Source organism: Microbacterium sp. NPDC059771 (assembly GCF_042732495.1).
GTDB classification, from domain to species: Bacteria; Actinomycetota; Actinomycetes; order Actinomycetales; family Microbacteriaceae; genus Microbacterium; species Microbacterium sufflavum.
The window spans coordinates 2,236,506-2,292,298 of the sequence record NZ_JBHWHK010000001.1; the positions used below are offsets into that span (position 1 = coordinate 2,236,506).

At 70.4% G+C, this 55,793-nt stretch carries 53 protein-coding genes, 4 tRNA genes and 1 pseudogene (2 of these 58 cut by a window edge); 15 read left to right on the forward strand and 43 right to left on the reverse strand.

Features of this window, described 5'->3' with window-relative positions:
* The 22 genes from carB to ACFV3I_RS10765 form a co-directional block, all read right to left on the reverse strand.
* Nucleotides 1-2,610 carry the 5' portion of a carbamoyl-phosphate synthase large subunit gene (gene carB, locus ACFV3I_RS10660; protein WP_136044803.1) on the reverse strand. It extends 678 nt beyond the left edge of the window, so the window shows 2,610 of its 3,288 coding nt (coding positions 1-2,610); the start codon lies at nt 2,608-2,610; the stop codon falls past the left edge of the window.
* On the reverse strand, nt 2,610-3,788 hold the full coding sequence (gene carA / locus ACFV3I_RS10665) for a glutamine-hydrolyzing carbamoyl-phosphate synthase small subunit (RefSeq protein ID WP_378803697.1): 1,179 nt from the start codon (nt 3,786-3,788) through the stop codon (nt 2,610-2,612). The genes carB and carA overlap by 1 nt, the downstream gene beginning before the upstream one ends.
* On the reverse strand, nt 3,785-4,297 hold the full coding sequence (locus ACFV3I_RS10670; RefSeq protein ID WP_136033690.1) for a hypothetical protein: 513 nt from the start codon (nt 4,295-4,297) through the stop codon (nt 3,785-3,787). Before ACFV3I_RS10670 ends, carA begins: the two co-directional genes overlap by 4 nt.
* On the reverse strand, nt 4,294-5,598 hold the full coding sequence (locus tag ACFV3I_RS10675; RefSeq protein ID WP_136036227.1) for a dihydroorotase: 1,305 nt from the start codon (nt 5,596-5,598) through the stop codon (nt 4,294-4,296). Before ACFV3I_RS10675 ends, ACFV3I_RS10670 begins: the two co-directional genes overlap by 4 nt.
* Entirely contained in the window at nt 5,595-6,560 is a 966-nt protein-coding gene (locus ACFV3I_RS10680) for an aspartate carbamoyltransferase catalytic subunit (protein WP_136033687.1), read from the reverse strand. Before ACFV3I_RS10680 ends, ACFV3I_RS10675 begins: the two co-directional genes overlap by 4 nt.
* The gene (pyrR, locus tag ACFV3I_RS10685) at nt 6,557-7,087 is read right to left on the reverse strand and encodes a bifunctional pyr operon transcriptional regulator/uracil phosphoribosyltransferase PyrR (protein ID WP_136036228.1); all 531 of its coding nucleotides are present in this window, start codon (nt 7,085-7,087) and stop codon (nt 6,557-6,559) included. The genes ACFV3I_RS10680 and pyrR overlap by 4 nt, the downstream gene beginning before the upstream one ends.
* 83 nt (nt 7,088-7,170) lie before the next feature.
* A complete protein-coding gene (locus ACFV3I_RS10690; RefSeq protein WP_136033683.1) occupies nt 7,171-8,748 on the reverse strand; it encodes a Rieske 2Fe-2S domain-containing protein in 1,578 nt (525 codons plus the stop codon).
* Between the two features lie 79 nt (nt 8,749-8,827).
* Entirely contained in the window at nt 8,828-11,788 is a 2,961-nt protein-coding gene (locus tag ACFV3I_RS10695; RefSeq protein ID WP_378822781.1) for a DEAD/DEAH box helicase, read from the reverse strand.
* Nucleotides 11,789-11,831: 43 nt separating this feature from the next.
* Nucleotides 11,832-12,242: a transcription antitermination factor NusB gene (gene nusB, locus ACFV3I_RS10700; RefSeq protein WP_136033679.1), complete on the reverse strand. Its 411-nt coding sequence runs from the start codon at nt 12,240-12,242 to the stop codon at nt 11,832-11,834.
* A 3-nt stretch (nt 12,243-12,245) separates the two neighbouring features.
* Complete coding sequence (efp, locus tag ACFV3I_RS10705; RefSeq protein WP_136033676.1) at nt 12,246-12,806, reverse strand: elongation factor P; 561 nt, start codon at nt 12,804-12,806, stop codon at nt 12,246-12,248.
* 104 nt (nt 12,807-12,910) lie between these two features.
* A complete protein-coding gene (locus tag ACFV3I_RS10710) occupies nt 12,911-13,351 on the reverse strand; it encodes a type II 3-dehydroquinate dehydratase (RefSeq protein ID WP_378822782.1) in 441 nt (146 codons plus the stop codon).
* Nucleotides 13,348-13,872 (reverse strand): GNAT family N-acetyltransferase, encoded by a 525-nt coding sequence (locus ACFV3I_RS10715; RefSeq protein ID WP_136044807.1) that lies wholly within the window; start codon nt 13,870-13,872, stop codon nt 13,348-13,350. Before ACFV3I_RS10715 ends, ACFV3I_RS10710 begins: the two co-directional genes overlap by 4 nt.
* Nucleotides 13,869-14,957 carry a 3-dehydroquinate synthase gene (aroB, locus tag ACFV3I_RS10720; protein WP_136033671.1) on the reverse strand — a complete coding sequence of 363 codons (1,089 nt, stop codon included), beginning with the start codon at nt 14,955-14,957 and terminating at the stop codon, nt 13,869-13,871. The genes ACFV3I_RS10715 and aroB overlap by 4 nt, the downstream gene beginning before the upstream one ends.
* The gene (locus tag ACFV3I_RS10725) at nt 14,954-15,472 is read right to left on the reverse strand and encodes a shikimate kinase (RefSeq protein ID WP_136033669.1); all 519 of its coding nucleotides are present in this window, start codon (nt 15,470-15,472) and stop codon (nt 14,954-14,956) included. The genes aroB and ACFV3I_RS10725 overlap by 4 nt, the downstream gene beginning before the upstream one ends.
* Nucleotides 15,456-16,685, reverse strand: a complete 1,230-nt coding sequence (aroC, locus tag ACFV3I_RS10730) for a chorismate synthase (RefSeq protein WP_136033667.1) — start codon at nt 16,683-16,685, stop codon at nt 15,456-15,458. The genes ACFV3I_RS10725 and aroC overlap by 17 nt, the downstream gene beginning before the upstream one ends.
* 52 nt (nt 16,686-16,737) lie before the next feature.
* On the reverse strand, nt 16,738-17,565 hold the full coding sequence (locus ACFV3I_RS10735) for a shikimate dehydrogenase family protein (protein ID WP_378803702.1): 828 nt from the start codon (nt 17,563-17,565) through the stop codon (nt 16,738-16,740).
* 4 nt (nt 17,566-17,569) lie between these two features.
* Nucleotides 17,570-19,189, reverse strand: coding sequence for an endolytic transglycosylase MltG (gene mltG / locus ACFV3I_RS10740; RefSeq protein WP_378822783.1), 1,620 nt, complete (start codon nt 19,187-19,189; stop codon nt 17,570-17,572).
* 2 nt (nt 19,190-19,191) lie between these two features.
* Complete coding sequence (gene ruvX, locus ACFV3I_RS10745) at nt 19,192-19,665, reverse strand: Holliday junction resolvase RuvX (RefSeq protein WP_136033661.1); 474 nt, start codon at nt 19,663-19,665, stop codon at nt 19,192-19,194.
* Nucleotides 19,662-22,322, reverse strand: a complete 2,661-nt coding sequence (alaS, locus tag ACFV3I_RS10750; protein ID WP_378822784.1) for an alanine--tRNA ligase — start codon at nt 22,320-22,322, stop codon at nt 19,662-19,664. Before alaS ends, ruvX begins: the two co-directional genes overlap by 4 nt.
* Before the next feature lie 53 nt (nt 22,323-22,375).
* Nucleotides 22,376-22,564 carry a hypothetical protein gene (locus ACFV3I_RS10755; RefSeq protein WP_136033658.1) on the reverse strand — a complete coding sequence of 63 codons (189 nt, stop codon included), beginning with the start codon at nt 22,562-22,564 and terminating at the stop codon, nt 22,376-22,378.
* A gap of 111 nt (nt 22,565-22,675) precedes the next feature.
* A complete protein-coding gene (rpsD, locus tag ACFV3I_RS10760) occupies nt 22,676-23,305 on the reverse strand; it encodes a 30S ribosomal protein S4 (protein WP_136033656.1) in 630 nt (209 codons plus the stop codon).
* A 181-nt stretch (nt 23,306-23,486) separates the two neighbouring features.
* On the reverse strand, nt 23,487-24,842 hold the full coding sequence (locus ACFV3I_RS10765; RefSeq protein ID WP_378803706.1) for a replication-associated recombination protein A: 1,356 nt from the start codon (nt 24,840-24,842) through the stop codon (nt 23,487-23,489).
* Nucleotides 24,843-24,952: 110 nt separating this feature from the next.
* Here ACFV3I_RS10765 and ACFV3I_RS10770 point away from each other — a divergent pair, with 110 nt between their 5' ends.
* Nucleotides 24,953-25,228 (forward strand): hypothetical protein, encoded by a 276-nt coding sequence (locus ACFV3I_RS10770; protein ID WP_378822785.1) that lies wholly within the window; start codon nt 24,953-24,955, stop codon nt 25,226-25,228.
* A gap of 167 nt (nt 25,229-25,395) precedes the next feature.
* Nucleotides 25,396-25,542, forward strand: a complete 147-nt coding sequence (locus ACFV3I_RS10775) for a hypothetical protein (RefSeq protein WP_378822786.1) — start codon at nt 25,396-25,398, stop codon at nt 25,540-25,542.
* Nucleotides 25,543-25,961: 419 nt separating this feature from the next.
* Here the strand turns inward: ACFV3I_RS10775 and ACFV3I_RS10780 are convergent.
* Nucleotides 25,962-26,789: pseudogene (locus ACFV3I_RS10780) on the reverse strand (FAD-dependent oxidoreductase); the annotation flags it as partial.
* A gap of 204 nt (nt 26,790-26,993) precedes the next feature.
* On the opposite strand from ACFV3I_RS10780, the gene ACFV3I_RS10785 reads away from it, so the two are divergent.
* Together ACFV3I_RS10785 and ACFV3I_RS10790 are read left to right on the forward strand one after the other, a co-directional pair.
* Complete coding sequence (locus tag ACFV3I_RS10785) at nt 26,994-28,349, forward strand: DUF349 domain-containing protein (RefSeq protein WP_378803708.1); 1,356 nt, start codon at nt 26,994-26,996, stop codon at nt 28,347-28,349.
* A 61-nt stretch (nt 28,350-28,410) separates the two neighbouring features.
* Nucleotides 28,411-28,962 carry a type IV toxin-antitoxin system AbiEi family antitoxin gene (locus ACFV3I_RS10790; protein ID WP_136033647.1) on the forward strand — a complete coding sequence of 184 codons (552 nt, stop codon included), beginning with the start codon at nt 28,411-28,413 and terminating at the stop codon, nt 28,960-28,962.
* Here ACFV3I_RS10790 and ACFV3I_RS10795 read toward each other — a convergent pair.
* The 8 genes from ACFV3I_RS10795 to ACFV3I_RS10830 all read right to left on the reverse strand — a co-directional run bounded on the left by ACFV3I_RS10795 (nt 28,949) and on the right by ACFV3I_RS10830 (nt 37,557).
* The gene (locus ACFV3I_RS10795; protein WP_136033645.1) at nt 28,949-31,201 is read right to left on the reverse strand and encodes a bifunctional (p)ppGpp synthetase/guanosine-3',5'-bis(diphosphate) 3'-pyrophosphohydrolase; all 2,253 of its coding nucleotides are present in this window, start codon (nt 31,199-31,201) and stop codon (nt 28,949-28,951) included. The genes ACFV3I_RS10790 and ACFV3I_RS10795 overlap by 14 nt on opposite strands.
* Nucleotides 31,202-31,268: 67 nt before the next feature.
* Nucleotides 31,269-32,258 (reverse strand): protein translocase subunit SecF, encoded by a 990-nt coding sequence (gene secF, locus ACFV3I_RS10800; protein ID WP_136033643.1) that lies wholly within the window; start codon nt 32,256-32,258, stop codon nt 31,269-31,271.
* Nucleotides 32,258-33,988, reverse strand: coding sequence for a protein translocase subunit SecD (gene secD, locus ACFV3I_RS10805; protein WP_136033641.1), 1,731 nt, complete (start codon nt 33,986-33,988; stop codon nt 32,258-32,260). Before secD ends, secF begins: the two co-directional genes overlap by 1 nt.
* A gap of 55 nt (nt 33,989-34,043) precedes the next feature.
* The gene (gene yajC, locus ACFV3I_RS10810) at nt 34,044-34,439 is read right to left on the reverse strand and encodes a preprotein translocase subunit YajC (RefSeq protein WP_136033701.1); all 396 of its coding nucleotides are present in this window, start codon (nt 34,437-34,439) and stop codon (nt 34,044-34,046) included.
* Between the two features lie 78 nt (nt 34,440-34,517).
* Nucleotides 34,518-35,543 (reverse strand): Holliday junction branch migration DNA helicase RuvB, encoded by a 1,026-nt coding sequence (gene ruvB / locus ACFV3I_RS10815; RefSeq protein WP_378822787.1) that lies wholly within the window; start codon nt 35,541-35,543, stop codon nt 34,518-34,520.
* On the reverse strand, nt 35,536-36,156 hold the full coding sequence (gene ruvA, locus ACFV3I_RS10820; protein WP_378803710.1) for a Holliday junction branch migration protein RuvA: 621 nt from the start codon (nt 36,154-36,156) through the stop codon (nt 35,536-35,538). The genes ruvB and ruvA overlap by 8 nt, the downstream gene beginning before the upstream one ends.
* Nucleotides 36,157-36,165: 9 nt before the next feature.
* Nucleotides 36,166-36,750: a crossover junction endodeoxyribonuclease RuvC gene (gene ruvC / locus ACFV3I_RS10825; protein ID WP_136033634.1), complete on the reverse strand. Its 585-nt coding sequence runs from the start codon at nt 36,748-36,750 to the stop codon at nt 36,166-36,168.
* A gap of 45 nt (nt 36,751-36,795) precedes the next feature.
* Entirely contained in the window at nt 36,796-37,557 is a 762-nt protein-coding gene (locus ACFV3I_RS10830; RefSeq protein WP_136033632.1) for a YebC/PmpR family DNA-binding transcriptional regulator, read from the reverse strand.
* 125 nt (nt 37,558-37,682) lie between these two features.
* On the opposite strand from ACFV3I_RS10830, the gene ACFV3I_RS10835 reads away from it, so the two are divergent.
* Both ACFV3I_RS10835 and ACFV3I_RS10840 read left to right on the forward strand, forming a co-directional pair.
* A complete protein-coding gene (locus ACFV3I_RS10835) occupies nt 37,683-39,044 on the forward strand; it encodes a pyridoxal phosphate-dependent decarboxylase family protein (RefSeq protein WP_378803711.1) in 1,362 nt (453 codons plus the stop codon).
* A 61-nt stretch (nt 39,045-39,105) separates the two neighbouring features.
* Complete coding sequence (locus ACFV3I_RS10840; protein ID WP_247981703.1) at nt 39,106-40,029, forward strand: phosphotransferase; 924 nt, start codon at nt 39,106-39,108, stop codon at nt 40,027-40,029.
* Between the two features lie 15 nt (nt 40,030-40,044).
* On the opposite strand, the gene pdxT is transcribed toward ACFV3I_RS10840, so the two are convergent.
* Both pdxT and pdxS read right to left on the reverse strand, forming a co-directional pair.
* Entirely contained in the window at nt 40,045-40,656 is a 612-nt protein-coding gene (gene pdxT, locus ACFV3I_RS10845; protein ID WP_378803712.1) for a pyridoxal 5'-phosphate synthase glutaminase subunit PdxT, read from the reverse strand.
* Nucleotides 40,646-41,539 (reverse strand): pyridoxal 5'-phosphate synthase lyase subunit PdxS, encoded by an 894-nt coding sequence (gene pdxS, locus ACFV3I_RS10850; protein ID WP_136033624.1) that lies wholly within the window; start codon nt 41,537-41,539, stop codon nt 40,646-40,648. Before pdxS ends, pdxT begins: the two co-directional genes overlap by 11 nt.
* A gap of 90 nt (nt 41,540-41,629) precedes the next feature.
* Here pdxS and ACFV3I_RS10855 point away from each other — a divergent pair, with 90 nt between their 5' ends.
* Together ACFV3I_RS10855 and pdxY are read left to right on the forward strand one after the other, a co-directional pair.
* Nucleotides 41,630-42,937 carry an aminotransferase class I/II-fold pyridoxal phosphate-dependent enzyme gene (locus ACFV3I_RS10855; RefSeq protein WP_206251213.1) on the forward strand — a complete coding sequence of 436 codons (1,308 nt, stop codon included), beginning with the start codon at nt 41,630-41,632 and terminating at the stop codon, nt 42,935-42,937.
* 46 nt (nt 42,938-42,983) lie between these two features.
* Nucleotides 42,984-43,835, forward strand: coding sequence for a pyridoxal kinase PdxY (pdxY, locus tag ACFV3I_RS10860; protein ID WP_206251212.1), 852 nt, complete (start codon nt 42,984-42,986; stop codon nt 43,833-43,835).
* Nucleotides 43,836-43,838: 3 nt separating this feature from the next.
* Here pdxY and ACFV3I_RS10865 read toward each other — a convergent pair whose 3' ends face one another.
* The 3 genes from ACFV3I_RS10865 to ACFV3I_RS10875 form a co-directional block, all read right to left on the reverse strand.
* Nucleotides 43,839-44,384 (reverse strand): HIT domain-containing protein, encoded by a 546-nt coding sequence (locus ACFV3I_RS10865; protein WP_136033617.1) that lies wholly within the window; start codon nt 44,382-44,384, stop codon nt 43,839-43,841.
* Nucleotides 44,381-46,306 (reverse strand): threonine--tRNA ligase, encoded by a 1,926-nt coding sequence (gene thrS, locus ACFV3I_RS10870; protein WP_206253369.1) that lies wholly within the window; start codon nt 46,304-46,306, stop codon nt 44,381-44,383. The genes ACFV3I_RS10865 and thrS overlap by 4 nt, the downstream gene beginning before the upstream one ends.
* A 121-nt stretch (nt 46,307-46,427) precedes the next feature.
* Nucleotides 46,428-46,787, reverse strand: coding sequence for a YnfA family protein (locus tag ACFV3I_RS10875; protein ID WP_136033613.1), 360 nt, complete (start codon nt 46,785-46,787; stop codon nt 46,428-46,430).
* 84 nt (nt 46,788-46,871) lie between these two features.
* On the opposite strand from ACFV3I_RS10875, the gene ACFV3I_RS10880 reads away from it, so the two are divergent.
* Complete coding sequence (locus ACFV3I_RS10880) at nt 46,872-47,249, forward strand: hypothetical protein (RefSeq protein WP_378822788.1); 378 nt, start codon at nt 46,872-46,874, stop codon at nt 47,247-47,249.
* Nucleotides 47,246-48,598, forward strand: a complete 1,353-nt coding sequence (locus ACFV3I_RS10885; protein ID WP_378822789.1) for a cryptochrome/photolyase family protein — start codon at nt 47,246-47,248, stop codon at nt 48,596-48,598. The genes ACFV3I_RS10880 and ACFV3I_RS10885 overlap by 4 nt, the downstream gene beginning before the upstream one ends.
* A gap of 117 nt (nt 48,599-48,715) precedes the next feature.
* Here ACFV3I_RS10885 and ACFV3I_RS10890 read toward each other — a convergent pair whose 3' ends face one another.
* Entirely contained in the window at nt 48,716-49,468 is a 753-nt protein-coding gene (locus ACFV3I_RS10890) for an MBL fold metallo-hydrolase (protein WP_378822791.1), read from the reverse strand.
* A complete protein-coding gene (locus tag ACFV3I_RS10895; protein ID WP_378822793.1) occupies nt 49,465-49,965 on the reverse strand; it encodes a DUF6098 family protein in 501 nt (166 codons plus the stop codon). The genes ACFV3I_RS10890 and ACFV3I_RS10895 overlap by 4 nt, the downstream gene beginning before the upstream one ends.
* Nucleotides 49,966-50,145: 180 nt before the next feature.
* Here ACFV3I_RS10895 and ACFV3I_RS10900 point away from each other — a divergent pair, with 180 nt between their 5' ends.
* Both ACFV3I_RS10900 and ACFV3I_RS10905 read left to right on the forward strand, forming a co-directional pair.
* A complete protein-coding gene (locus tag ACFV3I_RS10900) occupies nt 50,146-51,294 on the forward strand; it encodes a zinc-dependent alcohol dehydrogenase (protein WP_378822795.1) in 1,149 nt (382 codons plus the stop codon).
* A 3-nt stretch (nt 51,295-51,297) separates the two neighbouring features.
* Nucleotides 51,298-51,864: a hypothetical protein gene (locus ACFV3I_RS10905; RefSeq protein WP_378822797.1), complete on the forward strand. Its 567-nt coding sequence runs from the start codon at nt 51,298-51,300 to the stop codon at nt 51,862-51,864.
* 57 nt (nt 51,865-51,921) lie between these two features.
* Here ACFV3I_RS10905 and ACFV3I_RS10910 read toward each other — a convergent pair.
* The 3 genes from ACFV3I_RS10910 to ACFV3I_RS10920 all read right to left on the reverse strand — a co-directional run bounded on the left by ACFV3I_RS10910 (nt 51,922) and on the right by ACFV3I_RS10920 (nt 52,218).
* Nucleotides 51,922-51,996, reverse strand: a tRNA-Val gene (locus ACFV3I_RS10910).
* 26 nt (nt 51,997-52,022) lie between these two features.
* Nucleotides 52,023-52,093: transfer RNA gene (locus ACFV3I_RS10915), tRNA-Cys, on the reverse strand.
* Nucleotides 52,094-52,145: 52 nt separating this feature from the next.
* Nucleotides 52,146-52,218: transfer RNA gene (locus tag ACFV3I_RS10920), tRNA-Gly, on the reverse strand.
* A 151-nt stretch (nt 52,219-52,369) separates the two neighbouring features.
* Here ACFV3I_RS10920 and ACFV3I_RS10925 point away from each other — a divergent pair.
* A tRNA-Val gene (locus ACFV3I_RS10925) sits at nt 52,370-52,445 on the forward strand.
* 27 nt (nt 52,446-52,472) lie between these two features.
* On the opposite strand, the gene ACFV3I_RS10930 is transcribed toward ACFV3I_RS10925, so the two are convergent.
* Nucleotides 52,473-54,137, reverse strand: a complete 1,665-nt coding sequence (locus ACFV3I_RS10930) for an alpha-amylase family protein (protein WP_378822798.1) — start codon at nt 54,135-54,137, stop codon at nt 52,473-52,475.
* Nucleotides 54,134-55,099, reverse strand: a complete 966-nt coding sequence (locus ACFV3I_RS10935; RefSeq protein WP_247638817.1) for a TIGR03885 family FMN-dependent LLM class oxidoreductase — start codon at nt 55,097-55,099, stop codon at nt 54,134-54,136. The genes ACFV3I_RS10930 and ACFV3I_RS10935 overlap by 4 nt, the downstream gene beginning before the upstream one ends.
* A 141-nt stretch (nt 55,100-55,240) precedes the next feature.
* Between ACFV3I_RS10935 and ACFV3I_RS10940 the strand changes: the two genes are divergently transcribed.
* Nucleotides 55,241-55,666, forward strand: a complete 426-nt coding sequence (locus tag ACFV3I_RS10940) for a GIY-YIG nuclease family protein (protein WP_136033078.1) — start codon at nt 55,241-55,243, stop codon at nt 55,664-55,666.
* Between the two features lie 111 nt (nt 55,667-55,777).
* A protein-coding gene (locus ACFV3I_RS10945; RefSeq protein ID WP_247638818.1) for a hypothetical protein crosses the window boundary here: on the forward strand, nt 55,778-55,793 show its 5' portion. The gene runs 161 nt beyond the window's last position; only the first 16 of its 177 coding nucleotides appear in the window; its start codon is at nt 55,778-55,780; the stop codon falls past the right edge of the window.

Consider the following 55,793-nt stretch of genomic DNA (forward strand, 5'->3'; position numbering starts at 1 on the left):
GGCCATGATGCGGCTCGCGGCCTTCGCCATCGGAATGCCGAGCGCCTTCGACACGAACGGAACGGTGCGGCTCGCGCGCGGGTTGGCCTCGATCACGTAGAGCACGCCGGCGCTGATCGCGAACTGCACGTTCAGCAGGCCCCGGACGCCGACGCCCTCGGCGATCTTGAGCGTGGCCTCGCGCACCCGGTCGACGTCGCTGCGGCCGAGCGAGACCGGCGGCAGGGTGCAGCTGGAGTCACCGGAGTGGATGCCGGCCTCCTCCAGGTGCTCCATGACCCCGCCGATGAACAGGTCGGTGCCGTCGTAGAGCGCATCCACGTCGAGCTCGATCGCGTCGTCGAGGAAGCGGTCGACCAGGAGGGGCTTGCCCTCCTCGATCACGACCTCCCCGGCCGTGCGGACGAAGTAGTCGCGCAGCGCGTCGGTGCCGTAGACGATCTCCATGCCGCGTCCGCCGAGCACGAAGCTGGGGCGCACGAGCACCGGGTAGCCGATCTCCTCCGCGATGCGCACGGCGCCCTCGACGTCGATCGCCGTTCCGTTGCGCGGCGCGAGCAGCCCGGCGTCGTCGAGCAGGCGCGAGAAGAGCTCGCGCTCCTCCGCCAGGTCGATCGCCTCGGGGCTGGTGCCGAGCACGGTGTATCCCGCGGCCTCGATGCCCTTCGCGAGCCCGAGCGGCGTCTGGCCGCCGAGCTGGCAGACCACGCCGAGGATGGTGCCGCTCGCGGCCTCCGCGTCGAGCACCTCCAGGACGTCCTCCAGGGTCAGCGGCTCGAAGTAGAGCCGGTCGGACGTGTCGTAGTCGGTGGACACGGTCTCGGGGTTGCAGTTGACCATGACGGTCTCGAACCCGGCGTCCGACAGCGCGAACGAGGCGTGCACGCACGAGTAGTCGAACTCGACGCCCTGCCCGATGCGGTTCGGGCCCGAGCCGATGATCACGACCTTGGTGCGGTCGGAGGGCTCCACCTCGGTCTCCGCGTCGTAGCTGGAGTAGTGGTACGGCGTGAGCGCGGGGAACTCCCCGGCGCACGTGTCGACCGTCTTGTACACCGGCCGGATGCCGAGGCCGTGGCGCACGCCGCGGATCTCCGCCTCGGTCTCGCCGCGCAGCTGGGCGAGCTGCGCGTCGGAGAAGCCGTGCTCCTTCGCGTAGCGCAGGGTCGCCGCGTCGAGCTCGGGGGCCGTGCGCACCACCTCGGCGACCTCGTTGATGAGCACGATCTGGTCGAGGAACCACGGGTCCATCGCCGTCGCCTCGAACGCCTGCTCGATGGTCGCGCCCTTGCGCAGCGCCTGCTGCAGAGTCACGATGCGGCCGTCGGTCGGGGTCTTGGCGACCTCCAGCAGCTCTTCGACGCTGCGCGGCTCGTCGCCCCAGTGGAAGCTGGAGCCGCGCTTCTCGAGCGAACGCAGCGCCTTCTGCAGCGCGGTCGCGTAGTTACGGCCGATCGCCATCGCCTCGCCCACCGACTTCATGGTGGTGGTGAGGGTGGCGTCGGCGGCCGGGAACTTCTCGAACGCGAAGCGCGGCACCTTGACGACGACATAGTCGAGCGTGGGCTCGAAGCTGGCCGGGGTGACGCCGGTGATGTCGTTCGGGATCTCGTCGAGGCGGTAGCCGAGGGCGAGCTTGGCGGCCAGCTTGGCGATCGGGAAGCCGGTGGCCTTCGACGCCAGGGCGCTGGACCGCGACACGCGCGGGTTCATCTCGATGACGATGATGCGCCCGTTCTCCGGGTTCACCGCGAACTGGATGTTGCACCCGCCGGTGTCGACGCCGACCGCGCGGATGATGTCGATGCCGATGTCGCGCAGCTTCTGGTATTCGCGGTCGGTGAGGGTCAGCGCGGGCGCGACCGTGATGGAGTCGCCCGTGTGCACGCCGACCGGGTCGACGTTCTCGATCGAGCACACGACCACCGTGTTGTCGGCGGTGTCGCGCATGAGCTCGAGCTCGTACTCCTTCCACCCGAGGATCGACTCCTCCAGGAGCACCTCGGTGGTGGGCGAGTCACGCAGACCCGCACCGCCGATGCGCCGCAGGTCCTCTTCGTCGTACGCGAAGCCGGAACCCAGGCCGCCCATCGTGAACGACGGCCGCACGACGAGCGGATAGCCGAGCTCTTCGGCGCCGGCGAGCAGGTCGTCCATGGTGTGCGCGATCACGCTGCGGGCGACGTCGGCGCCGGCCTCCAGCACGAGCTCCTTGAAGATCTGGCGGTCCTCGCCCTTGCGGATGGCGTCGACCTTCGCGCCGATCAGCTCGACGCCGTACTTCTCGAGGATCCCCTGCTCGTGCAGCGCCATGGCCGCGTTGAGGGCGGTCTGGCCGCCGAGGGTCGGCAGGATCGCGTCGGGCTTCTCCTTGGCGATGATCGTCTCGATCACGGCCGGGGTGATCGGCTCGATGTAGGTCGCGTCGGCGAAGTCGGGGTCGGTCATGATGGTGGCCGGGTTGGAGTTGACCAGGATGACCCTGACCCCTTCTTCGCGCAGCACGCGGCACGCCTGGGTGCCGGAGTAGTCGAACTCGCAGGCCTGGCCGATGACGATCGGGCCGGAGCCGATGACGAGGACGGAGGAGATGTCGTCGCGCTTGGGCATTACTGGGCGTCCTTCTTGTTCGCGATGACCATGTCGCGGAAGCGGTCGAAGAGGTAGTTGGCGTCGTGCGGACCGGCCGCGGCCTCGGGGTGGTACTGCACCGAGAACGCGGGGATGTCGAGGGCGCGCAGGCCCTCCACGACGTTGTCGTTGAGGCCGACGTGGCTGACCTCGACCTTGCCGTAGCCGCGCGGGCTGTCGAAGGAGCCCTCCAGGGGCGCCTCGACCGCGAAGCCGTGGTTGTGGGCCGTGATCTCGACCTTGCCCGTCTGCTTGTCGAGCACGGGCTGGTTGATGCCGCGGTGGCCGAACGGCAGCTTGTAGGTGCCGAGTCCGAGGGCACGGCCGAGCAGCTGGTTGCCGAAGCAGATCCCGAAGAAGGGCAGTCCGTCGTCCAGCACGGCGCGCAGCAGCTCCACGTGGTCGCCCGAGGCGGCCGGGTCGCCCGGCCCGTTGGAGTAGAACACCGCCACCGGCTCGATCGCCCGGATGTCGTCGATGCTCACGTCCTGCGGGAGCACGTGCACGTCGAACCCGCGGGCGGCGAGGTTGTCGATCGTCGCCTGCTTCACGCCGAGGTCGAGCACGGCGAGGTTGCCGATGCGCTCCCCCACCGCCGGGGTCACGGTCGCGCTCTCGACCGAGACCTGCGCCGACAGGTTGAGTCCGGTCATCTCGGGGGCCTCCCGCACGATGCGCAGCTGCTCTTCCGCGTCGAGAGCGGCGTCGTCGCCCGAGAAGATGCCGCCGCGCATGGATCCGGCGGACCGGATGTGGCGCGTGACCGCGCGGGTGTCGATACCGCTGATGCCGACGATGCCGTCCTCCACGAGGACGTCGTCGAGGGAGGCGTTGGCCCGCCAGTTCGAGACCACGCGCGAGGGGTCGCGGACGATGTAGCCGGCGACCCAGATGCGGCGCGACTCGGTGTCCTCGTCGTTCATGCCGGTGTTGCCGATGTGCGGCGCCGTCTGCAGCACGATCTGACCCGCGTACGAGGGGTCGGTGATGGTCTCTTGATATCCCGACATGCCGGTGGCGAACACGACCTCGCCGAGGGTGCGGCCGCGGGCGCCGTACGCGCGACCGGCGTGACGGGTGCCGTCCTCGAGGACGAGCACGGCGGGATCGGGCAGGCGGGACGGGGAGTCCGCCGGGGAGGATGTCTGGTTGGTCATGACGTTGCTCCTGTGTCGGGGGCAGCGGGGACGAGCCGCTGCAGGTCGGAGATGAGGTTCTGGGGATCGCCGCCGGTGAGCCGGAGGTAGCTGTCCACGATCGTCGTGTCGGCGACGCGCCACGCGATGCGGACGAGGCCGCCCGGTTCGACCACGCGGTCGATCGTGACGGTGGCCCGGTCGACCGCGACGAGCTGGTCGCGCGCGAGGAAGACCGTGGGGGCGCCGTCGAGGGCCAGCGCGACGCCGCGGTCGGTCACCGCCAGCTCCCCGCGGGCCCGGAAGGCGAGCGGCGTGATGGCCACGCGTTCGAGGGGCTGCTCGTGCGTCGTCGTCGACACGTACAGCACCTCGTCGCGGCGCATCACCTCCGCGTGCTCCGGCACACCGAGGGGCGCGGTGAACGCGGCATCGCGCCGCACTCGTCGTCGCCAGGCGAACAGCATCGCGAGCAGCACCAGCAGCGCGAGGGCGATCAGGATCGCGACCGCGAGGTCCCGTGCGCTCATGCGCCGAGCTCCTCGACGACAGCTCCGCCGTCGACGGTCAGCACGCCGCCGTGCAGCGTGTACTGCACGCGGCCCGGCAGTTCGCGGCCGAGGTACGGCGAGTTCGTGCTGCGTCCGCGCAGGTCCGCCTCGGTGAACACGCCGTCGACCGCCGCGTCGTACAGCGCGAGCTGCGCCGGCTGCCCGACCTCGAGCGGGGTGCCGTGCCCGGCCAGACCGCCGATGCGCGCGGGTGCCGCGCTCATCACGCGGGCCACATCCGGCCAGTCGAGCAGGCCGGTCTGCACCATGGCCTGGTGCACGACGCGCAGTGCGCTCTCGAGCCCCACCATGCCGTTCGCGGCCGCCGGCCATTCGCACGCCTTGTGCTCGCTCGGGTGCGGGGCGTGATCGGTCGCGACGATGTCGATCGTGCCGTCGGCGAGGCCCTCCCGCACCGCGAGGACATCCTCCTCGCGGCGCAGCGGCGGGTTGACCTTGAACCGCGCGTCATAGCCGCGGACGAGTTCGTCGGTGAGCAGCAGGTGGTGCGGAGTGACCTCCGCCGTCACGTTCACGCCGCGCTTCTTGGCCCAGCGGATGATGTCGACCGAGCCGGCCGTCGACAGGTGGCACACATGCAGGCGCGAGCCGACGTGCTCGGCGAGAAGCACGTCACGCGCGATGATCGACTCCTCGGCGACCGCGGGCCAGCCCGTGAGGCCGAGCTCCGCCGAGACGGTGCCCTCGTTCATCTGGGCGCCCTCGGTCAGGCGGGGGTCCTGGGCATGCTGGGCGATCACACCGCCGAAAGACTTCACGTACTCCAACGCGCGGCGCATGATCAGCGGGTCCCACACGCAGAAGCCGTCATCGCTGAACACCCGCACCTGCGCACGCGAGGTCGCCATGGCGCCGAGCTCGGCGAGGCGCTCGCCCTTCTGGCCCACCGTGACCGCGCCGATCGGCTGCACCGTGGCGTAGCCCGCAGCCTCGCCGAGGGCCAGCTCCTGCTCGACGACGCCGGCCGTGTCGGCCACGGGCGACGTGTTCGGCATCGCGAACACGGCCGTGAAGCCACCGGCCGCCGCCGCGCGGGTGCCGCTGAGGATCGTCTCCGACGCCTCGTATCCGGGCTCGCGCAGATGCGTGTGCAGGTCGACCAGCCCCGGCAGGGCGATGAGGCCGCCGGCATCGATCACGCGCGCGCCGGCACGGCTGAGCCCGGAGCCGATCTCGGCGATCCGGCCGTCCTCGATGATCAGGTCGGCGCTCTCCGCGCCGAGCAGCCGTGCACCGGTGATGACGAGGGTCTCGCTCACAGGTCTCCCCCTCGTTCGTCGTCTCGTTCGCCCGCCAGCAGCAGGTACAGCACAGCCATCCGCACGGAGACCCCGTTCGAGACCTGTTCCAGCACCGTCGAGCGGGGGGAATCGGCTGCTTCGGAGGAGATCTCCAGCCCCCGGTTCATGGGTCCGGGGTGCATCACAATGCTACCGGCCGGAAGAGCGGCCACACGCCGTGCGTCCAGACCCCACCGGCGCGAATACTCCCGCTCAGTCGGGAAATACGCGGCGTTCATGCGCTCCAGCTGGATCCGCAGCATCATGACCGCGTCCGGCCCGGCCGCCAGCGCCTCGTCGAGGTCGTAGACGACCCGGACCGGCCAGAGCGACACGTTCTGCGGCACCAGCGTCGGCGGCGAGACCAGCGTGACCTCGGCGCCCAGGGTCGTCAGCAGCCACACGTTCGAGCGCGCGACCCGCGAGTGCAGCACGTCGCCGACGATCGTGACGCGGAGCCCGGTCAGGTCGCGTCCACGGCTGTCCGCGCCGTAGCGGCGCTTGCGGATCGTGAACGCGTCGAGCAGCGCCTGCGTCGGGTGCTCGTGCGTGCCATCACCCGCGTTGACGACGCCCGCAGAGATCCAACCGCTCGTCGCGAGGGTCTGCGGGGCGCCCGAGCCGGGGTGACGGACGACGACCGCATCGGCGCCGATCGCCTCGAGGGTCTGCGCCGTGTCCTTGAGGCTCTCGCCCTTGGAGACGCTGGAGCCCTTCGCGGCGAAGTTGATCACGTCGGCGGAGAGCCGCTTGGCCGCGGCCTCGAACGAGATCCGGGTGCGGGTCGAGTCCTCGAAGAAGAGGTTGACGACGGTCTTGCCACGCAGCGTCGGAAGCTTCTTGACCTCGCGCGACTGCGTGTCCGACATGTCCTCCGCGACATCGAGGATGCGCAGCGCCGTGGCGCGGTCGAGGGTGCGGGTGTCCAGGAGGTGCCTCATTCGCCGATGGTCACCTCCTCGGCGCCGTCCGTCTCGAACAGACGGACGTTCACGCGCTCGGTGCGGGCGGACGGGATGTTCTTGCCGACGAAGTCGGGTCGGATCGGGAGCTCACGGTGACCGCGGTCGACGAGGATCGCCAGGCGCACGGCGCTCGGGCGGCCGATCGACTGGATGGCGTCCAGCGCGGCACGGATGCTGCGACCGGAGAAGAGGACGTCGTCGACCAGCACCACGGTCTTCCCATCGATGCCGCCGGCCGGGATCTCGGTCGGCTGCGGGGACCGCGTCGGGTGCTTGGCCAGATCGTCACGGAAGAGCGTGACGTCGAGCGAGCCGACGGGGACGGAGACCTGCGCGATCTCACTGATCAGGGTGCCGAGGCGATGCCCCAGGGTGACGCCGCGGGTCGGGATCCCGAGGAGGACGAGGCCGTCGGCGCCTCGATTCGACTCGAGGATCTCGTGCGCGATCCGGGTCAGCGCTCGTGAGATGTCGGCTTGGTGCAGCACAGTGCGCACGCTCATCAGCCGCTCCCTTCTCCGCCTCACAGGACGGTGTTAAAGGTTGCTTGCGATGTCAGTCTATCGGAGCGGGAGACCGCGTCCGCTCAGCTCGCCTCCTGGAGCACGGCGTCGGTGACGTCGTCGATCTTGCGGGCGCGGATCGGGTGGCCGCTCGTGGAGAGGCACCGCCCGGTCTTCAGATCCCACTTCCAGTCGTGCATGCTGCACGTCAGGACGCCGTCCTCGTCGACCGAGCCGGTGCGGGTCAGGTCGGCGCGCAGGTGCGGACACCGGCGCTGCACCACCCAGTCGCCCACCTCGGCGTCTTCGGTCTGGTCGGTCTGCTCCTGGTACCAGTTCTCGACGTACTCGATGCGGTCCACCGACAGGCACTTGAGGAACGTAGTGAGGAACTCGTTGAACTTGCCGCTGCGGCCCACGGAGAACTGCATCGACAGGAAGATCGAGTTCGACCAGTCGATCTCGTGATCACGGATGTTGGTCGAGACGAGGTCGGCGGGGATCGTGTACCAGTAGACGCACTCCTCCCCCGCGTACTCGCGGACCTTGGCACGCGGGAAGTCCACCACCATGTCGAGCTCGCCGATGCGGAACCGCACGTGGCCGCCCACGCCGAGTCGGATCGTGCGCGACTTCTTCAGCAGCGGCTCCCACCAGTTCTTGAGGGCCTCGAGCATCTCGGCGGGCGGGATGATCTCCGCGCGGGAAGCTTCCTCGTCGCGGATCTCCTGCTGTCGCGACGCCCGCTGCTCCTCCAGGTAGTCCCACTTGTCGTCGAACATGCGGCTGATCTCGGCCTCGGTGTACAGGGTCTGCGCGGTCGTGACCTCACCGCCGTCGATCGTGACGACCGTGCCGGGGATGAACAGCTGGCCGTCGTACTGCGGCGACAGCTCCTTCATATGCGCCAGGAACTGCTTCTGATCCGTGAAGATCGACTCGCCGTTGCGGCCCGTGCCGTTGAAGTCGAACAGGTCGTCGCGCAGGAACATCGGCGGACCGGCCATCGGGAACACGTGCGGGGCGTCGACCTTGTCGATGTAGTACATCGCCCGCTTGTTCTGGGCCTCGCGCTTGAGCCGGGCGAAGTTCTGCTTCGCGTCGAGCGGCAGGTCGTACACCATCGGCCACCAGATCGCGCCGGAGACCTGCGTGAAGTAGGCATCCGGCTTGCCGAAGTGCAGCAGCTTCTCAAGGTCGAGCGGGTGCGAGTCGTTCTGGTTGAGCATCGAGCCCGTGCCGTCGTCGACGCTCAGCGAGGAGTCGCCGATCGGGCCGTCGCTCGGCGCCCGCAACGGCGTGATCATCAGCTTGAGATCACCGCGCTGGATGATCTCGCCCGCGGGCGCGTAGGTGATGTTCGTGTACCCGAGCGCCCGGATGTCCTGCTCCAGATCGTCGATCGGATACTCCGGCAGCAGCACCTCGATGTCCTTGCGGATGTACCGCTCCAGGAGGGCGGGGTCGAAGTGGTCGCGGTGCCGGTGCGAGATGTACAGGAAGTCCGCCTCGCGGCCGAATCGCTCCCAGTCGAGCGCGCGGTTGTCGGGGAACGGGAACCAGGAGCCGAAGAACGAGGGCCCGAGGACCGGGTCGCAGATGATGTTCCCGCCGACCGTCTCGATGAACATCCCGGCGTGGCCGAGTCCCGTGATCCGCATTGCATTCCTCTCGAAGATGAACCGTTCGATTGTACCGAGGTGTCCCTGGGCGACCGGTCGGACGAGCCGGAGATAACCCTCAGGCCTCGAAGAGCCCGCGGATGTCGTCGGCCGAGAGCGACTGCGCGAACAGGGCATCGTCGTCGAGCACGGCGGTGAAGAGCCGGGCCTTGCGCCGCTGCAGGGCGAGCACCTTCTCCTCGATCGTGCCGGTCGCGATCATCCGGTAGACGAACACCTGGCTCGGCTGGCCGATGCGATGCGTGCGGTCGACGGCCTGCGCCTCGGCGGCCGGGTTCCACCACGGGTCGAGGAGGAACACGTAGTCGGCCTCGGTGAGCGTCAGACCGAACCCGCCCGCCTTCAGGCTGATCAGGAAGACCGGCTGCTCGCCCGTCCGGAAGCCCTCGACCACGGCATCCCGTCGCCGCGTCGCACCGTCGAGGTGGGCGTAGGGGATCCCGGCAGCCGCGAGTCGCTCCGCCGCGAGGTCGAGGAAGGACGTGAACTGGCTGAACACCAGGGCGCGGTGGCCCTCCGCCTGGAGCTCGACCACGCGCTCCAGCAGGACGTCGAGCTTGCGCGAGCCGATCCGGGCGTCGGCGGGGTCGACCAGTCCTGGTGCGAGGCTGAGCATCCGCAGCAGCGTGAGCGAACGGAACACGATGAAACGGTTGCGGTCGAGGTCCTCGAGGAGCCCCAGCACCTTCTGGCGCTCCCGCTGCAGCACCGTCTCGTACAGCGACCGGTGCGCCGCGCTGAGCTCCACCTCGAGCACCTGCTCCTGCTTCGGAGGGAGGTCGGCCGCCACCAGCTCCTTCGTACGCCGCAGCAGCAGCGGCCGGATCCGCCGGCGGAGGCGGGCCAGGCGACGCGCGCGGTACTCGCCGCCCTCCGCGTTCTCCGGGACCTTGCCCTGCTCGATCGGCTGGATGTACTGCTCCCGGAACTTCCGCGCCGACGCGAAGAGCCCGGGAGCGGTGAGCTTCAGCAGCGCCCACAGCTCGCTGAGACTGTTCTCGAGCGGGGTGCCCGTCACCGCGAACGTCACATCGGCGGGAAAGCTCGCGACGGCGCGGTGCAGCTTCGTGGCCGGGTTCTTCACGAACTGCGCCTCGTCAAGGATCAGGCCGGCCCAGGTCACCCCAGCGAAGGCCTCCGCGTCGATCCGCGCGACCGCGTACGTCGTGACCACCAGGTCCGCGCCCGCGGCGACCGTCGACAGCGACGGCCCGGACGAGGTGGACCTGGCGGCGACGCGGAGCCCCGGGGTGAACTTCGCGGCCTCGCTCAGCCACGTCGGCAGCACCGAGGTCGGGACGACCACGAGGAAGGGGCGCGTCTCTCCCGCCTCGCGGGTGTGAGCGACGAGCGCGAGCAGCTGCAGCGTCTTGCCGAGGCCCATGTCGTCGGCGAGGATGCCGCCCAGCCGGTGCCCCCAGAGGAACGCCAGCCAGTCGAGCCCCTGCTGCTGATACGGCCGCAACTGCGCCCGGACGCCGGACGGCACCGGGACCGGGGGCACCCCCGCCGCCCCGCGCAGGCCGTCGGCCGTCGCGCGCCAGCTCACGGCGGGCACGGCCTCGTCCGCGAGGTCCTCGAACTCCTCCCACAGGTCGATCTGGTGGCGGCTGAGGCGCGGCCCCGTCTCCCATTCGTCGAGGTCGCCCGCCTCGTCGATCAGCTCACGGAGTCGATCGAGCGCCGGATGGTTCAGCGAGAAGTAGGTGCCGTCGACGAGCAGGAGCTTCCTGCGACCCCTGCTCATCGCGGTGAACAGCGGCTCGAACGGGATCGTGCGCCCGTCGATGCGCACCAGGACGCCCAGGTCGAACCAGTCCGGATCGGTGGACTCGACCGTGCTCACGGTGATCTCGGGCTCGCCCGACAGTTCGCGATACGTCTTCCGGCGACCGTCGACGACCACGGTCACGCCCTCCGCCTCCAGCGCCGGCACGGCCCTGGTGACGAACTCCGCCGCCTCGACGTCGTGGAAGGCCCCCTCCGCGGCGAACGGCTCCCCGATCAGCTCGGCCCACCGCGCGGCGAGGTCGTGCCCCGCCGCACTCTCCGCCCGCAGATCCCGCACCGCCTGCGGCCCGGGGGCGAACGGCACGCGCCCGAAGCCGCGGTAGTCCCACTCGAACGCGTAGGCCACCGTGTCCCCGCGGCGGAACGAGAGGCGCAGCACGGGCTGCGGCGCGGGCAGCTCCGGAAGCCGCACCCGTCCGAGCCCACGGGTCGGTACCCGCCGTGCCAGCACCGGGTAGGCGTCGCGGAGGAACACCTCCTCGTCGGCCGCCGCCACGGTGAGGCCGCCCGGCGCGAGGAGGAGGGGTCGCAGCGGTTCGGCCACCGGAGACTCCGCGAGCGTCACGTGCAGCCGCGCCCCCGACTGGTCGACCGCGTAGAGCCCCGTTCGACCGATCGGATGCACGGAGTCGGGCTCGACCGCGCGTCCGTCGAGCGTAATGGCAGGACGCACCACCAGCGTCCCGTCGTCGGCCCGAGCCACGGTGGCCTCGACCGACGCGGACTCCGCGATCGCCACGGTCGTGGACTTCTGCGTCGCGACCAGCGGGATGCCGAGTGCGCCGGCCACCCTGAGGTGCCCCCACAGCAGGCTCGACTCGATCAGGTCCGCGACCAGCCAGTCGCCCGCCGTGCCGGACAGCAGACTGTCTCTGGCGATGCTGAGCAGATCGGCGAACCATCGAGAGCGCTCACGTCCGTATTCGTCCGGCGCGCGACGAACCGCGTCCCAGGTGGCGGCTCCGAGCACCCACGCGCCGGTCGCGGCGCTGCGCTCCAGGGGACGGATGCCGAGCAGCAGCTCACCGGTCCCCTTCGCCACGTCGCGCGGCGTCGCGGTGCGCTGGGGTCGCGCGGCCCAGGGGTTCGCGCCGCGGGAATCGCGCACCCGGAGCTCGACCCCCAGCGCGAGCGCGGTCCGCGGCTCGGCGGGGACCGCCGCACCGAGGATCGACCGCCAGTCGGACGGCGCGCCGTCGTCGCGCGCGGCATCGGAGGGAACGGTCATACCCCGATCCTCCCCGAGGCCACGGACACCGGCGCCGGTGCGCTCAGGCGGCGCGAGCCACCCGGGCGAGCACGCCGTGCACGAACGGACCGGAGTCGTCGGTCGAGAACTCCTTCGCCAGCTCCACGGCCTCGTCGATCGCGACGGCGGTGGGCACCTCGTCGTTGTACAGGATCTCCCAGACGCCGATGCGCAGCAGCGCCCGGTCGACCGCAGGCATCCGCTCGAGCTTCCAGTCGCGGCTGTGCGTGGTGATCTGCTCGTCGATCTCGTCGCGCTGGTCGATGATGCCGTCGACGATCTCCCTGGCGTACAGCCAGGAGGCCTCGCGAGCGGGCTCGCTCGCCGCGCGCTTGGCCTCGGCCGCCAGCGCGATCGCGAGGTCATCGCCGCGGACGTCGGCGGAGAACAGGATGTCGAGAGCGCGCTTGCGCGCCTTCGTGCGGGCGCTCACGCCTTACTTCTCGCGGCCGAGGTAGTCACCCGTGCGGGTGTCGACCTTGACCTTCGTGCCGGTCTCCAGGAACAGAGGCACCTGGATCTCGTACCCGGTCTCGAGGGTCGCGGGCTTGGTGCCGGCCGACGAGCGGTCGCCCTGCAGGCCGGGCTCGGTGTAGGTGACCTCGAGGATCACGGACGCCGGCAGATCGATGTAGAGAGGGTTGCCGTTGTTGAGGGCGATCGTGACCTGCTGGTTCTCGAGCAGGAAGTTCTTCGCGTCGCCGACCGTCGCCGCCGGAAGCGTGATCTGGTCGAAGTCGGTCTGGTCCATGAACACGAAGCCGTCGCCGTCGGTGTACAGGTAGGTGTAGTCACGGCGGTCGACGTTCTCGATCTCGATCTTCGCGCCCGCGTTGTACGTGCGGTCGACGACCTTGCCCGACACGACGTTCTTCAGCTTGGTGCGGACGAACGCGCCACCCTTGCCGGGCTTCACGTGCTGGAACTCGATGACGCTCCAGAGCTGCCCGTCGATGCTGAGGACGACGCCGTTCTTGATGTCTGCGGTGGATGCCATGCGCTGAAGGTTCCGTTCGTGAGTCCGTGGGGCCGGAGTCGGCCGACAGTCGATTCTACGGGATGATCACGCACGCCCCGCGTGCGCCCGCCTCTGGCCGGGGGTCAGAAAAGCGCGGCCAGCTCCCGCACCGCGTCGGCATAGCCGTCGACACCGCGCCCGATCACGCGCACCGCGGCGACATCGTGCAGGAACGAGTGATGGCGGAACTCCTCCCGCGCGTACACGTCGGAGATGTGCACCTCCGCGAATGGCAGGCCCACCCCGGTCAGCGAATCGCGCAGCACGACCGAGGTGTGCGTCAGGCCGCCCGGGTTGATGATGATCCCGATGCAGTCGGCGCGTGCGGCCTGGATGGCGTCGATGAGCACGCCCTCGTGGTTGCTCTGCACCGCCCGCACCGCGAAACCGGCCTCGGCCGCGGTCTCGGTCGTGATCCGCTCGACGTCCGCGAGGGTCGCGGTGCCGTAGATGTCGGGCTCCCGCGTCCCGAGGAGGTTGAGGTTGGGGCCGTTGACCAGCAGCAGCCGACGCTCGATGCTCATGCCCTCACGCCCTCCGACCCGGCGAGCTCACGCCGCAGAACCCACTCCCGACCGAAGCCCGTCGTCTCGATCTCCCCGGTCCGTGCGAACCCGGCGCGCGCGTACACGGCCTGCGCCCGGTCGTTGTCGACGTGCACCTCCAGCTCGAGCGCGGCCAGACCCTGCTCGAGGGCCCAGGCCGCCGCCGTGTCGAGCAGAGCGTCGATCACGCCGGAGCCCCGGTGCTCGTCCGCGACGTAGACGCCGACGACGAGTCCGGCCTCGGGTCGCTCGCGGTGCGGCAGCACGGTGGCGGTGCCCACCCACTCCCCCGCATCGGTCACCGCGACGAACTGCGCAGCCGCCGACGGCTCGGCCGCGTTCACGGTGCGCTCCTGCCAGAAACGGTCGGGTTGGCCGCTCGCATGCTCCACGGTGTCGAGGAACGCGATCGGGGCGGCCGGATCGGCCAGGGCGCGCAACCGCAGCGCCTTCACCTGCGACCATTCCCCGGCTTCGACGCGACGCACGTGGACACTCACTCGCCCACCTCCTGGTAGGCGGCGAACAGCAGCGACTCGTCGGGTGCCTGCAGCACGGTGGGCTTCGCGATGTCGTCGAGCAGGATGAAGCGCAGCATCCCGCCGCGGCTCTTCTTGTCGCGCTGCATCGTCGCCAGCAGCTGCGGCCACGCGCCGGCGCGATACGACGTGGGAAGGCCCAGGGACTCCAGGATCGACCGGTGCCTCTCGGCAGCCGCATCCGAGAGCCTGCCGGCCAGCCGCGACAGCTCCGCGGCGTACAGCATGCCCACCGAGATCGCCGCGCCGTGCCGCCAGCGGTAGCGCTCGGCGTGCTCGATCGCGTGGCCCAGCGTGTGCCCGTAGTTGAGGATCTCCCGCAGACCCGACTCACGGAAGTCGTCCGACACGACCTGCGCCTTCATGCCGACCGCGAGCTCCACGGCCCGGCGGAACTCCTCCGTGGTCGTGTCGACCGCCCGCGCCGGATCCGCCTCCACGATGTCCAGGATCTCCGGCGCCCAGATGAAGCCGGCCTTCACGACCTCGGCGAAACCGGCCGTCGCCTCGTTCGGGCTCAGGCTGCCGAGCTCGTCGAGGTCTCCGATCACCGCACGGGGCGCCCAGAACGCGCCGACGAGGTTCTTGCCCTCGGCCGTGTTCACGCCGGTCTTGCCTCCCACCGCGGCATCCACGAGCCCGAGGACCGTTGTGGGCACGTGCACCACCTGCACGCCGCGCAGCCAGGTCGCCGCCACGAACCCGGCGAGGTCCGTCACGGCCCCTCCGCCGTAGCCGACGACCGCGTCGGTCCTGGTGAAGTCGGCCTGGCCCATGATCTGCCAGCAGAAGGCGGCCACCTCGATGCGCTTGCCCTGCTCGGCATCGGGGATCTCGGCCAGCAGCACCTCGCGCGGGCCGTCGGCGGTGTCGGCGAGGAGGCGGTCACGAAGCTCCGCCGCACGGTTCGCGAGGGTCGGCGGGTGCACCACGAGCACCTTCCGCACGCCGGGGGCGAGGGCTGCCGAGACGCTGTCGAGGATGCCGCGCCCGATCGCGATGTCGTAGGGGTCGGCGCCGGTGACGCCGATGGTGGTCGTGCTCATCTCTGTTCTCTCCTCCATGCCACGATCTCGTCCGCGATGCGCTGCATCGGCCGTCGCGAGGTGTCGAACGAGATCGACGCGACCTCCTCGTACCACTCGCGCCGCTCCGCGAAGATCCGCTTCCACCGCTCGACGGGGTCGTCGCCGGCCAGCAGCGGCCTCGTGCCGCCGCGGAGCCGGTCGGCCACCGCGTCCTCGCTCACCGTGAGGAACACCACCGGGTGGCCGTGCAGCAGGTGCCGGGTGTCGGCGTCCGTCACGGCGCCGCCGCCGAGGGAGATCACGCCGCCCTCGCTCAGCGCCTGCGCGACCGCCGCCCGCTCGAGGTCGCGGAAGTGCGCCTCCCCGTGCTCGGCGAACAGGGCGGGGATGGGGCCGTGCGCCGCGACGATCCGCTTGTCGGTGTCGATGAAACCCACCCCGAGTCGTCGAGCGACCCGTCGACCGACGCTGGTCTTGCCCGACGCCATCGGGCCGACCAGTACCACCGACAGCGGATCAGCCGCGTTCGTCATGCGCGATGAGCGCCGCCTCGGACGCGGGTGCCGTGCGCAGCTCCTCGGGGATGCCGTCGAGGTATCCCGCCAGGTTGCGCCGTGTCTCGCGGATGCTGTCTCCGCCGAACTTCTCCAGCACGGCCCGGGCGAGCTCGATCGCGACCATCGCCTCGGCCACCACACCGGCGGCCGGCACGGCGCACACGTCGGAGCGCTGGTGGTGCGCTGTCGCGTCCTCCCCCGTCGCCACGTCGATCGTGCGGAGCGCATGCGGGACGGTCGCGATCGGCTTCATGCCGGCCCTGACGCGCAGCACCGTGCCCGTGGACATCCCGCCCTCAGTGCCGCCCGCGCGGTCCGAACCGCGGGTGATGCCCCCGGCGGCGGCGAAGAGCTCGTCGTGGGCTGCCGACCCGCGACGCCGAGTGGTCTCGAAGCCGTCGCCGACCTCGACCCCCTTGATGGCCTGGATGCTCATGAGCGCCTGCGCGAGACGGGCGTCGAGGCGCCGGTCCCAGTGCACGTGGGACCCGAGCCCGGGCGGAAGGCCGTACGCGAGCACCTCGACGATGCCGCCCAGGGTGTCGCCGTCCTTCTTCGCATCGTCGACCTCGGCGACCATCAGTGCGGACGTCGCCCGGTCGAAGCAGCGCAGCGGATCGGCGTCGAGTGCGTCGACGTCATCCGGGGTGGGAAGCGGTGCCCCGTCCGGCACCCGGACCGGGCCGATCGACAGCGTGTGGCTGACCAGGCGGATACCCAGTTCGGACAGGAACGACCGCGCGATCGCGCCGAGCGCGACGCGCGCCGCGGTCTCCCGCGCGCTCGCACGCTCGAGGATCGGACGAGCCTCGTCGAAGTCGTACTTCTGCATCCCGACCAGATCCGCGTGGCCGGGCCGCGGGCGGGTCAGAGGTGCACCGCGACCGCGCGACCGGTCGGTGAGCTCGACGGGCTCCGGGTTCATGACCTCGATCCACTTCGGCCACTCCGTGTTGCCGATGCGGAGCGCGATGGGGCTGCCGAGCGTCTTGCCGTGCCGGACCCCGCCCGAGATCGTGAGCTCGTCCTGCTCGAACTTCATGCGCGAGCCGCGGCCGTAGCCCAGCTTGCGACGCGCGAGATCGGCCTGGATGGCCTCGGACGACACCGGGACGCCGGAAGGCAGACCCTCCATGACGGCGATGAGTTCTGGGCCGTGTGATTCGCCGGCCGTGAGCACGCGGAGCATTGCTCCAGTCTCCCATGCGTTTCGCGTCCGCCGCGCCGCGTGTCGTCGCGGGTCAGAGCGCTGCGCGCATGGCGGCGATCACGTCCGTCTCGGCCGGGAGGGGCGCGGCCGGATCGCCGTGGTGAAAGATGCGGATCTGTCGCACAGCCTGGTGCAGCAGCATCCCCAGCCCCGACACGACCGTGCCGTCGCCCCACGCCGCGGCGAGCGACGATGGCCACGGCGCGTACGCGGCATCGAACAGCGCACCGCCCCGAGCGGCCAGGGGCTCGGTCACCGCGGAGGGCAGGATCGTGCCGGACGGCAGCGTCGCCACGGTCAGGTCCACCCGGCCCGGCCGCGACCCGGCATCGGCGTCCGCGAGCGGGTGCGCCGAGACGACCACCGAGAGACGCTCCCCCAGCGCCACCAGACCCGATGCCCGCTCGGGTCGACGAGCCCGGACGTCCACGCGCGACACCCCCATGTCGGCGAGGGCCACGAGGGCCGAGGCTGCCGTGGCTCCTGCTCCCAGGAGCCGCGCGGTGTCCGCGGTGGTGATCCCCGCCTCCGCCAGCGCGTCGACGATGCCACCCACATCCGTGTTGAAGCCCGCCGGGGTGGAGCCGAGGAGGAGGGTGTTGACCGCGCCCGTGAGTTCCGCGTGCGCGTCGCGCGCCGCGGCGAACCGGTACGCCTCCTCCTTCAGGGGCATCGTGAGCGACAGCCCACGCCACGAGGGGTCGAGACCACGCACGGCAGCAGCGAATTCGTCGGCCGCGACCCGCCGGCGTCCGTACTCCCAGTCCAGGCCCAGCACGCGGTAGGCCGCGGCATGCAGCTGGGGCGACCGGGAGTGCGCGATCGGGTCGCCCCAGACCGCGAGTCGGGTCGACGTCACGGCCTCAGCAGCCCCCGTCGGGGTTCGCCCTGCACCACTCGCGCCACTTCTCCACGCCCTGCTCGTGTTCGGCGAGCGTCTCCGAGAACTGCGTCTCCCCGGTGGAGAGGTTCACCGTGACGAAGTACAGCCATGGACCGTCGGCGGGCTGCATGGCCGCCTTGATGGCCGCCTCGCTCGGACTCGCGATCGGTGTGACCGGCAGCCCGGTGTTCACGTAGGTGTTCCAGGGGTTCGGGTCCTCGAGCGCTTCTGCGGAGCTCGACACCACGCCCTCGTGCAGCGAGCCGTAGCCGTACTGCGCGGTCGAGTCCATCTGCAGCTTCATGTCGATCACCAGGCGGTTCTCGATCACACGCGACACCTTGGCGAAGTCGTCCGTGCGACCCTCGCGCTGGATGATCGAGGCGATCGTGAGCACGCGCTGCGCGTCGTCCGCGGGCACGCCGGCCGCGTCGAGCGCCTCCCGCGTACGATCCACCATCTGCTGGATGGCCTGCGTCGCCGTGACGCCGGGATCGAACGTGTACACGGCGGGGAACAGCCACCCCTCCAGGCTCTGCGCCTGGACGCCGTAGACGGACGGATCGGCGACCGCGGCCTCGAAGTCCGCGAGCGGCAGCCCGAGCGTCTCCGCCATCGCCGGGAGCGAGGACTTGATCGTGCCGCCCTCCGACACCGAGACGGTGTTCTCGAGCTTGTTCTCCTTGTCCTGGAGGGCGGCGAGGGCGGCCTCGGCCGTCATCTTCTTCTGCAGGCGGTAGACGCCGGGATAGAACGTGACGGCGATGCCCTCGTCGATGAGGTAGTCGTAGAAGACATCGGCGGTCTTGGTCACGCCCGCCTCGTGGAGCGCTGCCGAGACCGGCTGGCCGGTGTCTCCCGACTTGATGGTGACATACACCTCGCCGGTCGCGAGCCCCGGCTCCCAGTCCTTCGCGTCTCCCCAGCCCATGGCGTCGCTGATCCGATCACCGTAGGTGCTCCACGCCCAGGCGCCGCCGGCCACGATGCCGCCGATGATCGCGAGGACGACGATGAGGGCGATCAGGCAGCCCTTGCGGCGCTTCTTCTTCGGCGCGCCCGGCCCGCGGTGGTCGTCGTCACCCGACACGAACAGGTCGTCGAGCCCGCCGCCGACGGCGGGCTCGTCGGGAGAGGTCCGCGCGGTCGAGGCGGCTGTCGGTGCGGAGACACGGGGCAGCGGCCGCGTCGCATCCGCGTCGTGCTCGATGAACGTCTCACGCGAGCCACGGGCGATGGGGACGGCCGTCGTCTCCGGAGCACGGGACGGCTCTGCCGCGGACACGGGTTCGGCGGCGGCCGATGCCCGATCCTCCGCACGCGGCGCGACCCGTGCGGGGCGCGCGTCCGACGCGGAGTCAGCGGACCCGGACGCAGCGGGCGCGGGCGCGGTACCGGACTGGTCGAGCGACGGCTCCCCCGCCTGCTGCTGACGAGCGGCTCGCCGCGCGGCCTCACGAGCGGCGCGGCGCGAGCCTGGCACGGGTCCGCTCGTGTCGGCCGTCGGGACCTGCGGCGCCGGGGCCGGCAGGTTCTCGAAGAGGTCGCCCAAGCGCGCGTCGGTGTCGTGCGGTGGCGAAGCGCTATCGCGTTCGGACATGATCAGGCGGGCTCCTCATCGACGGGGACCGGTGCACCGGCCGGGTTTCCGGTGCTCTTCTCCGTGTCGATCGCCTGCTGCAGCAGAACCACCGCGGCGACCTGATCCACAATGCTACGAGAGTTCTTCTGGGAACGCCCGGAACTCCGCAATGCCGCGTGTGCGGACACCGTGCTCAGACGCTCGTCGATGAGCCGCACCGGCACACCGCTCTCGCGCTGCAACAGCGCTGCGAACTCCCGCGCATCCGTGGTGGACGGGGTGTCCGCGCCCTGCAGATTCACCGGCAGCCCGACCACGAACTCCAGCGGTTCGTACTCCGCGGCGATCGCCACGAGTCGCGTGATCGCCGCATCGTCGCGCGGCACGGTCTCGACCGGGACGGCCAGCATGCCGTCCGGATCGCACCGTGCCACGCCCACCCTGGCGCGTCCCACGTCGACGCCGAGCCGCACTCCGCGACGGAAGCCGGTCACGCTCCGCGGAGCTCCTGTGCGATGGCCTCCAGCGCTGCCGGAAGCGCCGCACCGTCGGTGCCGCCGCCCTGGGCGAGGTCGTCGCGCCCGCCGCCGCCACCGCCGAGCACGCCGGCTGCGCGCTTCGCGAGCGCACCCGCCTTCGCGCCCGCCGAACGCGCCGCTTCGTTCGTGGCGACGACCACGACCGGCCGGCCATTGACGATCGCGCCGAGGGCGACCACTGCGGCCTCCGACCCCAGCCGCTCACGGACGCCGTTGACCAGATCGCGCACGTCGTCCGCCGAGGCCACCTCACCGAGCGACTGTGCGGCCACGCGGAACGCGCCGATGCGGGACGCGGCCTCCGCGATCGCGGGGATCTGCCCCGCCCGCTCCTTGGCCTCGAACTGCGCGATGCGCTTCTCGGCGGCCTTGAGGCTCGCGGCGAGATCGGCGATCCGCTCCGGCAGCTGCTCGCGCGGAGTCTTGAGCGACGCGGTCAGCTGCGAGACCAGCGCGCGCTCGGCGGCCAGCTCGCGGAACGCGTCGGCACCGACGAGAGCCTCGATACGGCGGTTCGATGCCCCGACGGACGACTCGCCGACCACGCTGACCAGCCCGATCTCGGCGCTCGTCGACACGTGCGTGCCCGCACAGAGCTCACGCGACCAGGGGCCGCCGATGTCGACCATGCGCACGACATCGCCGTACTTCTCGCCGAACAGAGCCATCGCCCCGGCGTCCTTGGCCTCGTCGAGCGTCACGATGCGCGTCGTCACCTCGAGGGCGTCCTGCACGGCGCGGTTCGTGATCTCCTCGATCTCCGAGCGCGTCTCTCCCGACAGCGCCTGCGACCACGCGAAGTCGAATCGCATATAGCCCGCACGGTTCAGCGAGCCCGACTGGGTCGCGGTCGGGCCCAGCGTGTCGCGCAGAGCGGCGTGCACCAGGTGGGTCGCCGAGTGCGCCTGCCGCGCCGCACGACGGTTGGCCGCGTCGACGATGGTCGTGGCCGCGTCATCCACCGCCACGCTCCCCCGCGTCACCTCGACGGTGTGACTGATCAGCCCGGGGACGGGGCGCTGCACATCGAGCACCTCGAGCTCGTAGCCAGGGCCCACGATCGTGCCCTTGTCGGCGACCTGGCCGCCGGACTCCGCATACAGCGTCGTCTCCGCCAGCACGACCTCGGCGATCTGTCCCTCCGCGGCGCTGCGCACGGAGGCACCGTCGACCAGGATGCCGAGCACCCGCGAGTCGACCTCGAGGGCCGTATAGCCGTCGAAACCGGTCTCGCCGAGCGCCCGCAGGTCGCGGTAGACCGACACGTCGGCGAGCTGCCGCTTGCGGTTGCGCGCGTCGTCCTTGGCGCGCTGACGCTGCTCCTGCATGAGCGCGTCGAACGCGGCACGGTCGACGTCGAGCCCGGCCTCCTCGGCGACCTCGAGGGTGAGGTCGATCGGGAAGCCGTATGTGTCGTGCAGCAGGAAGGCCTCGGAGCCGCTCAGGGTCGTCCCGCCGCTCTTCTTCGTGTCGTCCACGGCGAGGTCGAGGATGGTCGAGCCCTGGGCGAGGGTGCGCCGGAAGGTCTCCTCCTCGGCGAAGGCGGCCGAGGACAGCACCGACCAGTCGCGCTCGAGCTCGGGATAGGCCGACTTCATCGCGTCCCGCGACGCGGAGAAGAGCTCGGGGAAGGCCGGCTCGTCGACGCCCAGCAGACGCATCGCCCGCACGGTCCGCCGCATCAGGCGGCGCAGGATGTATCCGCGGCCCTCGTTCGACGGACGCACCCCGTCGGACAGCAGCATCAGCGAGGAGCGCACGTGATCGGCGATCACGCGGAAGCGCACATCGTCCTCGTGCACGGCTCCGTAGCGGCGTCCGGAGAGCTCGACGGCGCGGTCCAGCACGGGCCGCACCTGGTCGATCTCGTACATGTTCTCGACGCCCTGCTTGAGGAAGGCGACGCGCTCGAGGCCCATGCCGGTGTCGATGTTCTTCATCGGCAGCTCGCCCACGATGTCGAACTCGGTCTTGCTCCGGATGTTCTCGAGGAAGTCCTGCATGAACACGAGGTTCCACAGCTCCATGAACCGGTTGTCGTCCGCCGCCGGACCGCCGTCCTTGCCGTAGGACGGGCCACGGTCGAAGAAGATCTCGGAGTCGGGTCCGCCGGGGCCGGGCTGCCCGGTGTTCCAGTAGTTGTCCGCGCGGCCGAGGCGCTGGATGCGCTCCGGCTTCAGCCCGATGATGTCGCGCCAGATGGCCTCCGCCTCATCGTCGGTCTCGTAGACCGTGACCCACAGGTCCTTCTCGTCGAAGCCCAGCCCGCCGTCGGATTCGGAGGTCGTGAGCAGCTCCCACGCGTAGCGGATCGCGCCCTCTTTGAAGTAGTCGCCGAACGACCAGTTGCCGAGCATCTGGAAGAACGTGCCGTGACGCGCCGTGCGTCCGACCTCCTCGATGTCGTTGGTGCGGATGCACTTCTGCACGTCGGCGATGCGCGGATGCGGAGCGGGGACCACGCCCGTGAGGTACGGGATCATCGGGACCATGCCGGCGACCGTGAAGAGCAGCGACGGGTCGTCGCTGACGAGGGAGGCCGAGGGGACGATGAGGTGATCGTTCTTCTCGAAGTAGGAGAGATAGCGCTGCGCGATTTCCGCAGTGTTCATAGGTCCCGGTTGTCCTTGTGTGAGGGAGCGCGTCGATGCGCGGCTGCGGTGGTTCAGTTCTCGCCCGGCTCGGTGAGCCGCGCCTCCTGGGCGCGATACGCGTCGCCGAGCGCGGCGGTGAAGCCGTTGATGCGGGCGTCGACGTCGGCGAGGATGTCATGGCCGCGCGGGTCCTTGTTCATGAAGTGAGCCGCGACGAAGCCGCCGATCACGCCGATGAGGAACCACAGCACAGTCTTCATGTCGTCATCCTTGCCTGAGAGCCGCGAAGGCGCGGTCTCTCCATCGTAGGCGGAAACGACAGGAGGCGTCGGGAATCCCCGACGCCTCCTGCCTGATGCTCGATCGCTGGATCAGCGAGCCGCGTAGTACTCGACGACGAGCTGCACTTCACAGGTCACGGGGACCTCGGCGCGCTTCGGGCGACGGACCAGGCGGGCCTGGAGCTTGTCGAGCTCGACCTCGAGGTAGCCGGGAACGGGAGGAAGCACCTCGGCGTGACCGCCGGCTGCCGCCACCTGGAAGGGCTCGGTGCCCTCGCTCTTGGCCTTGACGTGGATGAGCTGACCCGGCTTCACGCGGAACGACGGGCGGTCGACGAGCTGGCCGTCGACGAGGATGTGACGGTGCACGACGAGCTGGCGAGCCTGAGCCGTGGTGCGGGCGAAACCCGACCGCAGCACGAGAGCGTCGAGACGCATCTCGAGGAGCTCGACCAGGTTCTCACCGGTCAGGCCGTCCTGACGACGAGCCTCGTTGAACGTGTTGCGCATCTGCTTCTCGCGGATGCCGTACTGCTCGCGCAGACGCTGCTTCTCGCGCAGACGGACGGCGTAGTCGCTGTCGGCCTTGCGCTTGGTGCGGCCGTGCTCGCCCGGAGCGTAGGGACGCTTCTCGAGGTAGCGGGCGGCCTTCGGGGTGAGCGGGATGCCGAGGGCACGGCTGAGACGCACCTTGCGGCGGTCCTGGGACTTCGTGGTCACGAAGTGTTCCTTCCGATGACGTGGACGTGGATTTCACGTCCGACGGACGTATCGTCCGCGCTCTGCCTCGGAGCGCACGCCGGGGCGCCGTCGAGGTGTGGTGTGAACGCGGAGATGCCCGAAAACTCGGTTTCGAGCCGCTCAAGTCTAACAGACGACGCCGCGCCGACCGACCGGTCTGTCAGCGGTCGCCGAGGATGCGTCGGATGCGCTCCAGCCGCGCACCGATGTCGCGTTCCGCACCGAGGTTCTTCGGCTCGTAGTAGTGACGTCCGTCCAACTCGTCCGGCAGGTACTGCTGCGGCACGATCCCGTATTCGCTGTCGTGCGAGTAGACGTAACCGCGGCCGTGGCCGAGCCTCTTCGCCCCCGGATAGTGGGCGTCGCGGAGGTGGAGCGGCACCCGGCCGAAGCCGCCCGCGCGGATGTCGGCGATCGCGGCGTCGATGCCGACGTACGCGGCATTGGACTTCGCCGTCGTGGCGAGGTACACCGTGGCCTCGGCGAGCGGGATGCGCCCCTCCGGCATGCCGATGAAGGCGACGGCGTCCGCAGCAGCGACTGCGATGCCGAGCGCCTGGGGATCGGCGAGACCCACGTCCTCCGACGCCGAGATCACCAGGCGCCGAGCGATGAAGCGCGGGTCCTCCCCCGCCTCGATCATGCGCGCCAGGTAGTGGAGTGCGGCGTCGGGATCGGATCCGCGGATCGACTTGATGAACGCGCTGATCACGTCGTAGTGCTCGTCGCCCTGACGGTCGTAGCGGAGCAGCGCCTTGTCCACCGCCTGCGCCACATCGTCCGCCGTCACCGCGGGGACGCCGTCCGATGCGGTGTCGCCGTCCTCGACCGCGGCGGCATGGGACAGCGCGACCGCGGCCGCGGCCTCGAGCCCCGTGAGCGCGCGCCGCGCATCACCCGACGCCAGTCGCACGAGAGCCGTGCGCGCCTCGTCGTCGAGCACCACGGCACCCTTGAGCCCGCGCGCATCCGTCACGGCGCGGTCGACGAGCAGACCGATGTCGTCGTCCGTCAGTGGCTGCAGCGTGAGCAGCAGCGACCGCGACAGCAGCGGGGAGATCACGGAGAACGACGGATTCTCGGTGGTCGCCGCGATCAGGATGACCCAGCCGTTCTCCACTCCGGGCAGCAGCGCATCCTGCTGCGCCTTCGTGAAGCGGTGGATCTCGTCGAGGAAGAGGATGGTCGTCTGGCCGTACAGGTCACGCTGCGTGATCGCCTCCTGCATCACCTCGCGAACGTCCTTCACCCCGGCCGTGATCGCCGACAGTTCGACGAACCGTCGACCGGAGGAGCGCGCGATGGCCTGCGCCAGCGTGGTCTTCCCCGTGCCGGGAGGCCCCCACAGGATGATCGACACGGCCCCGGGCGCTGCCGCCTCGGGATCGGCGAGAGCCACGATCGGGGATCCCGCCCGCAGCAGGTGACGCTGTCCCGCGACCTCATCGAGCGAGACCGGGCGCATGCGCACGGCGAGAGGCGTCTGCCCGGAGAGCAGCGCGGCAGGAGAAGTCACCCCTCCAGGCTAACGGCGGGCGCCGACACCGTGGCGACGGAAGCCGCCCGTGGGCGACGGTAGGCTCTCAGGCGACGCCGCGGACGGGCGTCGGGATGGAGATATCGGGCATGGCGGCACGCGGTTCCAAGAAGGCACAGTCGCGCACCGAGGCGGAGCGCGCACGACTGCATGCCGCGCGCACGCGCTGGCACGAGGACCAGATCCGCCGCCGTCGCCGCGACAACACCGTCGCGGTGATCGTCGGCGGTCTCGTCGTCGTCGCCGCGATCGGGAGCCAGGTCGTGCACGCGCAGGTGACCGCCCCCGAACCGACGCCGAGTCCCACGATCTCCCCCTCCGACTCCCCGGTGCCGTCCGAGTCCCCCCTTCCCTCCGACTCCTGAGCGGCCTCGCGGAGTTCCCCGAAAGCGCGGAGTGCGCGTTCTGCGCACGGGCGGTCGCGCGGCGCCTCATCGCGCGCGCCGGAGCGGTTGCGATCGGCTCAGGGCGACGGGGTGTCCCCGAGCGGGGCCCGGTCGGACGCCCCCGTACCAGGGAGACCGTGCTCGGCGTGACCCTCGCTGTCGCGGGGGAGCTGTCCGGCGCCCAGCTCGTCCTCATCGGACGGCTGGCGGAGGAGCACGGGTTGCGGGTGAGGCCGTGCTCTCGTCGCTCCGTCACCGCCGTGACCGGGGATGGCCCCGTGAGCAACGCATGACCGCAGGTCACAGCGCTCTCGTGCTCGCGAAGCAGCTCGGACACCGCCCGCGCCCTGGCGCCGTCATCCGCGGCCGCGCGGAGGGCCGCGAGCCGGTCCTCGTCGCCGATCACCGTCGCACCGAGCAGGACTCGTCCGTCCTCCGAGAGGAGGAGGTCGCCCGCGATCCGTCCCGGCGCGTCCGCCAGGGGGACGACGACTCCGACGGTTTCGCCGTCCGGCGACGACCGGAGATCCGTGAACTCGACGCCTCCCGCACGCACGATCGTCGTCAGCCACCGCGTCCGTGTCGTCGCCACGGCCTCCCGCATCCTGTCCGCCACGCGCCCGCCACCGCCCGGTGCCCGCGGGCCCGCCTCGTCGTCCGCCGCGACAGCGACGCTCCCCACGGCCAGGATGTGCGGATCACTCGTGCGACCGTCGGCGTCGACGAGCACGCCGCCGCCCGGCACCACGGTGAGCCCCGCGTTCCGCGCGAGCTCGTCACGCGGGCGCACCGCGGGCGCGAACACGACCGCATCCGTCCGGGCGAAGGAACCGTCGTGGAATTCGATGCTCGCGACCGCGCCGGACTCGTCCGCATCGATGCGGGTGACGCGCGTCGACCTCCGCACCGCGATCCCGCGCTCCCGCAGGAGTGCGTCGACTGCCGCCGAGGTGCGACGACCCGGATCCGCGTGGTCTCCTCGTTCGTGCACGGCCGCGACCTCGACTCCGCTCTCCGCGAGCGCGAGCGCGGCGGCGAACCCGCCCGGCCCGTCACCGACGACCGTCGCGCGCGGACGCCGCCACTGCTCGCCGCGCGGCGCGTGCACATGGGCCCGCAGCGCCGACGCATCCGCGGCGGACTGGAACGTGAAGCACCCGGGCAGTCCGGCCCCGTCGAGCGTCGGACGAACCGGGTGCCGCCCGGTCGCGAGGACGAGCACGTCGTACATGTACACGCGCCCGGAGCGGGTGCGGACGCGGCGGAGCTTCCGGTCGATCTTCCGCACCCGATCATCCCGGATCAGGCGCACGCGGTCGTCGCGGAACACCCCTCGGTCGAGGTCCAGGTCAGCGGGGTCATCCCCCCGGACGAGTCGGTACAACCGGGTGCGGTCGTACGGCAGGCGCCCCTCGTCGCCGATCACCGTGACCCGAATGTCGTCGCAGGGATCGCCCAGGAGGTGCGCCACGAACGCGTGCGCCGCGGGCCCCGCGCCGACGATCAGGACCTCCGTCCTCCGGGATGCGCTGTCGTCCATGGACCTCCTGTCGACCTGCGGACCGTCGTGGGACGACGATAGGAGCGCCGTGTTACCCGGAGATGACGTCGCGTGTTTCGCGCGTCGAACGTTCTCCTCACAAATCGATAACGCGCCTTCGGCCTCACCCCGCAGCGCGGGTCGTACTAGGCTGAGCCTCGTCCTTTCCGCCTCCCGCGGCCCGACCGCGCAAGGAGAATCACCGTGTCTGCCACCGAGCCCTCGAAGCCGACCCCGCCCATCCCCGCACCGCCCGCCGTGCCCATGCCCCGGAAGGCCCCGACGCCCGCCGCGGTCGCGCCCGCCGCACCGGCGACGCCCGCGCCCTCCGCCTCGGCGCTCGAATGGGGTCGCGTCTCCGACGATGGCACGGTCGAGGTCCGCGAGGGCGAGTCGTGGCGGGTGGTCGGCCAGTATCCCGACGGCACCCCGGAAGAGGCCCTCGCCTACTTCGTGCGCAAGTACGACGACATCGCCTTCAAGGTGCACGCGCTCGAGCAGCGCCATCAGGCCGGCGGCGCCTCGGCGAGCGACCTCGCGAAGCAGGCCTCGCACCTCATCGCCGAGGCGACGGATGCCGCAGCGGTCGGCGACCTCGCGGGCCTGCGCGACCGGCTGAACGCCCTGACCGCCTCGCTCTCGGAGGCGACGGAGCAGGAGGCTCAGCAGGCCAGGGCGCTCGTGGAGCAGGCGGTCGCGGAGCGCACGGCCCTGGTGGAGCGCGCCGAGGCCATCGCCGCCCGCGACCTCAGCAAGGTGCAGTGGAAGCAGGTCACGGCCGAGCTCAACGAGCTGTTCGAGTCGTGGCAGGCACAGCAGCAGAACGGTCCGCGCCTGTCGAAGAGCGTGTCGCAGCAGCTCTGGAAGCGGTTCCGTGACGCCCGCTCGGTGGTCGACAAGCACCGGCGCGCCTTCTACTCCGAGCTCGACGAGACGCACAAGGCTGCACGCGACGCCAAGTCGCGGCTGGTCGAGCGCGCCGAGGCTCTCGCTCCCCGCGGCGTCGACGGCATCCCCGCGTACCGCACCCTGCTCGACGAGTGGAAGGCCGCCGGCCGTGCCGGGCGCAAGGCCGACGACGCGCTCTGGGCGCGGTTCAAGGCGGCCGGCGATGCGCTGTACGCCGCGCGGGCTGAGCAGGCCGCCGCGGAAGAGGCAGACTCCGCGCCCCGGATCGAGGCACGGCAGGCTCTTCTGGAACAGGCGAAGGCCGTGACCGACGAGTCGAACATCAAGCGTGCGCGGGCACTGCTCACCCGCATCCAGCGCGAGTGGGACGAGGTGGGCCGCATCTTCCCGCGCGAGAAGGAGCGCGCTCTCGACGACAAGCTCCGGGTGATCGAGCAGGCGCTCAAGGCCCGCGAGGACGTCGACTGGAAGAAGAACAACCCCGAGACCAAGGCGCGCGCGAACGACATGAGCTCGCAGCTGCACGAGGCCATCGAGAAGCTCGAGGCCGAGCTGGCGGTCGCGGAGAAGTCGGGCGACACCAAGGCCGCCAAGACCGCGGCTGACGCGCTCGAAGCCCGCCGCGCCTGGCTCAACGCCCTGGGCGGCTGACGCTTTCCACAACCCGCGACGACCGCCACAGGAGCGGGATGCGCTGCGCCACACTGGCGTGATGCATCCCGCTCTTCTGTATCTGCCCGGCGCGCGGCTGAGTCTGCCGGAGCTCGCCGCCGCTCGACTCGACGGCCACGTCGTCGACCTCGGCGAGGCGTACATCCCGGCCGACCTCATCGAGGGTGCGGACGTGCGTGCCGCGTCGATCGGGCCTCTCGTGCAGGACGGCGCCGCGGCCTGCGGCCCGACCGCCGCATGGATCCACGGCGCCGGAGACGCACCGCCGCCCGTGCATCACGTGAAGCGGTGCGTCGAGCGTCGCGTGCGCCCGCGTACGAGTGCCCGCCTGGTCTTCCACGACACCGTGCTCGCCGCCGCAGACGTCGTCGTGATCGGTGGCGTCGCCGTGTCGACGCCCGCGCGGACGATGGTCGACCTGGCGACGAGCCTGCATCGCGACCCCCGCGTGCTTCCCTGGATGGATGCCCTCGCCGTCGCCTGCCCGGCGGTGACCGCACAAGCCCTCGTCGAGCTGCGCGGGACCAGCCGTGTGCCGGGGAGCCGCGTCGGCATCGCCGCCCTCGAGCGGGTCGCGCTCAGGACGAGGTGACGCGGTAGACGTCGTACACCGCGTCGATGCGCCGCACGGCGTTCAGCACGCGGTCCAGGTGCACGGCGTCGCCCATCTCGAACACGAAGCGGCTCAGCGCCAGGCGCTCATCGGTCGTGCTGACCGTGGCGGACAGGATGTTGACGTGGTGCTCGCTCAGCACTCGAGTGACATCCGACAGGAGCCCGGACCGGTCGAGCGCCTCAACCTGGATCTGCACGCGGAACACGCTCTTGGTGGTCGGTGCCCAGGAGACCTCGACGAAGCGGTCCTGCTCGCCGCTCAGCGCCTTGACGTTGACGCAGTCGGCACGGTGGACCGAGACGCCGCTCCCCCGCGTGACGAAGCCCACGATCGGGTCCCCCGGCACGGGGGTGCAGCACTTGGCGAGCTTGACGAGGATGTCGTTCGCACCGCGCACGAGCACCCCGGAGTCGCCGCCGCGCGGCTCCCTGGTCTGCACGCTGCCCGGCAGATCGATCGCCCCGGTCGTCGTGTCGTTCGCCGCCACCAGGGCGGTGACCTTCTCGAGCACGGACTGCGTGGACACGTGTCCCTCGCCGACAGCCGCGTAGAGCCCGGACACGTCTTCGTAGTGCAGCTGATGCGCGACCTCGGTGAACGAGTCCTGGTTCATCAGGCGCTGCAGCGGCAGGTTCTGTCGGCGCATCGCCCGGGCGATCGCCTCCTTGCCCTGCTCGATCGCCTCCTCGCGACGCTCCTTCGTGAACCAGCCGCGGATCTTGTTCCGCGCCCGCGTGCTCTTGACGAAGCCGAGCCAGTCCTGGCTGGGGCCGGCGTCGGGGTTCTTCGACGTGAACACCTCGACGACGTCGCCGCTCTTGAGCTCCGACTCGAGCGGCACGAGGCGGCCGTTGACCTTGGCGCCCATCGTGCGATGGCCGATCTCGGTGTGCACGGCGTAGGCGAAGTCGACGGGCGTCGCGCCGGCGGGAAGGCCGATGACCCGTCCCTTCGGCGTGAAGACGTAGACCTCCTTGGCTCCGATCTCGAAGCGCAGCGAGTCGAGGAACTCGCCGGGGTCCGCGGTCTCGGCCTGCCAGTCGGAGATGTGCGCGAGCCACGCCATGTCGGTGTCGGAGGCGCGGACCTCGGCCTTGCCGCCGCCGTTCATCCGCTCCTTGTACATCCAGTGCGCCGCGACGCCGTACTCCGCCTGCTGGTGCATCTCGTGCGTGCGGATCTGGATCTCCACCGTGCGTCCGGCCGGGCCGATCACGGTCGTGTGCAGCGACTGATAGAGGTTGAACTTCGGGGTGGCGATGTAGTCCTTGAAGCGGCCGGGCAACGGCGTCCAGCGCGCGTGGATCGCGCCGAGCACCGCGTAGCAGTCGCGCACCGACGACACCAGCACGCGGATGCCGATGAGGTCGTAGATGTCGTCGAACTCGCGCCCCCGGATCACCATCTTCTGGTAGACGGAGTAGAGCTGCTTCGGCCGGCCGACGACCTTGCCACGGATCCGCAGATCCCGCAGGTCCTCGTCGATCTCCTCGATCACCTGGCCGAGGTACTTCTCCCGCTGCGGTGTGCGCTGGGCGATCAGGCTGTGGATCTCGTTGTAGATCTTCGGGTGCAGCACCGCGAACGAGAGGTCTTCCAGCTCCGACTTGATGGCCTGGATACCGAGGCGGTTGGCCAGAGGCGCATAGATCTCCAGCGTCTCCTTCGCCTTCTTCGCCGCCTTCTCGGGCGGTACGAAGCCCCACGTGCGGGCGTTGTGCAGGCGGTCGGCGAGCTTGATCAGCAGCACGCGGATGTCCTTCGACATCGCCACGATCATCTTGCGGACCGTCTCCGCCTGCGCACTCTCGCCGTACTTGACCTTGTCGAGCTTCGTGACGCCGTCGACCAGCATCGCGACCTCGTCGCCGAATTCAGCGGTCAGGTCGGTCAGCGCGTAACCGGTGTCCTCGACGGTGTCGTGCAGGAGGGCCGCGGCGATCGCGCGCGGGCCCAGGCCGAGCTCGGCGAGGATCTGCGCGACGGCCAGCGGGTGCGTGATGTACGGCTCGCCGCTCTGCCGCTTCTGCCCCTCGTGCTTCTCCTTCGCGACCGCGTAGGCCCGGGAGATGACGGAGAAGTCGCCCTTGGGATGATTCGCCCTGACCGTGCGGATCAGGTTGTCGAGATCGTTGATGCGGGACGCGCGAGAGAAGATGCGGGGCACGAGCCGTCGCAGACTCGAACCCTGCGACGCCGTCTGCGGCTCCGCCATCCACTCACCTCCGAATCAGACAATCCTACGCGTGCTGAGAGGGGGCGAGCCCCGCGCAGCGGGGGCGTCAGGCCTCGACGGCCGCCTTCTCGCGCGCCGCACGGATGCGGGCGTCGCGCTCCTTGATCTGCGGCTCGTTCTCGCGGAACAGCGAGTAGAGGGGTGCCGCGACGAACAGCGTCGAGTAGGTCGCCACGAGGATGCCGACGAAGATCGAGAGCGAGATGTCGGTCAGCGTCTCCGCACCCAGCCAGAACGCACCGATGAACAGGATCGCGCCCACCGGGAGCGCCGCCACGACCGAGGTGTTGATCGATCGGATCAGCGTCTGGTTCACCGCGAGGTTGACCGACTCGCCGAACAGGCGCGCGGTCTTCTCCCCGTCCTCCGTCGTGTTCTCCCGGATCTTGTCGAACACCACGGTGGTGTCGTAGAGCGAGTACGCCAGGATCGTGAGGAACCCGATCACCGCCGCCGGGGAGATCTCGAAACCGGCCAGGGCGTACACGCCCACCGTGATCACGAGCACGTCGAGCAGCCCGATGATCGCTGCGGCCGACATCTTCCAGGTGCGGAAGTAGATCGCCAGGATCAGGAAGGTCAGCGCGAGGAAGATCGCCAGACCCCACAGGGACTGCCGCGTCACGCTCTCACCCCACGCGGGACCGATGAACGAGGAGGTCACCGCGTCGGGCTCCACCTCGTACGCGTCGGCGAGAGCGCCGGCGACCTGCTGCGTCTCCGCCGCCGTCATCTGGTCGGTCTGGACCCGGATGTCCTGGTCGTTCACGATGACGACCTTGGTCGCGGCGCCGGGCACCACGGACTGCACGGCCTCGCTCGCGGTGTCCTGATTCAGCGTGGCCGGGGCGTTCACCGTGAACTGCGACCCGCCCGTGAACTCGATCGAGAACTGGATGGGACGGAACAGCGGCACGAGCGCGGACCCCACGACCAGCGCGATCGCGATGATGAACCACAGCCGACGGCGTCCGACGAACGGGAAGGAGGTCTTTCCCGTGTAGAGGTTGTTACCGAACTCGTTCATGGAAGCCATCAGGCGTCTCCCTCGCTTCCGCCCTTGGTCTGTTTCTCCGCGGCGAGGGCCTCGGCACGCTTGCGCTCTGCGATGGTCTGACGGCGGTCCGCCTCACCGCGTGAGCGCGCGTTCTTCGCGCCGCGACCTGCCGATGCCGTCGCCACCTCGCGGTACTGCGACCGGCTCCGGTACACGGCGCCGAGTGCCGCCGGGTCGAGCCCGGAGAGCTTGTGGCCGCCGCCGAAGAAGCGCGTCCGCGCGAGGAGCTGCATCACCGGGTGAGTGAAGATGACGAAGATCATCACGTCGATGACGGTGGTCAGGCCGAGCGTGAACGCGAAGCCCTTCACCGTGGAGTCCGCGAGGATGTAGAGCACGACGGCCGCGAGGATGTTGATCGACTTCGAGATGTAGATCGTGCGCTTCGCGCGACCCCATCCGTCCTCGACCGCCGCCGTGATCGACTTGCCGTCGCGCAGCTCGTCTCGGATCCGCTCGAAGTAGACGATGAACGAGTCGGCCGTGAAACCGATCGACACGATCAGACCCGCGACGCCCGCGAGCGACAGGCGGAACCCGATGCGCCACGCGAGGATGCAGATCACGATGTACGTCAGCACCGCCATCACCGCGATCGACGCGATGATCACCGTCCCGAGAGCGCGGTACGACAGCAAGGAGTAGACCGCGACCAGCGCCAGACCGATCAGACCCGCGATGAGCCCGATCTGGAGCTGCTGGGTGCCGAGGGTCGCGGAGATCGTGTCGGAGCTCTGCACCTCGAAGCTCAACGGCAGCGCACCGAACTTGAGCTGATCCGCGAGCGTCGTCGCGCTCTCCTGAGTGAAGCTGCCGGAGATGCTGGGACGGCCGTCGAGGATCACGCCGTTCATCCGCGGCGCACTGATCACGTCGCCGTCGAGCACGAACGCGAACTGGTCGCGGGGCGACAGACCGTCGATGCGGTTCTGGTTGAGGCGCGTGCTGACCTTGCCGAACGCGTCCGCGCCATCGCCGTTCATCGTGAGCTGCACGATCCAGGCGCCGCTCTTGGGGTCGCGGCCTGCCGACGCGTCGGTGATCGCGCGTCCGTCGAGCTCCATCGGGCCGAGGAGGAACTTCTGGGTGTCGTCCGGGGAGCAGGCGATGACCGGCTCGTCCTTCGGCGCACGCGACGGATCGTTGTCGGGGTTGGCGCAGTCGTAGGCCTGGAACTCCGCGGCCAGCTTCTCGGTCACCCACGACAGATCGCTCGCGTCGGTCGGCTCCGCCGTCGGAGTGGCGTTCAGGCCGGGGTCGGGGCTCGGGAACGGCGTGGAGTTGCCGTCGTCGCCCACGAACTCGGTGCTCGCCGCGGTCGTGTACAGGACCGGACGGAACTCGAGCTGTGCGCTGGACTGGATGCGCTCCCTGGTCTGCTCGTCGGCCTCACCCGGGATCTGGACGACGATGTTGCGCCCGCCCTCCGTGGTGATGTCGGCCTCGGCGACACCCGAGGCATCCACGCGCTGGCGGATGATCGCCGCGGCCTGGTCGAGCTGCTCCTGTGACGGCGCTGCGCCGTCCTCGGTCTCGGCGCTGAGGATGATCTGCGTGCCGCCCTGCAGGTCGAGCGCTAGTTCCGGCGCCCACGAACTCTGCTTGAAGACGTACACACCCAGCGCGTTGATGCCGAAGAGCACGCCCGTCACGAGGAGCAGGCCGAGGAGGACCCGCCAGGCGTGACGGACAGGTGAAGATGAAGCCACGTGTGTTCAGCTTTCTGGGAGGACGATGATCCGAGCGGCCACGACGGCCGCTGTCTTACTTGTCGTCGGCGTCCCGTTCGAGACGGGCGCGGGTCTCCTCCGGCGTCTCCGTCGTGGGGGCGGCGGGCTCGTCGACGATGCGGTCATCCACGCCGTCCACGGGCGCCTCAACGATAGCGTCCTTCGGCTCGACGATGCGGAGGATCGCCTGGCTGTGCACCTCGATGACGGTGCCCGGAGCGATCTCCACGAGGGCCGGCGCGTCCAGGTCGTCCGGGTCGAACGCCACGATCGTGCCGTAAATGCCGCCCTGCAGCAGGACCTTCGCGCCGGGAACCGTCTTGGTGGCCTTCTCCTCCTGCTCGGCCTTCATCTGCCTCGTCCGCTTGCGCGTGTTGAAGATCATGAAGATCAGGAGCACGGCCAGAAGGCCGAAGAGCACGAATTCCATGGGCATGGGGAAGCGCCTTTCTCAGGTGCACGCACCAGCCATTGGGCGCACAGAGGTATCGGGGGAAGCCTTCAGCGATTATAGGTCATCCAGCGTGAGCATCCCGTCGGGGTGCGCGACCCCGAGGTGCGCGTACGCCTCGGGTGTCGCGACTCGTCCGCGCGGCGTGCGCCCCAGGAATCCGATGCGCACGAGGTACGGTTCGACCACGCTCTCCACGGTCTCGGCCTCCTCGCCCACCGCGACCGCGAGGGTGCCGAGACCCACCGGTCCCCCGCGGAAACGCCGGACGAGCGCGTCGAGCACCGCTCGGTCCAGCCGGTCGAGACCGATCGCGTCGACGTCATAGAGCTCCAGCGCCGCCCGCACGTCGTGCAGCGTCGCCGCACCGTCGCCGTGCACCAGCGCGTAGTCGCGCACGCGGCGCAGCAGGCGGTTGGCGATTCGGGGGGTTCCTCGAGATCGGCGCGCGATCTCGGAGAGGGCGTCGGTCGGGAGCCCGACCCCCAGCACCGACGCGGAACGCGCGATGACCTGCTCGAGCTCGCCCTCCTCGTAGAACTCAAGGTGGCCGGTGAACCCGAAGCGGTCGCGGAGCGGATTGGGCAGCAGGCCCGAGCGCGTCGTCGCCCCGACCAGGGTGAACGGCGACAGCTCCAGGGGGATGCTCGTGGCGCCCGCACCCTTGCCCACCATGATGTCGATGCGGTAGTCCTCCATCGCGAGGTAGAGCATCTCCTCCGCGGAGCGGGCCATGCGATGGATCTCGTCGATGAACAGCACCTCGCCCGGCATCAGGCTCGACAGCAGAGCCGCGAGATCTCCCGCGTGCTGGATCGCGGGGCCGCTGGACATACGGAGCGGACGCTCGCTCTCGTGGGCGACGATCATCGCGAGCGTGGTCTTGCCGAGTCCCGGAGGACCCGCGAGCAGGATGTGGTCGGCGGGACGGGACTGCAGGCGCGCGGCCTCGAGCAGCAGCTGGAGTTGACCGCGCACCTTCTGCTGGCCCACGAAGTCACGGAGGCTGGAGGGGCGCAGCGCGCCCTCGATCGCGAGCTCCGACTCGTCGGTGGGCTCGGTCGGGTCGAGCGGGTCAGACACGCGCCGATCCTCCCTGCGCCGGGCCGAGCAGGGCGAGCGTGCGCCGCAGCAGCGACGCGACCGACGCCCGCTCGGCTTCGGTCGCCGCGGCAGCGGTCTCGGTCGCCGCCTCGGCGGCCACCTTCTCCGACCACCCGAGACCCACGAGCGCGGCGGCGACCTGCGACACGATGTCACTCCCCCCCGAGGCCTGCGTCGCGGCCGGGGCGGCAACGGCGTGCACCTTCCCCGCGAGCTGCACCACGATGAGCTTGGCCGTCTTGGGCCCGATGCCGGACACACGCCGGAACGGAGCGTCGTCCTCGGCGGTGACGGCCTCGGCGATCTGGTCCGTCGTCAGATGCGACAGCACGCCCAGCGCCGACTTCGGCCCCACGCCCGTCACGCTGAGCAGCAGCGTGAAGATCTCCAGCTCCGCCCGATCGGCGAAGCCGAAGAGCGAGAGGGCGTCCTCGCGCACGATCAGGCTCGTGTGCAGGCGCAGCTTCTCCCCCACCGTCGCCGTGTGCGCGACATCGGCGGGGACGGCGACCGCGAAGCCCACGCCACCCACCTCGATGACGACCTGGTCCGGCGTCGTGTGCAGCACGGTGCCGTGCAGAGAGGAGATCATCCTCCCAGCCTAGGAGGTCGCTCGCACATATGTTCGAGCGACACGCTCCGCGTCCGCCCAGGCCCGCTGCGCCGGGGTCAGTCCGCCCGCCGCACCGCCGGCTCGGGGCGCCCCGCGCCGCCAGGCGTGACACAGGGCGATCGCGAGAGCGTCCGCGGCGTCCGCCGGCTGCGGCGGCGCATCCAGACGCAGGATGCGGGCGATCATCGCCTGCACCTGCCTCTTGTCGGCGGAGCCGTAGCCCGTGACGGCCGCCTTGACCTCGCTGGGCGTGTGGGTCGCCGCGGGAAGCCCTGACTCGGCGGCGATGAGGAGCGCGACCCCGCTCGCCTGCGCCGTGCCCATCACCGTATGGCTGTTCTGTTGCGCGAAGACGCGCTCGACCGCGACCGCGTCAGGGCGGTGCTGGGCGATCGCCTCGCGGATCCCCGCGGCGACGACCGCGAGTCGCTCGCCGATCGGCGCATCGATCGCCGAGCGGATCACACCGACGTGCACGAGGGTGCCCCGGCGGGCCCGGTCGACGTCGACGATCCCGACACCGCAGCGGGTGAGTCCCGGGTCGATGCCCAGCACGCGGATGGTCGACGTCACCGTCCCAGGCTAGGCGCGGAACGTGCCCGTCGAGGTCAGCCGCGCCTACGCGTCGTCGTTCTCGAGCTCCGCCTGGACCTCGGCCGACAGGTCGAAGTTGCTGAAGACGTTCTGCACGTCCTCGCTGTCCTCCAGCGCGTCGATCAGTCGGAACACCTTGCGGGCCGTGTCGGCGTCGATCTCGACCTTGAGGTTCGGCACGAACTCGACGTCGGCCGACTCGTACTCGATGCCCGCCTCCTGCAGCGCACTGCGCACGGCGACCAGGTCGCTCGCCTCGGTGATGACCTCGAAGCCCTCGGCGTGCGGCTCGATCTCCTCGGCCCCCGCCTCGAGCGCGGCCATCATCACGTCGTCCTCGGTCGTGCCCTCCGACCCGACCACGATGACGCCCTTGCGACTGAAGTTGTACGCGACGCTGCCGGGGTCGGCGAGCGTGCCCCCGTTGCGGCTCAGCGCGGTGCGCACCTCGGCGGCGGCACGGTTCTTGTTGTCGGTCAGACACTCGATCATGAGCGCCACACCGTTGGGGCCGTAGCCCTCGTACATGATCGAGGTGTATTCGACGGCCTCGCCGCCGATGCCCGCACCGCGCTTGATGGCCCGGTCGATGTTGTCCTTCGGGACGGACGTCTTCTTGGCCTTGAGGACCGCGTCGAACAGGGTCGGGTTGCCCTGCAGGTCGGCGCCGCCGAGCTTGGCCGCGACCTCGATGTTCTTGATGAGCTTGGCCCAGGACTTGGCACGGCGCGCGTCGATGACGGCCTTCTTGTGCTTGGTCGTGGCCCACTTGGAATGCCCGGACATAAGTCTCCGCTCGTCGTCAGGGCCCCGGCGCGTGTCCAGGGCGTCGTCCATTCTAAAGGAACACCGCGGAACACCCGGCGGCACAGTGCCTTGTCGGGGCGCTGCGGCGGTGGGAGACTGACCGCATGGGCGACCGGGAGCGTGCTCTCGACGCCGCTCACCGTCGAGCCGAGGCGTTCCTGGGCACCCTCGACGATCGACCGGTGTGGCCGCGCGCGAGCCTCGACGAGATGCTGCAGGTGTTCGGCACGCCTCTCCCGGAGCGGGCGGAGGACCCCGCGGCCGTTGTCGAGGACATCGCGGCTAAGGCCGAGCCCGGACTCGTGGCCATCCCCGGGGGACGGTTCTTCGGATTCGTGATCGGCGGCACTCATCCGGCCGCTCTCGCCGCAGACTGGCTCGTGTCCGCGTGGGATCAGAACTCCGGCTCCTCCCTGCTCACCCCGGCGACCGTCGCGATGGAGCGGGTGGCAGGACAGTGGCTGCTCGAGCTGCTCGGCCTCCCGTCCGCGAGCAGCGTCGGCTTCGTCACGGGCGGTCAGCTCGCGAACTTCACGTGCCTCGCGTCCGCACGGAACGCCGTCCTCGCGCGGGCGGGGTGGGACCTCGCCGAACGGGGACTGCGCTCCGCGCCGCCGGTGCGGTTCGTGGTGGGTGCCGATCGTCATGGATCGATCGACCGCGCGGCACGGTTCCTCGGGATCGGTCGCGCCGAGGTCGACGTGGTGGATGCCGACGCGCAGGGCAGGATGCACCCCGCCGAGCTCGAGCGCGTCCTCGACGGCGGATCCGGCCCGCTCATCGTGTGCCTGCAGGCGGGAGAGGTCCATACCGGAGCGTTCGACGATTTCCGCGCGCTGATCGCGATCGCACGCCGACACGGCGCCTGGGTGCACGTGGACGGCGCCTTCGGTCTGTGGGCGGCCGCCTCCCCCGCGCTGCGACATCTGACCGCCGGCATGGAGGACGCGGACTCCTGGGCGACCGACGCACACAAGACGCTGAACGTGCCGTACGACTGCGGCATGGCGATCGTCCGCGATCCCGCCGATTCGATCGCGGCGTTCCGCACCGGCGGCGACTACCTCGTGTACTCCGGCCTCGACCCGTGGGATGTGACGCCGGAGCTGTCGCGCCGCGCCCGCGGGGTGCCGGCGTACGCGGCGTTGCGCAGCCTCGGGCGTTCCGGGGTCGCGGATCTCGTCGACCGCCTCCACGACAACGCCGTACGCATGGCCTCCGGCCTGCGCGGCCTCGACGCGATCGAGGTGATCAACGACGTCGACTACACCCAGGTGATGTTCCGGCTCGACACGGACGAGGCGACCCGCGAGCTCGGTGCCGCGATCCTGGTCGACGGCACGGCCGTCGTCACCGGAGCGGAATGGCGGGGGCGAGCCGCGCTGCGCTGCTCGATGTCGTCGTGGGCGACGACCGCGGACGACATCGACCGCACGGTGCACGCCATCCGTGCCCTTCTCCCCTGACCCGACTCGCCCGCCTGCTACGGTCGAGGCCGCCGTTGATCGCGCGCGAGAGGAGCAGGGTGTGACCGCAGGAGCCGACCGCCTCCGCCCCGCGTGGACCTCCCTGCCCGAGAGCCTCCGCGCCGCGGCGCTGGACGTGATCGGCGGAGAGTACATCTCCGACGCCCCCGCGCACGGCGGCTTCAGCGCCACGTACGCGGGCACCGTGGTCACGACCGGCGGTCGGGCTTTCGTGAAGGCCGCGGGCGCGGACTGGCACGCCGACTCGGTGCGCCTGCTCCGCCAGGAGATCGTCACGCTGTCGACCCTCCCCTCGGGCGTCGCGCCCCGAGTGCTGGGGACGGTGCAGGACGACATCGGTGCCGTGCTGGTCGTCGAGGCGATCGACGGCCGCCATCCGGGGCGCCCGTGGACAGCGGATGACCTGCACGCGGTGGCGGACGCCCTCGCCGTCGTCGGCACCACGCCGGCACCGAGAACCCTGACGGCCGCGGACGAGAGCATGGTGCCGGGTTTCACGCGCTGGCAGGAGATCGCCGCCACCCCCGACCTCCGCGGCGCTCTGCCCCCGTCGGTCCGGGATTCGCTGCCCCGACTGCGTGAACTGGAGGCGGAGTTCGCGGGGGCCGTGCGCGGAGATGTCCTCGTCCACGACGACGTCCGGGCCGACAACATCCTCATCGCCGACGGTCGCGCCCACCTGCTCGACTGGCCGCATGCGCGCCGCGGGGCCGCATGGGTCGACCTCCCCTGCGTGCTGCCGAGCATCGAGGCGAGCGGCGGACCGACCTGCACGCAGGCCTACCCGGTGTTCGAGGAGCACGGCGCTCCCCCTCCGAGGGACCTGCTGCCGGTCATCGCGGGCTTCGCCTCGTACCTCTGGGCCGAACAGAGCAGGCCGGAGATTCCGCAGCTCCCCGGCTTGCGCGCCTTCCAGCGGGCGCAAGCCGGTCCCGCGCTGCGGTGGCTGGCCGCCCTGGTGTGACGACGCCTCCGGCGGTCAGGCGGCGGCGACGGAGTGGCCGCCTTCGACGCGGGCGAGGAAGCGCTCGTGGAAGCGGGTCTCGCCGGAGATCTCCGGGTGGAAGCTCAGGCCCAGCAGCGCTCCCTGCTCCACCGCCACCACGCGGCCGTCCGGTAGCGCCGCGAGCGGGGTCGCACGAGGACCGATCGACTCGACGACCGGTCCGCGGATGAACGCCGCCGACACCGGCGGTGCACCGAAGGCCGCCACGTCGAGCTGCGCCTCGAACGACTCCACCTGACGGCCGAACGCGTTCCGCCTGACCACCGCGTCGAGCCCTCCGAACGACTGCTGGCCCTCGATCGCGTCGACGACCGTGTCGGCCAGCATGATCAACCCCGCGCACGTGCCGAGCACCGGGAGCCCGGCGGCGATCGCGTCGCGGATCGGCTCCTGCATCCCGAACGTGCGCGACAGCTTGTCGATCACGGTGGACTCGCCACCCGGGATCACCAGGCCGTTCACGGCGGCGAGCTCCTCCGGGCGCCGGACGAGCTCCACCTGGGCGCCGAGACGGGCGAGCAGGGCGGCGTGCTCGCGCACATCGCCCTGCAGCGCGAGCACGCCGACCCGCGGGCTACCAGCCACGCTCGGCGAGCCGGTGCGGCGCCGGCAGGTCGCTGACGTTGATGCCGACCATCGCCTCGCCGAGCCCGCGGGACACCTCGGCGATCACCTTCGGGTCGTCGAAGAACGTCGTGGCCTTCACGATCGCCTTCGCGCGCTCGGCGGGGTTGCCCGACTTGAAGATGCCGGAGCCGACGAACACGCCGTCCGCCCCGAGCTGCATCATCATCGCGGCGTCCGCGGGGGTCGCGACGCCGCCGGCCACGAACAGCACGACGGGGAGCGTGCCCGTCTCGGCGATCTCGGCGACCAGCTCGTACGGCGCCTGCAGCTCCTTCGCGGCGACGAACAGCTCGTCCTTCGGGAGAGCCGTGAGCGCAGCGATCTCCCCGCGGATCTTGCGGATGTGCTTCATCGCCTCGGACACGTCGCCCGTTCCGGCCTCGCCCTTCGAGCGGATCATCGCCGCCCCCTCGTTGATGCGTCGCAGCGCTTCGCCGAGGTTCGTGGCGCCGCACACGAAGGGCACCGTGAAGCCGAACTTGTCGATGTGGTTCACGTAGTCGGCCGGCGAGAGCACCTCGGACTCGTCGATGTAGTCGACACCGAGCTCCTGCAGCACCTGCGCCTCGACGAAGTGACCGATGCGCGCCTTCGCCATCACCGGGATCGACACGGCATCGATGATGCTGTCGATCATGTCCGGGTCGCTCATGCGCGAGACGCCGCCCTGCGCGCGGATGTCGGCCGGCACGCGCTCGAGCGCCATGACGGCGACGGCGCCCGCGTCCTCGGCGATCTTCGCCTGCTCGGCGGTCACGACGTCCATGATGACGCCGCCCTTGAGCATCTCGGCGAGACCGCGCTTGACGCGCGACGATCCGGTGGTGTTCTGCTCGGACATGGGGAGCTCCTGTCGGATGATCCGTAATCGGGTTTGATCTAGATCAAACGTAGCACTGTCCGATCCCACCTAGAATCGCGGAGGAGGATCATGAGCGACCGGATCACAGGCAGCACCGCGGCGGAGATCGCCGACAGCGTGCGCGCCCTGCGCGACCGCGGGATCCTGCTTCCCGGAGCCCTCCTCCCGCCGGTGCGCGAGCTCGCCGCCACCCTCGGCGTCAACCGCAACACCGCCGTCGCCGCGTACCGCCAGCTCGCCCAGGCGGGACTCGTCCTGTCGCGCGGACGCGCCGGCACCACGGTCGCGGGGATCGAGGCCGTGGCACAGGAGGGCTACGCGGCCGACACCGTGCTCCGCGACATCGGCACCGGCAACCCCGACCCCGCGCGCATCCCCGACCCGTCGGCCGCGCTGATGACGATCGCGAGCCGTCCCGTGCTCTACGGCGAACCCGTGATCGACCCGGGGCTGGAGGAGTGGGCGCGCCGGTGGATGGCGGCCGACCTCCCGGACGCGGACTTCCGGATCACTGTGACGAGCGGAGCGGTCGATGCGGTGGAGCGGCTGCTCGCCCAAGCCCTCATGCGCGACGACGCCGTGGCGCTCGAGGATCCGTGCTTCCTCGCCAGCATCCACACGGTGCGGCTCGGCGGCTATCGGGCCGTCCCGGTCCCCGTCGACGACCAGGGAATGACGGTCGACGGACTGCGGGCGGCTCTCGACGCCGGCGTTCGGGCCGTGATCTGCACACCGCGGGCGCAGAACCCCACCGGCGTGGGTCTCACGGCCCAGCGCGCCGCCGAGCTGCGCGGTGTCCTCGCCGATCACCCGTACGTCCTGATCATCGAGGACGACCACTTCTCGCTGCTGTCGCAGCGCCCGTACGAGTCCTTGATCAGCGAGGACCATCGGCGCTTCGCCCTCGTGCGCTCGGTGTCGAAGTTCCTCGGACCCGACATGTGCCTCGCGATCGCGGCGACCGACCCCGACACCGCGGAACGTCTCGCGATGCGACTCAGCCCGGGCACCACCTGGGTGAGCCACCTGCTGCAGCGCCTCGCCCTGGCACAGCTGACCGACGAGGATGCGATGACCACCGTCGCGACCGCCGGTGCGCACTACGCGGAGCGCAACGCCGCGTTCGCGGCACGCCTGCGCGCGCACGGCATCGACGCCGCCGCGCCCGACGGGCTGAGCCTCTGGGTGCGACTCCCCCGGCCCGCGCGCGAGGTCGCCGAGCACCTGATGCGGCGGGGGTGGCTCGCCCGCACCGGTGACGAGTTCTCCCTCGACGACCGCGCCGATCCGTCCCACCACCTCCGTCTCACCGTCCACGACCTCACCGACGCGGAAGCCGACACGCTCGTCGCCGACCTCGTCGCGGCCGCGCGATGACCACCCGTCGCGGGCACCGGCCCGCCCTGACCGAAAGCGCTCGTTCATGAAGATCCTCTCCATCCAGTCCGCCGTGGCGTACGGGCACGTGGGCAACTCCGCCGCGGTGTTCCCGCTGCAGCGCATCGGCGTCGAGGTGCTGCCCGTCTACACCGTGAACTTCTCCAACCACACCGGCTACGGCGCCTGGCGCGGACCGCTGATCGACCCCGCAGACGTGCGCGAGGTCATCACCGGCATCGAGGACCGCGGAGTGTTCGGGCAGATCGACGCCGTCCTGAGCGGCTACCAGGGAGGCGAGGGCATCGGTGACGTGATCATCGATGCGGTCGCGCGCGTCAAGGCCGCCAACCCCGACGCGGTCTACGCGTGCGACCCGGTCATGGGCAACGCGAAATCGGGCTGCTTCGTCGCCCCCGCGATCCCGATCCTTCTGCGCGAGCGCGTCGTCCCGGTGGCGGACATCATCACCCCCAACCAGTTCGAGCTCGGGTTCCTCACCGAGACCGAACCCGACACGCTCGAGTCCACGCTCGCCTCGGTCGACCTCGCCCGCGCCATGGGCCCCCGCACGGTGCTCGTGACGAGCGTCGAGCGGCCCGACCGCGAGGAGGGGACCATCGAGATGCTCGCGGTCGACGGCGACGGTGCCTGGCTCGTCCAGACGCCGCACCTCCCCATGAAGGCGAACGGCTCCGGTGACGTGACCGCCGCCCTGTTCACGGCGCACTACGTCGAGACCGGCAGCGCCAGGACCGCGCTCGAGCGCACCGCCTCCAGCGTGTACGACCTGCTGCAGGCGACGCTCGACTCGGGCGAGCGCGAGCTGCAGCTCATCGAGGCGCAGGAGTTCTACGCGCACCCGCGCATGCAGTTCACCGCACGGCAGGTGCGCTGACGGTCACTCCGGCCACGCGTGGGCGACGGCCTCCCGCACTTCGCCGAGGAGCTGCGGGAGCGCCTTCGTCTTCGCGATGATCGGGAAGAAGTTCGCGTCGGAGCGCCACCGCGGCACCACGTGCTGATGCAGATGCGCGTCCACGCCGGCTCCCGCCACCGCCCCCTGGTTCATGCCCAGGTTGAAGCCGTCGCATCCGGAGACCTCGCGCAGCACCCGCATGGCCGTCTGGGTGAGCGCGCCGATCTCGGCCACCTCTTCCGGACTCGCCTGGTCGTACGTCGCGATGTGACGGTACGGGCACACCAGCAGGTGCCCCGAGTTGTACGGGAACAGGTTCAGCAACACGTACGCGGTCGTGCCCCGTGCCACGATGAGCCGCTCGGCGTCGGGGTACTTCGGCGCCTCGCAGAACGGGCACTCCTCGCGCAGGGGCTCCGGTCCCGCCTGGATGTAGGCCATCCGGTGGGGGGTCCACAGCCGCTGGAACTCGTCGGGCACGCCGGCGAGGCGACCTGCATCCTCCAGCGACTGCTCCCCCTCGGTCATGCCAGGTCCCCGGCCGTCTGCACCAGGGCGTGGCTGTCGATGGCAGCGCGGATGCGGTCGACCGCCTGCGCGATCGGCACGCCGTTCTCCTGCGAGCCGTCGCGGTAGCGGAAGGAGACGGTGCCGGCGGCCCGGTCCTGCTCCCCGGCGATCAGCAGCAGCGGGACCTTGCCGGTCGTGTGCGTGCGGATCTTCTTCTGCATGCGGTCGTCGGAGGTGTCGAGCTCGGCACGCACACCGCGGGAGCGGAGCGTGTCGATCACCTCACCCAGATAGTCGGCGAAGTCGTCCGCGACCGGGATCCCCACGACCTGTACCGGCGAGAGCCACACCGGGAAGTCGCCCGCATAGTGCTCGAGGAGGATCGCGAAGAACCGCTCGATCGAGCCGAACAGCGCCCGGTGGATCATGATCGGACGCTTCTTCTGGCCGTCCTTGTCCATGAACTCGAGGTCGAAGCGCTCGGGCAGGTTGGGGTCGACCTGCACCGTGGACAGCTGCCACGTGCGGCCGATCGCATCGCGCGTCTTCAGGTCGATCTTCGGCCCGTAGAACGCCGCCTCGCCCGGCACCTCGGTGAGCTTGAGACCGGAGGCCACGGCCACGCGGCGCAGGGCGTCGGTGGACGACTCCCAGAACTCGTCCGAACCGATCCACTTCGACTTCTCGTCGTCCTTCATCGACAGCTCGAGCTCGAAGTCGGTGAGGCCGAAGTCGCGGAGCATCGAGAGGATGAACTCGAGGACCTTGCCGACCTCCTCCTCCAGCTGGTCGGGTGTGACGAACAGGTGCGAGTCGTCCTGCGTGAAGCCGCGCACCCGCGTGAGGCCGTGCAGGGCCCCGGAGAGTTCGTTGCGGTAGACCGTGCCGTTCTCCGCGAACCGCAGCGGGAGGTCGCGATAGCTGCGCGCGCGCTCCTTGTAGATGAGGATGTGCATCGGGCAGTTCATGGGCTTCAGGTAGTAGTCCTGGCCCTGCTTGGTGATCTCGCCGTTCTCGTCGCGCTCCTCGTCCATGACGATGGGCGGGAACATGCCGTCCTTGTAGGTGACGAGGTGGTTCGAGGTGAGGAAGAGGTCTTCCTTGGAGATGTGCGGCGTGTACACGTAGGTGTAGCCGCCCTCGATGTGCCGCTTGCGCGCGTGCTGCTCCATCTCGCCGCGCACCACGCCGCCGCGCGGATGCCAGACGCTCAGGCCCGACCCGATCTCCTCGGGGAAGGAGAACAGGTCGAGCTCCTTGCCGAGTCGCCGGTGGTCGCGCTTGGCGGCCTCCTCCAGCCGGTGCTGGTACGCGCGCAGCTCGTCCTTCGTGGGCCAGGCGGTGCCGTAGATGCGCTGCAGCTGCGGGTTCTTCTCGCTGCCGCGCCAGTACGCGGCGGCGATGCGCGTGAGGTCCCAGCCGTTGCCGATCATGCGCGTGTTGGGCAGATGCGGCCCGCGGCAGAGGTCCTTCCAGACGACCTCGCCGTCGCGGGTCGTGTTGTCGTAGATCGTGAGCTCGCCCTCGCCCACCTCGACCGACGCGCCCTCGGCCGCCTCCTTGCCGCCCTTGAGCCCGATCAGCTCGAGCTTGAACGGCTCGTCGGCGAGCTCCGCGCGCGCCTCGTCATCGGTCACGACACGACGCACGAAGCGCTGGCCCTCGCGGACGATGCGCTGCATCTCCTTCGTGATGGCCTTGATGTCCTCCGGCGTGAACGGGGTGTCGACGCCGAAGTCGTAGTAGAACCCGTCGGTGATGGGCGGGCCGATGCCGAGGTTCGCCTGCGGGTTGATGCGCTGCACGGCCTGCGCGAGCACGTGCGCGGCCGAGTGGCGCAGGATGTTCAGGCCGTCGGGGCTGTCGATCGTGACCGGCTCGACCTGCTCGGTGCCGGTCAGGGTCGTGGCGAGGTCCTTGAGCTCGCCGTTGACGCGCATCGCGACGACGTTTCGGTCAGAGAACAGGGCGAAGCCGTCGGTCGGCTGGGCGTTTTCAGGCACTGATCACTCCATCTGGGTCTGGATCTAGGCTACTCGTATGGCCGGGGGCCGCCGACCGTCAGGCCACCGGCTCGGCCGAGGAGGACGCGGCCGCCGGGGCGAGGATGATGATCGCCGCGCCCACGAGCGCGACCGCCGACCCGACCCAGTCCCAGACCGTGGGACGGAAACCGTCGACGATGATGCCCCAGGCGAGGGATCCGGCGATGAAGATCCCACCGTACGCGGCGAGCACCCTGCCGAAGTTCGCGTCGGGCTGGAGCGCCGCGACGAAGCCGTACGCCCCCAGCGCCATGACCCCCAGGACCGCGAAAAGCCAACCGCGGTCCTCCTTGACGGCCTGCCAGATGAGCCAGGCACCGCCGATCTCGGCGACGGCGGCGAGGACGAACAGCACGACGATGCGGAAGACGGTCACCACCTCAGTGTGTCAGGACACACGAGGACGGCTTCGCGAACGACGGGGCGCCGCAACCGTCGGACCGGACGGTAGCGTGGCCCCATGACCCGGACGATCGCCCGCTGGATCCTCGCTCTCGCCCTCGGCGCCGTCGGCGTGCTGCACTTCACGCAGACGCGCGGCTTCCGGGTGGTGGTGCCCGACTGGGCGACCGAGGCGACGCGGATGGACAAGGATGCCATCGTGATCGCGTCGGGCGCCGTCGAGGTCGCGCTCGCCGCGGGGCTGATCGCGCTGCCGCGGGAGCGCCGCCGGATCGGCTGGGCGACGGCGGGGTTCTTCGCCGCGGTCTTCCCCGGCAACTGGCATCAGTGGCGCACCGGCCGCTCCACTCCGGGGCTCGACACGGACGCGCGTCGGTTCGGCCGTCTCTTCCTGCAACCGGCCCTGATCGCCTGGGCTCTGTGGACGACGCGATGACCTCCCCCTCGATCATCTGGTTCCGCGACGACCTCCGCCTCGCCGACCATCCGGCGCTGCGTGCCGCGATGGATCGGGACGCGCCCGTGATCGCGCTGTTCGTGCTCGACGAGGAGTCGCCGGGGATCCGCCCGCTCGGAGGTGCCGCGAAGTGGTGGCTGCATCACTCGCTGGCCTCCCTCGACGAGCGGCTGCGCGAGAAGGGCGCCCGGCTCGTGCTGCGGCGCGGCCCGGCCGAGCGCGTGGTGCGCGAGGTCGTCACGGAGAGCGGGGCGGGCGCCGTCTACTGGAACCGTCGATACGGGCGACCGGAGCGGGAGATCGACGCGGCGCTGAAGAGCTCGCTGCGCGATCAGGGCCTGACGGTGGAGTCGTTCGCGGGCTCCCTGCTGCACGAGCCGTGGACCGTCACCACGGGCAGCGGCACGCACTACTCCGTCTTCACCCCGTTCTGGCGCGCCTGCCGCGCACTGCCCGCGCCCCGTGCTCCCCTGCCGGAGCCGCGCGAACTCGACGGAGTGGCGCGACCGCCGCGCTCCGATGCCCCGGGCGACTGGGAACTGCTGCCCACGACACCGGATTGGGCGGGCGGGCTCCGCGACACCTGGGAGCCGGGCGAGCCGGCAGCACGACGGCGGCTGCGACACTTCCTCGACCACGATCTCCCGGCGTACGACGCGGCCAGAGACGCGCCGGCCGCCGGTGCGACCTCCCTGCTCTCCCCCCGGCTGCGCTGGGGCGAGCTGAGCCCGTTCACCGTGTGGGCCGAGGCGACCCGGGTCGAGGGCTCGGCACGGTTCCTGTCCGAGCTCGGCTGGCGCGAGTTCGCCTGGCACACGCTCTACCACTTCCCCGATCTGGCCACGAAGAACCTCCGGCCCGAGTTCGATGCGTTCCCCTGGCCGGGACTCGACCCGCGGCAGCTGGATGCCTGGCAGCACGGCGAGACCGGGATCCCCCTCGTCGACGCGGGGATGCGCGAGCTGTGGCACACCGGGTACATGCACAACCGGGTGCGGATGGTGACCGCGTCCTTCCTCATCAAGAACCTGCTAATCGACTGGCGGCTCGGCGAGGAGTGGTTCTGGGACACGCTGGTCGATGCAGACGGCGCCAACAACGCGTTCAACTGGCAGTGGGTCGCGGGGTCCGGGGCGGACGCGGCCCCGTACTTCCGTGTGTTCAACCCGGAGCTGCAGGCGAAGAAGTTCGACGGGGACGGAGAGTACGTCGCGCGGTGGGCCCCCGATGCCCCGACCGCGCCGATCGTCGACCTGGCCGAGACCCGCAAGGCCGCACTCGCGGCGTACGACGAGGTCAAGCGCGCCGCGGGCTCCGCGCGGCGCTGACCACCGACACCGGCGGGTAGACCGCGCGCGAGCCGGTAGCCGCCCACCGCGTTCACCCCCGCACGGCTGCGGGGAGGGCGCCGACCTCCGGCGAGGCTGCGAGGTCGAGGCCGGCGGTCAGTGTGGCCCGCGGCGACGAGCCGCAGCCGCCGCGGATCCGACTCCGTCGAGCACCGGCGCTCCGTGGCCGGTCAGCACCACCCTGGCTCCGGTCGCCGCCAGCGTCTCGAGGGAGTCGATGGCTGCCTCAGGATCGGCGGTGGCCGCGTTCGCGACGATCTGCGGGCCCTCCTCCCCCGTGTAGGGATCGAGGGTCACCAGGGCGTCGCCGGCGATCAGCACGCCCTGCGACTCGAACAGGTAGGCGCAGTGCCCGTCGGTGTGACCCGGCGTCCACAGCGCGACCGGAGCACCGGGCACGTCGACAGGGTGCCCATGCGTCACCCGCGGCTGCGCGTCGACGCCGCGCACGGTCAGCGCGCCGGCGGCCGCCATGCGAGTGATCACGGGGATGCCCCGGGGGTGCCCGAGCACGTAGAGGAGACGCGGTGTCGCGGGGCGATAGCGGTACGGGTGCCGGGCGAGTGCCGCATCGCCCGGGTGCACCACCACGGTCACGCCGTCGTCCTGCAGCGCCCGAGCAGTGCCGACGTGGTCGAAGTGGCCGTGGGTGAGCACGACCGCGTCGATGTCGCTCCGCCGGGCCCCGAGATGCCCGAGCAGTTCCGGCAGCACCTTCCCGGTGCGCGGCAATCCGGCATCGAAGAGCGTGATGCCGTCGGCGGACTGCATCAGATAGCAGTTCACGTCGGCCACGGATAGGCGGAAGAACCCGGGCGCGACCTCTGACCAGCCGCTCCGCTCGCTCATGAATCGCCTCCCGCGTCGTCCGCGGGGCCGCGCCCCGCGTCGAAGTTCCGCTCGTACCGATCCCGCGCCTCGACGAGCACGGACGCGTCAAGGACCGCGATCGGCTGGACGTCGCGCAGCAGCGGTTCGCAATCCGGACCGCGCCCGCAGATCTCCCCGCGCAGGATCCAGGCGATGCGTGTCGGGTCTTTCTCCGCGAGGTGCTGATACTGACACAGCTGCCGCGCGAGCCAGTCCTCCAGCGGCCTGGTCCACCAGCGCTCTGCGTCGAGAGGATTCACGGACAGGCCCGGGAGCTCCAGTCCGCTCTCCGAGTCGAGGCTGGAACGGCGCTGGTCGTCCTCCGGCCCGCCGGAGTACCGTACGTGCAGGCCGCGGTAGGCGCGCACCACCGCGGCGAGTTGGGCGAGACGGGTGATGCGGCGAAGGCCGGTGGCGGGGTCACGCTCGGCCTCGATCGCGGGAGTGCACGTCTGCGCCGACGTCGTTTCGGACATGGCCCGACGGTACGGAGGAGGCGCCGGCGGAGCACGGGGATTGACAACACTCGGAGAAGGGCTGCCGTGCCCGGGCGCGTGAAGCTACTCCGGCTGGCTCTCGCCGTCAACGGGCTCTCGTTGCGCACCCGGCGGTCTTACCTTCGGGCCACCGCACCGAGCACTGCTGAGGAGAGAACAATGCGCGCCATGACGTACCGCGGACCGTACAAGGTCCAGGTCGCTGAGAAACCGGAACCGCGGATCGAGCACCCGAACGACGCGATCGTGCGTGTCACGCACGCCGCGATCTGCGGGTCGGATCTGCACCTGTACCACGGCATGATGCCGGACACCCGCATCGGGCACACGTTCGGCCACGAGATCGTGGGCGTCGTGCACGAGGTCGGATCCTCAGTGCAGAGCCTCTCGGTCGGAGACCGGGTGATGGTGCCGTTCAACATCGCGTGCGGCTCCTGCTACTTCTGCACCCGCGGCCTCTTCTCGAACTGCCACAACGTGAACCCCAATGCCACGGCCGTGGGCGGCATCTACGGCTACTCCCACACGACGGGTGGCTATGACGGCGGGCAGGCGGAGTTCGTGCGCGTGCCCTTCGCCGATGTGGGACCCTCCGTCGTGCCGGACTGGCTCTCGTCGGAGGATGCGCTACTGCTCACCGACGCGTTCTCCACCGGGTACTTCGGCGCGCAGCTCGGCGACATCGCGGAGGGCGACACCGTCGCGGTCTTCGGTGCCGGACCCGTGGGTCTGGCCGCCGCCCGCTCGGCCTGGTTCCTCGGCGCAGGCCGGGTGATCGTCCTCGACCACCTGGATTACCGGCTCGACAAGGCCAGGGACTTCGCGTTCGCCGAGGCGATGCACATCGGCGAGGTCGGCGACCCCGTGCTCGCCATGAAGAAGGCGACCGGATACCTGGGCGCCGACGTGGCGATCGACGCCGTGGGCGCGGAGGCCGACGGCAACCTCCTCCAGCACGTGACGGCGGCCAAGCTCAAGCTGCAGGGCGGGTCCCCCGTGGCCGTGAACTGGGCGATCGACTCCGTGCGCAAAGGCGGGACCGTATCGATGATCGGCGCGTACGGCCCACTGGTATCCGCCGTGCGCCTCGGCGACGCGATGAACAAGGGCCTCACGATCCGCGGCAACCAGGCACCCGTCCTGCGGCAGTGGCCGCGGTTGCTCGAGCACATCCAGGCGGGCCACGTGCGGCCGAGCGAGCTCCTGACGCACCGCTTCCCGCTCGAGCACATCGCCGAGGCCTACCACGTGTTCTCCAGCAAGCTGGACGACTGCATCAAACCCGTCATCACGATCGGAGAGGACTGAGCCATGCCGTACGAAGCGCACAAGCCGACGCTGGCACCGACAGCGGACGAGCTCCGCGACCGCATCCCGGGCTGGGGCACCGACCTTCCCCCCGAGCACCGCCGCACGTGGCAGCAGCTCGAGGACTACGGCGACACGGGTGCGCACTGGACGCGCCCGGATCCGCAGCCCGGCAGGGAGGGACGGGAACACTCCATCGAGCACGCGATGGTGCCTCCGGTGTTCGGTACGGCGCAACCGCTGCACGGCATCTCCGGAAGTGTGCGTCGCTTCGCCTACGACCACTTCAGCGAGACGAAGAGCACGCGCTGGCTGCTGCTCGTGATCGGCGACCGCATCGAGGCCGTCGGGGCGCACGTGCGATCCCTGGCAACGCCGCGGCCCGACAACCCGATCACGCAGACCGGGATCCTCGCAGAGCCGCGACACCGTCCGCTCACCTCGCGGTTCGGACGCGGGCGGGTCGATGTCCGGCACACCTGGCTCGACCCGATCATCGTGGCAGGGCCCTGGGTGGTCGCCGTCGTCATGACGGTGTCACTCGTGCGCAAGGTGTTCCGCCGCGCCTGACGGTCGCGACTGTCCTCTCGACGCGAAAAACCCCCGGGGATCCCGGGGGTTTTTTGGTGGTGCGCGATACTGGGATCGAACCAGTGACCTCTTCCGTGTCAGGGAAGCGCGCTACCGCTGCGCCAATCGCGCCCGTTGGGGCTATTCAGTTTCAGGTGAGGTGGCGACGGGATTCGAACCCGTGTAAACGGCTTTGCAGGCCGGTGCCTAGCCGCTCGGCCACGCCACCGTGTGGATTGACCCCACGTGCTGCCGATCTTCGAAAAGACCTACTGCACTCGAGCGGATGACGAGACTCGAACTCGCGACCCCAACCTTGGCAAGGTTGTGCGCTACCAACTGCGCTACATCCGCATTTCGTTCCCGGTTGTCCCGGGCACTCATGAAACATTAGCCGATGAATCCCCGCCTGCCAAACCCGGACCGAATCTCGCGCGTGTCTCGCGGAGTGGTCATCGGAGGCTCCGAGCGTCCGGTAGTATCGGTTGACGTACCCCGCGGGTATGGGCGATTGGCGCAGTTGGTAGCGCGCTTCCTTCACACGGAAGAGGTCATCGGTTCGAGTCCGGTATCGCCCACCACATTCTCCTTCGCAGGCTGACCACCCCTCAGAGGATCCGTCCGTCTCCCGGTCGCGATACGCGCAGCCAGCGGTAGCCGTAAGCCGGCACCTCGAGCTCCACGGCTCCATCGTCGTCGAGCGTGATGCGCTGCGCCTCCAACAGGTCGACGAGCGCCGTCCCCGCGGGCTCATCCGTGAGGCGGAACCGGGTCGTGGCTGGACGCTCGGCGAAGTTGTGCACCGCGATGATCCTCCCGACGTCGGCCCGCAGCGAGTGCACCAGGAGCGCATCCACCGGCTGCTCGACCACCGCGAACTCGCCCCAGCCCAGCTCCGGTGACACCCGGTACCGCGAGGTGAGCTCGCGGAGGAAGTGCAGCAGCGAACCGCGGTCCTCCAGCTGCGCGGCGACGTTCACGTGCTCGGGCGCGTAGCCGTCTGCGGGTGGCTTCGACACCAGTCGGGACGGGGCGGCGTCCGAGAACCCGCCGTTCCGGTCCGCCGACCACTGCATGGGGGTGCGCACGGACTCCCGCCCGGCGATGTCGATGTTCTCCCCCATCCCGATCTCCTCCCCGTAGAACAGCACGGTGGTCCCGGGGAGCGTGAACAGCAGGCTGTACGCCATGCGGATCCGGCGGGGATCGCCCTCGAGCATCGGGGGCAGACGGCGGGTGATGCCGCGTCCGAACACCCGCTGCCGCTCGTCCGGGGCGAATGCCTCGAACACCTCCTGGCGCTCGGCGTCGCTGAGCTTGTCGAGCGTGAGCTCGTCGTGGTTGCGCAGGAAGTTCGCCCACTGCACCTCAGGACCCAGCGCCGGCCGCGAGGAGAGCGCTTCGATGAGCGGCGCCGGATCGCGCCGCGCCAACGACAGGTACAGCGCCTGCATCGCCACGAAGTCGAACTGCATCGTGAGCTCGTCGCCGTCCGTGCCGCCGAAGTACTCGACCTGCTGGTCATACGGCAGGTTCACCTCGCCGAGCAGGATCGCCTCGCTCGAGCGTCGCTGGAGGAAGCGGCGCATATCCCGCAGGAGTTCGTGCGGGTCGGGGATGTCGGCTCCGACTGGGATCTCCAGGAAGAAGGGCACCGCGTCGACCCGGAACCCGGAGATGCCGAGCTGCAACCAGAAGCCGATCACCTTCGCGATCTCGTCGCGCACGCGGGGATTGGCCACGTTCAGATCCGGCTGATGCTCGTAGAAGCTGTGCTGGTACCACTGCCCCGACTTCTCGTCCTTCGTCCAGATCCCGTCGGCCTGTCCGGGGAACACCGCGTTCTTCTGGCCCTTCGGCGGTGCGTCGTCTCGCCACACGTAGTAGTCGCGGTACGGCGAGTCCACACTGCGGATCGCGGCGCGGAACCACGGATGCCGATCGGAGGTGTGGTTGATGACCAGGTCGACGATCACGCGCATGCCGCGGTCGCGCGCCGTGCGGATCACCTCCACGAGATCGCCGTGCGAGCCCAGGCGCGGATCGACGCCGTAGAAGTCGCTCACGTCGTAGCCGTCATCGCGGTCGGGGGTGGGATAGAACGGCATGAGCCACAGGCACGTCATCCCCAACTGCGCGAGGTAGTCGATGCGCTGCGCGAGGCCCCGGAGGTCGCCCACCCCGTCGCCGCTCGTGTCCAGGAACGTCTCCACGTCGAGGCAGTAGACGACGGCGGTCTTCCACCAGAGGTCGCTCGTGTCGGTGATCTTCACAGCAGCTCCTTCATCCGGGGCAGCACCGCATCGGCCGCGGCGGCCAGAAAGCCGGACTGCTCCTGTCCGACGTGGTGGAGGTACACGCGGTCGAAGCCGATCCCGGCGAGTGCGGCGACCCGCTCCGCGAGCGCCACGGGATCGTGCTCGACCAGTACCGCCGACCGCAGCGCCTTCTCGTCGACCGCGCCCACCGCGGCGTCGAAGTCCTCCGGCTGCTCGATGTTCCACGCGAGTGGCGGCGTCAGCACGCCCTGTCGCCACTGCGTGCGGGCGAGGTCGAGAGCCTCGGCGTCGGTATCGGCCCAGCTGACGTGCACCTGCAGGACGCACGGCCCCTCTCCGCCCGCCGACCGGTACGCGTCCACCACGCGGGCGAGCGCCGCGGGCTCCTGCGCCACAGTCGCCAGGCCCTGAGCCCACGATGCCGCCCATCGCGCCGTCTCCGCGCTCACCGCGGTTGCGAGCAGGGGCGGCGGCTGCGTGGGACGGCTCCACACCCGCGCCCGATGCACGCGCACGAGCCCGTCGTGCGTGACCTCCTCGCCGTCCAGCAGCAGGCGGATCACGTCGACGCTCTCCCGCAGCCGGCGGTTGCGGACCTCCTTGCTCGGCCACGGGTCGCCCGTGACGTGCTCGTTCATCGCCTCCCCGCTGCCCAGCGCCGCCCAGAACCGCCAGGGGAACATCTCCTCCAGCGTCGCGAACGCCTGCGCCATCACCACCGGGTGATACCGCTGTCCCGGCGCGTTCACCATCCCGATCGAGAAGCTCGTGCGTGCCAGCGCCGCCGCGATCCAGCTCAGCGCGAATCCCGACTCGCCCTGCTCCGGCAGCCACGGCGCGAGATGGTCGGAGCACATCGCGCCGTCGAACCCTGCGGCTTCCGCGGCGACGACGGCGTCGAGAAGCGCGCTCGGGGGGATCTGCTCGTGTGACGCGTGGAATCCGATGAAGGCCATATCGCGAGTGTGGCAACTCCGACCGCGCCGGGCGCCGTGCTTGACATGAACGCTCGGTGATGGCAGGAGCGTCCGTTCTCGGGCGGTGCGCCCGAGGGCGACCGTGGACCGCGTGTCGGCCACCCTCCGTAGGATGCCGCTGTGCCCACCCCCGGTCCCCTCCCCTCCCCCTGCGGCCTCTGCGGTCACCCCACGGGAGTCCGCATCGACGGGGCCCTGCATTGCGCGGCCTGCGGATGGCGCTACGGTGATGCGCCTGACCCCGACCTCCCGTTCCCCCGCATCGACGTCGTCTACTACCTCCGCTTCGACGAGCGGGTCAAGATCGGCACCAGCCGCCGGCCACGGCAGCGCCTGGCGAGCATCCGGCACCACGAGCTGTTGGCCTTCGAGCAGGGCGGGCGTGCCCTCGAGCAGCAGCGCCACCGCGAGTTCGCCGCGGAACGCGAGGGCGGAGAGTGGTTCACGCTCACCCCTCGCGTGCGCGCACACATCGCCGGGCTGCGCGACGCGGGCGAGCCGTGGCTGCTCTACGCACGCTGGCTGAGCACGGCACTCCGCGCCTGATCCCGTACCACCGCCTCGGCTCCCGCACCAGGGCCTGGTCGCCGGGCGGCGATCGCGAGAGCATGCCGACAGCGGGACGCGACCGGCGACCCGTGCACGAGAGGAGCCGACATGACCGGACGAGAGA

Excerpts from the sequence above, each read along its gene's own strand:
- yajC (WP_136033701.1), bottom strand. The coding sequence starts at position 34,439 with ATGGAATTCGTGCTCTTCGGCCTTCTGGCCGTGCTCCTGATCTTCATG.
- ACFV3I_RS10670 (WP_136033690.1), bottom strand. The coding sequence starts at position 4,297 with ATGAGCGCACGGGACCTCGCGGTCGCGATCCTGATCGCCCTCGCGCTG.
- ACFV3I_RS10770 (WP_378822785.1), top strand. The coding sequence starts at position 24,953 with ATGGCGGCACGCGGTTCCAAGAAGGCACAGTCGCGCACCGAGGCGGAG.
- ACFV3I_RS10790 (WP_136033647.1), top strand. The coding sequence starts at position 28,411 with ATGCATCCCGCTCTTCTGTATCTGCCCGGCGCGCGGCTGAGTCTGCCG.
- ACFV3I_RS10755 (WP_136033658.1), bottom strand. The coding sequence starts at position 22,564 with ATGAAGACTGTGCTGTGGTTCCTCATCGGCGTGATCGGCGGCTTCGTC.
- ACFV3I_RS10865 (WP_136033617.1), bottom strand. The coding sequence starts at position 44,384 with ATGACCGAGGGGGAGCAGTCGCTGGAGGATGCAGGTCGCCTCGCCGGC.
- ACFV3I_RS10935 (WP_247638817.1), bottom strand. The coding sequence starts at position 55,099 with ATGGCCTTCATCGGATTCCACGCGTCACACGAGCAGATCCCCCCGAGC.
- ACFV3I_RS10680 (WP_136033687.1), bottom strand. The coding sequence starts at position 6,560 with ATGAGGCACCTCCTGGACACCCGCACCCTCGACCGCGCCACGGCGCTG.
- ACFV3I_RS10890 (WP_378822791.1), bottom strand. The coding sequence starts at position 49,468 with ATGAGCGAGCGGAGCGGCTGGTCAGAGGTCGCGCCCGGGTTCTTCCGC.
- ACFV3I_RS10880 (WP_378822788.1), top strand. The coding sequence starts at position 46,872 with ATGACCCGGACGATCGCCCGCTGGATCCTCGCTCTCGCCCTCGGCGCC.
- ACFV3I_RS10695 (WP_378822781.1), bottom strand. The coding sequence starts at position 11,788 with ATGACCGTTCCCTCCGATGCCGCGCGCGACGACGGCGCGCCGTCCGAC.
- ACFV3I_RS10690 (WP_136033683.1), bottom strand. The coding sequence starts at position 8,748 with ATGCGGATCACGGGACTCGGCCACGCCGGGATGTTCATCGAGACGGTC.
- secF (WP_136033643.1), bottom strand. The coding sequence starts at position 32,258 with ATGGCTTCCATGAACGAGTTCGGTAACAACCTCTACACGGGAAAGACC.
- ACFV3I_RS10895 (WP_378822793.1), bottom strand. The coding sequence starts at position 49,965 with ATGTCCGAAACGACGTCGGCGCAGACGTGCACTCCCGCGATCGAGGCC.
- ACFV3I_RS10855 (WP_206251213.1), top strand. The coding sequence starts at position 41,630 with ATGAGCGACCGGATCACAGGCAGCACCGCGGCGGAGATCGCCGACAGC.
- thrS (WP_206253369.1), bottom strand. The coding sequence starts at position 46,306 with ATGCGCGTCAACGGCGAGCTCAAGGACCTCGCCACGACCCTGACCGGC.
- efp (WP_136033676.1), bottom strand. The coding sequence starts at position 12,806 with ATGGCATCCACCGCAGACATCAAGAACGGCGTCGTCCTCAGCATCGAC.
- aroC (WP_136033667.1), bottom strand. The coding sequence starts at position 16,685 with ATGCTCCGCGTGCTCACGGCCGGCGAATCACACGGCCCAGAACTCATC.
- aroB (WP_136033671.1), bottom strand. The coding sequence starts at position 14,957 with ATGAGCACGACCACCATCGGCGTCACCGGCGCCGACCCCTACGACATC.
- ACFV3I_RS10830 (WP_136033632.1), bottom strand. The coding sequence starts at position 37,557 with ATGTCCGGGCATTCCAAGTGGGCCACGACCAAGCACAAGAAGGCCGTC.
- ACFV3I_RS10905 (WP_378822797.1), top strand. The coding sequence starts at position 51,298 with ATGCCGTACGAAGCGCACAAGCCGACGCTGGCACCGACAGCGGACGAG.
- pdxS (WP_136033624.1), bottom strand. The coding sequence starts at position 41,539 with ATGTCCGAGCAGAACACCACCGGATCGTCGCGCGTCAAGCGCGGTCTC.
- mltG (WP_378822783.1), bottom strand. The coding sequence starts at position 19,189 with ATGTCCGAACGCGATAGCGCTTCGCCACCGCACGACACCGACGCGCGC.
- ruvA (WP_378803710.1), bottom strand. The coding sequence starts at position 36,156 with ATGATCTCCTCTCTGCACGGCACCGTGCTGCACACGACGCCGGACCAG.
- ACFV3I_RS10835 (WP_378803711.1), top strand. The coding sequence starts at position 37,683 with ATGGGCGACCGGGAGCGTGCTCTCGACGCCGCTCACCGTCGAGCCGAG.
- ACFV3I_RS10900 (WP_378822795.1), top strand. The coding sequence starts at position 50,146 with ATGCGCGCCATGACGTACCGCGGACCGTACAAGGTCCAGGTCGCTGAG.
- ACFV3I_RS10725 (WP_136033669.1), bottom strand. The coding sequence starts at position 15,472 with ATGACGAACGCGGCTGATCCGCTGTCGGTGGTACTGGTCGGCCCGATG.
- carA (WP_378803697.1), bottom strand. The coding sequence starts at position 3,788 with ATGACCAACCAGACATCCTCCCCGGCGGACTCCCCGTCCCGCCTGCCC.
- pdxY (WP_206251212.1), top strand. The coding sequence starts at position 42,984 with ATGAAGATCCTCTCCATCCAGTCCGCCGTGGCGTACGGGCACGTGGGC.
- ACFV3I_RS10885 (WP_378822789.1), top strand. The coding sequence starts at position 47,246 with ATGACCTCCCCCTCGATCATCTGGTTCCGCGACGACCTCCGCCTCGCC.
- ACFV3I_RS10710 (WP_378822782.1), bottom strand. The coding sequence starts at position 13,351 with ATGAGCATCGAGCGTCGGCTGCTGCTGGTCAACGGCCCCAACCTCAAC.
- pyrR (WP_136036228.1), bottom strand. The coding sequence starts at position 7,087 with ATGAGCGTGCGCACTGTGCTGCACCAAGCCGACATCTCACGAGCGCTG.
- ACFV3I_RS10795 (WP_136033645.1), bottom strand. The coding sequence starts at position 31,201 with ATGGCGGAGCCGCAGACGGCGTCGCAGGGTTCGAGTCTGCGACGGCTC.
- alaS (WP_378822784.1), bottom strand. The coding sequence starts at position 22,322 with ATGAACACTGCGGAAATCGCGCAGCGCTATCTCTCCTACTTCGAGAAG.